This is a genomic window from Streptococcus merionis DSM 19192 (assembly GCF_000380085.1).
Taxonomy (GTDB): domain Bacteria; phylum Bacillota; class Bacilli; order Lactobacillales; family Streptococcaceae; genus Streptococcus; species Streptococcus merionis.
Window position 1 is genome coordinate 1 of the sequence record NZ_KB904544.1, and the last position, 56,987, is coordinate 56,987.

A 56,987-nucleotide genomic window follows, 5' to 3' on the forward strand; every position below is an offset into this window, starting at 1 on the left:
CTTGGTTTGAGCAACAGTTGATCCCTAGCCTAAGGGAACCTCATCTTGTGATTATGGATAATGCTTCCTTTCATCCCAAATCCAGACTGGATAACATTGGTATTCAACATCATCACTATTTTTTGCCACTACCACCTTATTCCCCTGAACTAAACCCAATTGAACAAACTTGGGCAGTTTTGAAGTACCATATAACAGAGCTGTTAAGAAAACTCTCTAGCATTTCCGAATGTTTTGAAGACTATTTTAAAACTTAATGACTATATCTCTGCATATCATCATTAATAAATAAAAAATAGTAGATATAGTTATTTTGTTTCCCTTTCAAAACCAAAGCATCTCTATTCCAACTTGCTATAATGGAGAGAGTATAGAAATTTTAAGTGATGATGTCAATTGGGACAAACTGGAATTCCAAGAATTTCCAAGATATTGTAGCTAATGTAGCAAAATTGTAATGTTTGTAATATACAAAAACATCAAGTAAAATTGGTTTACTGTAATTGTTAATTTTAGTCAAAAATGAAATGGAGACTTTGTTATGACGAAAAGCACTAAAAAGATTACTGGAATTGTAGGTAAGCGCCTATGACATACAAAAACATGTTATTAGGTAAAATGAAGTACTTAATCCTGTTTTTGATTGCCATTCAGAGCGCATTATTTGCTCTGATGGCAATTTTTTTTACAGCTGTTCAGTATGAGGAGTCATGGAAAAATTATAACCGTAATTCTGGAACAGTTACTGTCTATCTTCAAAGATTATCGGAAGAACAGTCGCAAAGTGTATTCCAATATTTTTTGGAGCAAACCGACTTATCTATTTGGACGAAACGTACTACAAATAGTAGTAGGGATGGTGCAACAAATAGAATGTATATAGATATTCTTGGGAATCCTGCGGGTTTTTCAGATCTTACAAACGGTGGTAAAATGATTTTATCACGCCAACAAATTTCAGATTTATTATCCCATAGTGACAATAACTTGACTATTGGACTTGATAAGGGGTCTGATAATATGCTCTACGAATTACCAAGTTTGTTATTTACAACGCCTGTTGTCATAAATCGGTTAGACTATATTTTTCAAGAAACAAATACTATAAACGGGATATATCATATCAATGGTCTTCAGGACGATCTCTCAAGAGAAACATTTTTGTCAAACCTCTCAGCCATTACTGGGATTTCTGTTGAAGACTTGACCCGAGAGAGTTTTGGCAGTAACACTGTTGAGGGAATTGTGCCAATCGTTTTAGCTGCTAGTATTGCAGTAAATGCTATGGTCCTTCTTGTTCTTTTCCTAATATGTGTTTTACAATCCTTTAAACATTTTGGGACATTGATACTATTGGGATGGGATAGGAAAGAGTTGTGGTTTGCCCTCTTCAAAGATTCTCTTCTGTTTTCTATTTATATCGCACCTGTTTCCGCACTAGCAACTTGGTTTTTGTCAGGTTGGGCTAGTTTTGGACTATCATCATTTGTGTTAGTCTTTGCGGGTACAAGCCTTTCAATCTTGTTACTATTGTTAACATTAATCGTTCCAAGTATTGTTGTTTATTTGGTTTCTCCATTAGCTGCAATTCATAAACGGCTACCAATGAAACCATTAATGGCAACCAGTTTGTTATTCTATGCTTTAGTAGCTGGATTATTAATTGTAGTCAGTCATTCTTTAGATGCACCAATGAATCAGTTTATTGATAATGTCAAAGTAGCTAGAGAATGGAAAAGCGTTGAAGATATGTATGTTATTTCAGATTTTGTGGAAGGAGATGATATAGGAACTTACTCCGGTACTACAAATTCACTAGAAAGTAGCATGTATCGCTTTTACCAGCGAATTTCAGAGATTTCAGGTGTTTATATTGCTCAGGGGAAATATCTTGGACAAGAATACCTTGATACAGTCTATGGTACGTACCACAATGTTCCTAAAAAGCCATTCTGGTATTTAACCTATTCTTATAATTACTTATATGAACTGGGAGTTGAGTTAAGTAATGAAGAATTATCCGAAATACGTAATGGAGCTAGATTGTATCTTATTCCTGATACTCTAGGTTCAGCGGATATTGAAACCATGAAGGCCTACTTGCAGGAAGTTGTCAGGGTAAAATCAGGGGATATAGGGACTAAATTTACAGAAAATCCAAGATTTTTATTTAGAACCTATCAGCCATCTAAGTCCATTTTTACTTGGTCAAAATCAATCGATCAAGGTGTGACTAGTAAGGACCCTGTTATTTTTGTAGCTGCTCCTGAAAACTTGTACTTCATGGAATCAGCAAATCTATCTGTGAGTGGTTATAACGGTATTTTGAAAGTTCGTGATAAAGAAACAATGAATCAGGTGAAATCAATTTTAGATAATGAGTTCCCAGATTTGTCAGACAATGAATTGAAATTTACAACGGTCAAGAATTATATCAATGGACTTCAGAAAGATCTTGGTTATACTTTCTACTTATTTGGGAGTATCATTGCTATTATTATCTTTACCATGATGTCTATCTTTTGGAGTTTTGTCTTGATTTATCGTTTGCTTTTCGAGGAAAAACTGTATGTACAGTATTTCATGGGCTTTTCACCTTGGAAGAGATATATCGGTGTTCTTTCTCTTATTGTTAGTGTTTCTGCGATAGAACTACTAGTTTCTATCCTACTAGGTTCAAAATTAGGAATAGTCTTAACACTAGTTACATTTGCTTTCCAATTATTACTTCTTTACTTTAATCTGTTTCGTAAAGAAGGAGAAAACATCATACAATCGTTTAGGGGGTGATTTAATGTCTATGATTTCCGTACAAAATGTGTCAAAAAAATTTGGGTCACGTGAAATTTTAAAAGGCTTAAGTTTTGATGTTGAGGAAAATGAATTTGTAGCTTTAGTAGGACCATCTGGTTCTGGAAAGTCTACTTTACTCAATATGATTGGCCTTTTGGATAATATTGATAGTGGTAAGATTTTAATCAATGGGAAAGTCTTACCAAAAGTGAATTCACGTTCTGCAGTTAACTATCGAAAGAATGTTATCAATTATCTGTTTCAATCAAATGCACTCATCTCTACAGCAAGTGTAAAAGATAATCTCATGCTTGCCATGACCTTTACTGAGTTCTCCAAAGATGAGAAGGAGAAAAAGATTAAAGAAACTCTGCGATTTGTTGGTTTGGAAAATAGACTAAATAGTAAGGTTAATGAATTATCGGGAGGTGAGCAACAGAGAATCGCTATCGTGAGAGCTATCTTAAAACCAGGTGACATCATCTTGGCAGATGAACCAACAGGCTCATTGGATCCTGATATGGCTCAAAAATCATTTGATTTAATTCGGTCGTTGAGAGATCAGTTTGGAAAAACGATTCTAATCGTCACACATAATTTAGACCATGCAAAACAATGTGATCGCATCGTCTCATTGAAGTCAGCTTATCTGATTTAGTAATTTGTCATGAAGTTTATTAAATTTTATGAAAAAATGAGTCAAAGATAAAATAGTTCCTTAAGACTAACTCTCAGAAGTTTCTAGGTGTAAAATTACTGAGGGTTTTAGTTTTTGTCTTAGTCTCCTCTTTACTTTTAAATTCCAAATATAAAAGTGTTCATTTATCATAATTTACACTAGCTAACAGTCATTTTTATCTTTTTCTTGTAATTGGTATTGTAGATTTGAATAGAATTATTTTCAGAAAAATGTTATCTTAAAACTAGAACGATTCATTGATTTTTTGGTTTTTTTCAAGTTCTGCGTCTTTTTCATAAGACTGGCTTGTTTTATATATACAAAACTATCTATCTTTTTGAGAAAGGACAGAAGTACGACCATTGGAAGGACTCGATTATGAATAGATAATGTACAAAAAGTGCCTGAAAGCATAAAGAAATGGACCAAAATAAAGGAGTAGATGATGGCGATTAAAGTAATTGCAACAGATATGGATGGTACCTTTCTCAATGCTCAAAATGATTATAATCGAGAGCGTTTTGCCAGAATCTTTGATACCCTGCAAGAAAAGGGAATTCGATTTGTCAGCATTTCTGGGAATCAGTATTATCAAATCAAGTCTTTTTTTCCTGATTTAGAAGACAAAATCACTTTTGTCAGTGAAAATGGAGCCTATTTTGTCGAAAATGCTCACTTCCTTAAGAGTCATCGTTTGCCTGACGAGACTGTCCGTGTGGTTTTAGATTATCTGACAGAAGCTCACTTAGACCATGAATTGGTTCTTTGTGGTGAGAAATCGGCTTATATTTTGGTAAAATCAGACCAAAAAACAAAAGACCTCTTTGCTATTTACTATCATCATCTAAAAGAAGTTGCCTCATTTGAAAGTCTTCCAGATGATTACTTTATGAAATTCTCATTTAATACGCCAGAAGAGCAGACCTATGCTATTATTGATGAGTTGAATAAGCGTCTTGGCAATACCGTAACAGCTGTGACCAGCGGTCATGGGAATATTGATGTTATCTCTAAAGGAGTTCATAAGGGGTCAGCCATGGCCTATTTGTTGGACAAATGGGGGTTAAGTGGCGACAATCTCCTCGCCTTTGGTGATGGTGGAAATGATATTGAAATGCTACGCATGGCCAAGTATTCCTATGTCATGGCTAATGGCAGTGATGATGTTAAGGAAGTTGCAAAATTCCAAGCACCCAGCCATAACGCGGATGGTGTTTTAGAAGTCATAGAGCACTATCTAACTTTTTAGACTATGCTCAGTTACTGAGTGGGTCAAACATTTAGGGCTTTCAAATCCCTTTCAACCAACATCTTTCATCAGGTCTTTGTCGTCTAATGATAAAAATTGACAGTCTGTTTTGAAGCTGGTAAACTGAAACAATCCTTAGGAGAAAGTAGAACGTCAGATAGTGATGGGAAAGTAAGGACTGGTCGTCTGTCTTGATGGGAAAGGAAATAATGACACTAAAACAATTGTTAACCCTGCTACTTGTGATTTGGAATGTTTTGGTTTTTCTCAGCTACGGCTGGGACAAATACTGTGCTGTGAGGAATCGCTGGCGGTTGTCAGAAAAGTTTCTCCTCCTTGAAGGGCTGCTTTTAGGAGGAGCTGGTGCTTGGTTAGGCGGCCAAGTTTTTCATCATAAGATTCGCAAGTGGTATTTTCAACTAATCTGGTGGCTTGGTCTGGCACTGTTAGTCGGTCTGCTTTACTGGATCTGGTTTGGTGGTGTGGTCTAATCATTAGCTACAAAAGTCGTCTCATTATCAGGTTTTGAGACGATTTTCTGCTTTTACTGTGGTAAAATGAGAAAAAGATCTGGCATAAAAGGAGAAAATGATGGCACGTATTGTTTATGTTAATCGCAAAGCTTCAAATACTGGCTGTGGCTGCCTAGCTATCGGTCTCTTACTGGGACTTGTCTTTCTCAAATCTTTCTGGCGTCCCATTCTGGTCATTCTTTTAGTGATGCTTATCTGGGGCTGGCTCAAGCAGTTATTGGCTCCAGACAAGAGATCCGAGAAGGGTGTGTCATGGACAGAAGAGTCGGGCTTTCAAGACTATCCTCAGGACTTTGGAGAGCTAGGGCGAAGGATCAAGGACGCTGAGGTGATAGAGGGAGATGACGATGTTCATTGAGTGTGTGACCGTCATGGATTTGCCAGAGGAAGCTTACTTTGCTCAAATTCCCGCCCTAAAATCGCTGGAACAACTGACCTTTGATCGTCCGATTACCTTTTTTATGGGCGAAAATGGCAGTGGCAAATCGACCTTACTGGAAGCTATCGCTGTTCAGATGGGATTCAATCCAGAAGGTGGTAGCATCAATTTCAACTTTTCAACCAGAGATACCCATGCTAGCTTGGATCGACACATCAGGATTTCCAAGGGCTATGAGAGACCCAAGGATAGTTTTTTTCTGAGAGGTGAGAGCTATTACAATGTCTCTAGTTATCTAGAGGAGATTTATCGTGGTGAAAAAGGAAGACAGCTGATGGAGAAGGTTTATGGCGGAGTACCTCATGAACGCTCTCACGGTCAGGCTTTCTTGAATCTAATAACGCAGCGCTTTCGTGGGCAGGGGCTCTATATTCTAGATGAGCCAGAGGTGGCCTTGTCTCCTCAGAACCAGCTGGTGGTCATGGTTAAACTATATGAACTCGCTCAGTCAGGTTCCCAATTTCTAATTGCGACGCATTCGCCTATTTTGAGTCGTTTGCCAAATGCGCGGATCTATGAATTTTCAGATCAAATCAAGCAGGTGAATTATCAGGAAACGCAGAGCTATCGCATCACTCAATTGCTGATGGAACAGCCAGAGCAACTTTTGCATCATCTTTTTAGAGACTGATCCGATAGGATCAGTTTTTTTGCTGGCCTTTTCCGATTTAAAATGGAAAATATATGTTTTAAAAAGCGTTTACATATCAGAGAAAGTTGAGTATGATAGAACTGTACCAAACAAGACGGAGGACTTACAATCATGATTCGATTTCCAGATGATTTTGTATGGGGGAGTTCCACTTCAGGACCTCAGTCAGAAGGGCGCTTGCCTGATGATGGCAAGGGGGATAATACTTGGGACTACTGGTTCCGTCAGGCTCCTGAAAAGTTCCACAATCAAGTTGGGCCAGAAGTGACCTCAACTTTCTACGAACACTACGAGACAGACCTAGATTATCTGTTAGAGACTGGCCATACCGCTTTTCGGACATCGATTCAGTGGTCACGCTTGATTCCAGATGGTGATGGAGAGGTCAATCCCAAGGCGGTTGATTTTTACCGAAAGGTATTTGAGGGAGTCAAGGCGCGTGGCATTGAGCTCTTGGTTAATCTCTATCATTTTGACCTCCCGATGGCATTGGAGTTAAAAGGAGGATGGGTGGAGCGCTCTACTGTTCTTGCTTACGAGCGGTATGCCCGTCTGTGCTTTGAGATGTTTGGTGATCTGGTGGATCGCTGGATTACCTTTAATGAACCAATCGTTCCTGTCGAGTGTGGCTATTTTTACCAGCTTCATTATCCAGCGACAGTTGATCCCAAGGCTGGTATTCAGGTGGCTTACCACACACAGTTGGCCAGCAGTTTAGCAGTCAAGGCCTGTCATGAGCTTATTCCTGATAGTAAGATTGGGATTGTGCTCAATTTGACACCTGCCTATCCACGTAGCCAGCACCCAGCTGATGTCAAGGCGGCTCGCATTGCAGAACTCTTTCAGGCCAAATCGTTCCTAGATCCGTCTGTTAAGGGGGCTTATCCTCAGGAGTTGATTGACCTTATTCGGATGCATGATTTGACGCCAGCTTATCAGGCGGAGGATCTGGAGGTTATTCGGGAGAACTGTGTGGATTACCTCGGCGTCAATTATTACCAACCCTTGCGGGTGGCAGCGCCGAGATATGCGGCTAACCCTGAGGCACCGTTTTTCCCATCTGTTTATTTTGATCATTATGAGATGCCAGGGCGCAAGATGAATCCGCACCGCGGTTGGGAAATTTACGAGCGAGGCGTTTACGATATTGCCCAGAATCTTAAGAAAAATTATGGCAATATCGAATGGCTGCTGACAGAGAATGGCATGGGTGTTGAAGGGGAGGAAAAATTCCGCAAAAATGGCCAAATCCAGGATGATTACCGTATCGAGTTCATCAAGGGGCATTTGCTAGAACTCCACAGAGCTATCCAAGAAGGCGCTAATTGTAAAGGGTACCTGGTTTGGACCTTTATCGATTGCTGGTCATGGCTCAACAGCTATAAGAATCGTTATGGCTTAGTCGAGCTAGATTTAACTGACCAATCACGAAGAATCAAAAAATCAGGGCTCTGGTTTAAACAATTGAGCCAGAACAATGGCTTTTAAGCCCAGAAAGGACTAGTGTATGGCAAAACTTGGTTTTTCCCTCTATCCAGAACACGAGGACTTGGACAGCTTAAAAACCTATGTCGATCAATTTCTAGCCTATCCTTGTGAACGTGTCTTTCTCAGTCTTTTGCAGCTGGATCCAGAAGATCAGGCGATGTTTGCGCATTACAGAGCCATTATTGGCTATTGTGCCGAAAAAGGTCTGTCAGTCTTTGCGGATGTTAGTCCAAGCTTTATCACTAAAATGAGCTGGCAAGAGGATTTCGTCACTCAAGCAAAAGCCTTTGGACTTGCAGGGCTCAGGCTAGACGAATCCTACCCTGACGAGCAATTGGTAACTTTGACGCAAAACGCAGAAAGGCTTAACATCGAGCTCAATATGAGTACCGAACCCAAGCTGTTAGAGCGTTTAGTCGCTCAAGGGGCTAATCTGGAAAACGTCACCGCCTGTCATAACTTTTACCCACGGGAGTTTACAGGTCTTGGAACAGCTTATTTCTTAGACCTCAGTCAACAGTTTAGCGACTACGGTATTGAACGCGCTGCTTTTATCACAGCGCATAGTGCTGATACAGGGCCTTGGCCAGTTTCAGAAGGGCTCTGCACGCTTGAAGCACATCGCCATCTGCCACTGCGCGCCCAGTACAAATGGCTGGCAGCAACAGGCTTGGTAGACCATATCATCATTGCTAATCAGAAGGTGTCCTCAGAAGAGTTGGCCACATTAGCAACAGCTGAACTGTTGACCTTTGATATGGAGCTGAATGAGGGCGTCTCAGAGATTGAAAGGCAGATTATCACTGAGGATCATGTTTACCGTGGCGATGTTTCGGACTATGTCATTCGCTCGACAGGGCATCGGGCTAAATACAATCAAGCAACTATAAAGCCTTACCGTGCAGGTGAGAAGGTTTCTCGAGGGGAGATCCTGATTGATAATAGCCTCTATGGGCGTTATTGTGGGGAGTTGCAGATTGCCCTCTGTGATTTTCAGGCGTCTGAGAAAACCAATACGGTCGGGCGTATCTGCCAAGAAGATTTGCCTCTGTTAGACTTGATCAAACCTTGGCAGGGATTTCGGTTTGAAGTTGTAACGAAGGAAGGTGGTCATGTTACATAAGAAAGAATGGCAACTGTTACAGCTTCTCTATGAAAAAGCTGATTACCAAAAAAGCCAACAACTTGCAGATGCGATGGCGGTTTCTGAGCGGACGGTGCGCAAGTATTTGACAGGCTTGGAAGAGCGGATTAAACCTTTTGGAGCGGCATTAGATTACCAATACGGTTTAGGGGTTCGGCTGAAAATTGTAGAGGCTTCGATTTTTCAAAAGCAGTATCAGGAATGGCTAGATGCCAAAGAGAATTTCAGTGATGCCAGAGGAATTGAAGAGGGGCAAGAAAGGCAATATTTCCTGCTCAAACATCTCTTTTTTGAGGAAGAATCTGTTGATCTTAACCAATTAAGGCAGGCCTTTCATATTAGCAAAAGTAGTATGAATCACCTATTGGCGGAGATTCGGCAATTGTTAGAACCTTATCAATTAAGGCTGTTGCGGGCTGCGCCGTCCATTTATCAGGTTTCTGGTGATGAAGCTCAAAAACGACGCTTTATTTCAGATTATTTTTTAACTATTAACTTCAAAGAAGTTTTGCGAACAGATTTAAAATCTCGCACCTTGCTACGAAATGTTGACCTTCCTTTTTTGAGTCAGGTCGTTCTAGAAGAGTGCCAAAAAGGGGCTCTCCAAATTTCGGATTTTACATTGACCAATCTCTTGCTTCACATTAGCCTAACCATTATCCGCATGCAGACGGGTCATGCCTTGGCGGATGTTGCAGAAGCTGAGCAACTTTCAAAAACGACAGAATATCAAGTAGCACAGCGCATTTTAGAGCGTTTGGAGGAGCAGTTACAGTTAGCGTTTCCAGTCGGTGAAACGCAAAATATGGCCTTGCATCTCTTGGCCAAGTCAAGACAATTGTCGGAAGATTTTTCGCAAACGTCACCCTTTTCCGAGGATATTCTAGCTGTTTTAGAGGATATTGACCGCGAGGAATCGACTAGCCTAAGTCAGGATTATCTGTTGTTAGAGGCTTTGATAGCCCACATGACACCTTTGCAGCTCCGTCTTCGTCATGGCATGCGTTTGGAAAATCCCTTGCTGGAAGAAATTAAGGAGCAGTACTCAGAGTATTTTGAGCTGACGAAGCGCTATTTCAAATCCTTATCATTTTTGGCAGATACTGAGGTGAACGATGATGAATGGGCCTATATCACTTTGCATATTATCGCAGCTTTTGACCGACAAATGAGCCAAAAAGCCATTCGAACACTTGTCGTTTGCGCGACAGGTGTTGGTAGTGCTCAAGTGTTGAGAAATCGTCTGGAAGCCAATTTTGGACAGCGCTTAGAAATTGTAGAGTGTATTAGCTACCATGAGCTCTCAGATAGGCATTTGCAGGACATTGATTTGCTTATCTCTTCGATTGACATCAGTGAGCTCATGTTCTCGGTACCTAGCGTGACTGTCAGCGTTTTTCTAAATGCTGCGGATATTCAGGCGATCAATCGCAGTATTCAAACGATTGCAAAGCGATCCGTTTCAACATCGCAAAGCCATTCTCAGCAAGATCAGCAACAATTGTTAGAAGCCTTTGATTACTGTTTTAGGCCAGACCATTTTCTACTGATAACGGAGAAAATGACGAAGGAGCAGCTGTTGACGCAGATGATTGCTTGCTTAGATGAGGTTGTCACAAGCCAAGATATTGCCTCTTTTTACCAGCAGTGCTTAGCGCGTGAACAATTATGCTCGACTGCTTTTTCGGATCAGATGGCCTTTCCCCATCTGATGGAAGCGATGAGTGAGAAAGCACAAGTGATTGTTGCTTGTGTGCCACAAGGGATTAGTTGGGACAATGCTCATCCAGAGATTCGGATTGTGGTCCTGTTATCACCATCAAGGCACCGCAATCAGGAATTGAAAATCGTGTCACATCAATTGGCGCAATGGATCGACAATGACAAGATTCAAGCTAGCCTTCTTAAAGAGCCTAGCTACACACATTTTCGTCAGTTATTTTTAAATGCTTAAATAAACAAAAATTTTATAGTAAAGAATAGGAGAAAGTTATGAAACACATTATGTTAGTTTGCAATGCTGGAATGTCTACCAGTCTTTTGGTAACCAAAATGGAAAAGGCAGCTGAAGCCAAGGGAATTGAAGCTACTATTTGGGCAGTTCCTGTTTCAGAAGTGGATCAGGAATTTGCAAGCAAAACCATAGATGTCCTGATGGTCGGGCCGCAGGTTCGGTTCATGCTTGACGAGTATAAGGAAAAATTTGAACCAGGTACTAAGGTGACAGACATCAACATGGTGGATTACGGAGTGATGAATGGTGAAAATGTCTTTAATAGTGCCTTGGCTTTGATGGGAGACTGATATGGAAAACGAATCTCCCTTATTAGAAACAATCATGCAGCTGATCATGTACGGTGGTGACGCAAAGAGTAAGGCTGTCGAAGCGATTAGAGCTGCTAAAAAACAGGAATTTACGGTCGCACAAGAAAAATTATCAGAAGCCCAAGCTTCCCTCGGACTGGCTCACCATGCTCAGACAGGGCTACTCACTCAGGAAGCAAACGGTGAGGCTGTCAGTGTTAGTCTTTTGATGGTTCATGGTCAAGATCATCTCATGAATGCTATCACCTTTATCGATATGGCTAAGGAAGTGATTGATGTTTATCAGGAGATGGCTGAACTCAAGGAGTCTTGCCATGGAAGTTAAAAAGACTGTCAATGCTTCAGCGAAAGACATTTATTGTTTTTTGCTGAGCGCTTTGAAATCAGATTATGAAGCAGCTCTCGGCAGGACTGCTCAAGCAAGTGCGTTGCAAGAGGGGTTGCAATTTCACAAAAAGTTTGGCAAAAATCAGGCCAACCAAGCCCATGTCAGGGTGACTGTGCTAAAGCCCAATAAAGAGTATGGACTGGCCTTTCGCTCCAGTAGAGGAACCCAATGGCTGCGTTATCAGATAGAAGCGAAAGACGATAGGAGCTGTCATATCGTCTACACTGAGGAATTTTCCCCAGAAGGAAAACTAAACACATGGAATTATAAATTGCTAATGCCTTTCATGCGTCGGTCACTCGAACAGCGTATGGCCTTACAAATTGAAAAATTAGCAGAATTCGCAAAAAACAAGGAGGTAATGTCACATGAATAATAAATTCATGAATGGCTTTATGAAGATCGCTGGGAAATTAGGATCCCAGAAACACTTGGTCATCATCAGAGATTCTTTCATCGCGATGATGCCTCTTACCATGGCAGGGTCAATCGCTGTCCTTTTAAACGTCTTTTTCCGCGATATTCCAACCAATATGGGGTGGACTGGTTTTGTGAAAGCTATGACACCGCTGATTACCATAAATGGTTACGTCTATTTTGGTACCATTGCCATTACGGCTCTCATCTTTTCATTTGCGGTTGGTTATAATTATGCTCAAACGGAAAAAGTCAATCCAATCGCGGGAGGCTTGGTATCTTTTGCATCCTTTGTAGCCACTATGCCACAAACCGTAACCATCATGACTGATTTGACAGGAGTAGATAAGTCAGTCCTTAAGGCCTTGTCTGGACTAGGCTTAGTCCTGAATGGTTCTACCTTAGAAACATCGGAATGGGGTGCTTTGACAACGGTCTATGCTGGGGCGACTGGTCTCTTTACAGCCTTGATTATCGGTATGTTTGCATCTTGGATTTATACGACCTTGATGAATAAGAATGTCACCATCAAAATGCCCGAAAATGTACCGCCAGCAGTTAACAAGGCTTTTGCGGCCATCATTCCTGGTACAGTAGCTATTTATGCTTCGGCTTTAATTGGTTATCTGCCAGTGGTGCTAGCCAGCAAACCGCTTAACGATTTGATTTCAGAGTATATCCAACGTCCGTTGATGAATCTGTCTCAAGGATGGTTCAGTGTTGTCTTTTTGTCCTTCCTCGTGCAACTTTTCTGGTTCTTTGGTCTTCATGGTCACAACGTTTTAGCACCGATCATGGATGGTATTTACGCGCCAGCTCTCTTGGAAAATACAGCTGTCTATGAAGCGACAAGAGATGTCAGTCAACTTCCTTGGCTTTGGACTCGTGGCTCTTTTGATGCCTATGCCCAAATGGGTGGCTCAGGTGTGACCATAGCCCTGATTATCGCGATCTTTATCTTTTCTAAGCGCAAAGAATACCGCACAGTAGCAAAACTATCAGCACCAATGGGTGTCTTTAACATCAACGAGCCGATTACCTTTGGTATCCCGATGGTTTTGAATCCTTACTTTGTGATTCCGTGGTTGATTGTTCCACCTATCTGTTGTGCGATTGCTTATGCGGCAACGACGGCAGGGCTTATTCCACCAGTTTACGTACTAGTTACTTGGATCACCCCTCCGGGACTCTATGCATTCTTGGCAACGGGGAATAACCTCATGGCAGGTTTGGTCTCTATTTTCAATATTTTTGTTGCCTTCTTAATCTGGGCACCATTTGTCATTGCAGCAAATCGTGTCAAAGTGGAAGAAGACGTTTAGACTAATTAACACAAGGAGATTGAGACAGGAGTGCTCAGTCTCTTTTCTATTATAGCTTCAAGCCAGTTTTTCTCGCAGAGAAAAACAAGAAAACCACCAGCTAAGCTGGTTGACAAGGCTTATAGTTTCCGTTTATTTTTCTTAGTATAATCTAATTGTTCAGGTTAGAAAAAGGAGGAAAAATAATTTTCATCTTTAGATAGTGGTTTATTTAGGAAAATTTTCTCAAATTCTATTGACAACGCTATCATTTTTTGGTAGACTATTGTTAATTTCATAAACGGATTGTTACTCTTTGGGAGGCATTACCAGACATCTAAGTGAAGGGTGTGGTGTGTCTTCTAGAGAGTTTTTTTAATCAATTTTGTAAAGGTAGAAAGATGAAAGTAGTCAAAAAAATCAATAATAATGTTGCAGAATGTATTGATAATAACGGTCAAGAATTGATTGCTTTTGGTCGAGGGATCGGTTTTCCAAAGACGCCTTATGAGCTCACAGACTTGTCAAAAATCGATATGACCTTTTATAAGCTCAATGCGCATTTTGCACAATTGCTGACAGAATTGCCAGAAGAGCTAATTCAGCTCAGTGTTGAAATCGTTAATATGGCGCAAACTCAGCTAAATGGGCAACTTAATCCAACTTTAGTGTTTAGTTTGGCAGATCATATTAACTTTGCCATCAAGCGCTTGAGTGATTTTAAAGAAGTAAAGATTCTTTTTTCACACGAAGTGGCTAGATCCTATCCCAAGGAGACAAAAGTCGCCGAGCAGGCGCTCAATCTGATTAACGAAAAGTTACAGGTTCAACTGCCAAATAGTGAAGTCACAGCGGTTGCTATGCACTTTATCAATGGTCAAGCAGAGTATGCCGCTTCAAGTGAGGAAGTCAAGCTTTCAGAGTTGATCGAGATTATCACACAAATTATTGAAAAAGAACTCCAAGTGACGATTAACCGCGAGGAGTTTAACTACCAACGTTTCCAAACGCATGTTCGCTATTATCTTAGTCGGACGGAGCAGCAGGAGCATTTCATCGAAGGCAATCAGGCTATTTTGAATTCGCTTAAAAACGGCCAACCAGCTATCTACCGTACTGCCACAGTCGTCATGGACTATCTCCAGTCTAGCTATGAGATTGAAGGGGCAGATGACGAATTGCTTTACCTGATGATTCATATCAACAGGCTTTATGAACAAAATGGAGAAAAATATGTCCGATAAAAATAAACAACTAGCGCAAGCTATTTTAGAACAAATCGGTGGGGCGGATAATATCAGTCTCGCTACTCACTGCATGACCCGTCTGCGTCTAAATCTGAAAGACCGCTCCCTCGTCAATGACGAGGCGGTTAAAGCTATTCCAGGCGTTTTAGGATTAGTGGAGTCTGGTGGCCAAGTCCAAATCGTCATCGGCCAGCACGTTCCAAAAGTGTATCAAGAATTAACCACTCTTGCTGGCATTTCAACACATGAAGCGATTGAGGAGAATTTAGATAAACCAAAAGAAAAATTGACCTTGAAAAAAGTCGGTATGAATATATTGGATTATATGGCTGGGTCAGTAACTCCCTTGATTCCTGCCATGATTACAGCGGCTATGTTCAAGACCGTGTTGGTCATTATTGGTCCAGATTTATTAAATCTAATCAGCGTTAAAAGCGATGCCTATGTTTTGCTTAATGCGCTCTACAATGCTTTCTTTTACTTCATGCTAATTTATGTTGGATTTACAGCTGCCAAGAAATTAGGAGCAAATCAGGTTATGGGGCTGTTTGCGGGAGCTATGCTTCTAGTGCCAGAATTAGTGGCTTTGGATGGTCAGGCCTTTCAGGTCTATGGCTTTATTCCTTCGACCATGCACAATTACGCTCAAACCTTGCTGCCTGTTCTGCTTATCGTAGCTGTTATGAGCTATCTTGAGAGCTTTTTCAAAAAGATTATTCCTAGTACGCTTGCCACGATCTTTGTCCCATTTTTAACCATGCTTATGACAGTTCCATTAGCCTTTGCGTTATTGGCTCCTCTTGGGAATATTCTTGGAAATTGGATTGGAAGTGCTTTGATAGCGTTTAATAACAGAGCAGGTTTCTTAGCGACAGCAGTCTTAGCAGCCATTTGGTGTTTTCTGATTTTGACAGGTATGCACCACGTACTCATTTTCTTTGGTATTTCTTCTATCTTGACTAACGGCGTTGATTTCTTTGTCTTAACAGCTGGTGGAATGGCGCAATTTGCGGCCTTTGGAATGGCAATCGGTGCTTTCTTGCGTATACGAGATAAAGAAGAAAAAGGTCTGGCTTTGGGTTACGTCATCTCAGGCCTAGTTGGTGGTGTGACGGAGCCTACGCTCTTTGGTGTAGGGATGCGCTTCAAAAAACCATTTATAGCCTTGGCAATCGGTGGCTTTGTTGGAGGTTTGTATGCTGGAGTCATGAGTGTCGGTACTTATGTCGCTGGCGCAACTAACTTTTTGATGGTGTTAGGCTATGTTGGCGGCGGAATGACTAACACAATTCACGGTATCATAGGTTGTTTGATTTCATTAGGAGTAACTGCAGCTCTGACTTATCTCTTTGGCTTTGATAAACAGGATCCAGTCCTTCAGAAGGATTAAGATTAGAAAGGGACTATTATATCAAAAAAATTATTGTTACACGTTGACGATATTGGTTTTCTTTGTATAAATCATCATCATCCTTAAAGGATTGAGTTAAGTAACAAGCAAATTAAGTGTAAACCAAGATGAATATTGTTCATTTGTATAATTAGTTTTAAAAAGTAATTATAGGTTTAAAAACTATTTTGAAACACCAATAGCAACATTAAAGGGGACAAATAAATATGACTAAATTAAATGCAATTACGTTACCGAACGGAGCAACTCTTCGGAATCCTCTGATGATGGCTCCAATGACCACACAACTGAGTTTTTATAATGGCCAGGTGACCAAAGATGAAATTGAATATTATGCTAATCGTGCTAAGGATGTTGGTGCAGTAATCGTTGGAGCGGCCAATGTTCAAGCTGTTGGAAAAGGTTGGCATGGGGAGCTTGGGATTTACGATGATTCCTTTCTTCCAGGTCTTAGTCAGTTAGCTAAGGAAATAAAAGCCAGAGGAGCTAAAGCGATTATTCAAATATTTCATGCAGGAAGAATGACCAATCGTGACATTTTAAGTGGTGAGCAACCAGTTTCGGCTAGCGCAGTTCCTGCTTTACGTCCAAATGCAGAGACTCCTCGTGAGCTTAGTCAAGAAGAAATTATACAATTAATTGAAGATTTTAAGTTAGCAACAAGGCGAGCAATTCAGGCAGGATTTGATGGTGTTGAAATTCACGGAGCCAATACTTACATCATCCAACAATTCTTTTCACCACATTCAAACCGTCGTACAGATGAGTGGGGTGGAACACAGGAGAAACGTTTCAAATTTATCAATGATTTAGTTGATGGCATCTTGCAAACAGTGGCTGATTTTTCTAATCAAGAGTTTATTGTCGGGTATCGGTTTTCTCCTGAAGAGTTTGAAGATCCAGGATTGCGAATGGATGACTGTTTCTATTTATTAGAGCATCTATCCCAGAAAAAACTTGATTATCTTCACCTATCTACTAATGATTATAATAGAATCTCTCAAGAAGAAGCGTATGCAAATAAATCTATTTTAAACTATGTTTCTAAACACTTGAATAAAAAAGTTCCCTTAGTGGGAGTAGGTGGTGTAGAGACAATTGAGCATGTTGAAGATATCTTACAGCATGCCCAACTTGTCGCTGTTGGAAGAAGCTTAATCCATGATCCAGACTGGGCAGGAAAAATTTTGAGAGGAAACAGTACAACAAGATTGAAAGAGCTTGGTTTTGATTTAGAGCAATACTATAAGTATGGTCTGTGGCAATTTGTACAATCATTTCGTTTAGATAAGTAAGGTAAAGTATGATTATATGGTATTTATTCCCAATACTAATGGGAGCAAGTATTGCTTCACAATCGGCTATCAATTCCAGACTTACACGCTATACATTGAGTCCTTTTTTATCATCAGCGTTTTCCTTCTTTGTTGGATTAGTATTTCTTCTTTGTCTGCTTTTGATAAACCGAGAAGTCCCTTTTATAGCATTCAATGAGCTCACGAGTCTGCCTTGGTGGGTTTGGATTGGTGGTTTTACCGCTGCGTTTGCCTTAACAGTCAATGTCCTTCTTTTTCCGATATTAGGTAGTATGCAGACATCGGTTTTACCTATCCTAGGACAGCTTTTGATGGGAGTAATCATAGATCAATTTGGTCTGTTTTATCTTTCTCAAAACATTTTAAACACTAGAAAGCTATTAGGTTTAATGATTCTATTTATAGGGACATTGATGGCTACTGGGGTTTTAGCGAAATCAGATAGAAGAAATCTTCCCACTAAGGAAACAAAATTTAAATTTTGGTGGCAGATGCTCGGCATTTTCGCAGGAATTTTAATAGCTATTCAATCAGCGACAAATGCTTATTTAGGCCGTGAAATTGGATCCCCGTTACAAGCTTCTTTCATTTCATTTAATATAGCGTTTTTGGTTACGGTATTCATTTGTTTTATAACGAAAGTAAAATTCCAAACTGCTATTGATACCTTTAAAAAAGCTAAAGGTGAAGAATGGGTATTCACAGGGGGTATTCTTGGGGGTTCTTTTGTTTTAGTCAGTTCGTGGTTAGTGCCACTAATTGGTACTGGAAACGTTATAGTTATTTCTCTATTTGGTCAACTAGTGGCTTCAACTGTAATTCAACAAATTGGATTATTTCGTTCAGAAGTTAAAAAGGTGAAAGTTGGTCAATTAATTGGATTGCTTCTAATGCTTATTGGTATTATAATCATACGTTTAAAATAATAAATGAAAGTAGGAAAATTATGTCAAAAAAATTACTGTTGCGCGCGGATGATTTGGGCTATTCTGAGGCGGTCAATTTAGGGATTGTTAAAGCTTTAGATGGTGGACTGATTAAGAGTTTAGGTGTTATGGTCAATATGCCTGCTACTAAGCACGGTGTGGATTTGATAAAGAGCAAGGTGTATGATATTGCACTCAGCGTTCATGTCAATATTTGTGCAGAGAAGCCTCTGACTGATCCTGCTTTTATTCCCAGTCTGGTTGATGAGAAAGGTTATTTCAAGTCGTCCAAAGTCTATCGGGCAAGTCAGGAAGACTTTGTCCAGTTAGATGAAGTGCTTTTAGAAATCGAAGCGCAATACCAGCGTTTTGTAGACTTATTTGGTCGAAAACCAGATTATTTTGAAGGTCATGCAGTGTCATCAGCGACCTTCTTTAAAGGATTAGAAATCATTGCAAAAAAGCATGGACTCAAGTATTCGCCCTTCTCCATGGGAGGAGAGACAGTCACCATCGGTCAGCATCAAGTCCAATACCGCATGGACAGTATGCTGCTAGACTATGACCCATTTGAAATGATAAGAGATATGGCCAATAAAGCAGAAGGCGATGTTGTCCAACTTGGCGTTTTTCATCCAGGGTATTTGGATCATTATATCCTGCAACACTCAAGCCTGCTCAATGCGAGAACACTAGAGGTTGAAGTGTTGACAAACCCTGAAACGAAAAAGCACTTAGAAGCAGCAAACGTTGAACTGCTGGATTACCGTGATTTGTAAATGAGAAAGAAGAGGGACAAACAGCTACCATGCCTGTTTGTCCCTCTTTTTTGCTTGTCTATAATTGAAATTCCTGTGCTTTTTCCTGATAAATATCCTGCATCAGAAGGACGAAGTCTGAGAGGGAATGGCGTTGATCAAACTTTTGGGTGACGAGAACACAGTCAAACGACTCCTCGGTTTCAAAGGGAACCCATCTAAATTCATCAGAGAAGTCCTTGAGGTAGCCAGGGCTTAGACAGATAGCTTGCTCGGCAGCGACACTGACCATGGTAAAATCGTGGGTTGGGCTGTTGAGTGTACTGAGCTTGACTTCCTCTAAGACACTTTTTTGAACCCGTCGTAGGGTCTGAGTTGATCCACCATTGACCAAAAGCGTCCGACCAAGCAAATCCTTGGGACGGGCTTTTTTGAGTTGGGCTAGAGGGTCATCAGGATTGACCAAGAGATAGATATAGCTGGTATATAGCGGATGAATGCTGGCATTGGGGAGTTTTTCAGCCTGATCGCGCGTGGTGAAAATGATGTCCACTTCGCCCTCACGAAAGGCGGTCAGCCAGTCCTTTTGGCTAATTTCAGGAGTAATCAACACCTCAGGTTGAAGTTCACGAAATTCTTTGATGACCTCAGGCAAAAAGTAGAGGTGGGAGCGTAGGTCAAAACCGATAGTCAGATTCTCACTATACTGATTAGAGAAATTTTGCCCCTGCTCAATAGCCAGTTGCAGCTGCTGACGAATATTTATCAGTTGCTGGTAAAATTGTTGTCCTGCTGGGGTCAAACGAACCGTTTTCCCAATTCGCTCAAAAATTAAAAAACCAATTTCCTCTTCTACCGTTTTGATTTGGTAAGAAAGAGCGGGCTGGGAAATGAAGAGATTCTCAGCTGCGCGATTAAAGTTTAAGGTTTGAGCGACCTCGATGACATAGTCCATTTGTTTGGTGTTCATTTGGCAATCTCCTAATAAAATAATTTTATCGATTATAAAAAATGTGTATTGGATAATTTTATTATAGAGGATTATAATAGATTTATCAAGTGAGGGAGAAATGCTGGTATGATGATGATCTAGCTTTGCTTCATTTCATCTGATACTTGTTAAAATCTTATGAGGAGAATACTATTTGAGACTGCTTAGCGGTTTGAAGTTAATGTAAAGGAGAAAATAATGCAGTATATCAATCTTGGAAAAACAGGTCTTAAGGTATCGCGCTTAGCCTTGGGCTGTATGAGTTTTGGTTCGCCCGATTCTGGAGGCATTTCTGGGAATGTTCCAGAAGAAGAGGCACGTGAGATTATCAAATATGCGCTTGATGCGGGGATTAACTTTTTTGACACAGCCAATTATTATGGCCTTGGTCTGAGTGAAGAGATTCTCGGTCGTACTCTGAAAGACTTTGCTCGCCGTGAAGAGGTAGTCATTGCGACCAAGCTCTACTATCCTATGCACGATGGGGCTAATGCCAAGGGACTATCTCGCAAGGCTATTTTTGATGAGGTAGAAAATTCTCTTCGTCGATTAGGAACTGACTATATTGACCTTTACATCATTCATCGGTGGGATTACACGACACCGATTGAAGAGACCATGGAGGCCCTCAATGATCTAGTCCGTATGGGAAAAGTTCGCTACATTGGAGCGTCAGCCATGTATGCTTGGCAATTTGTCAAGGCAAACAGCATCGCAGAGAAAAATGGTTGGGCTAAGTTTGTCTCTATGCAAAATACTATCAACCTGATCTATCGTGAGGAAGAAAAAGAGATGTTGCCAATGTGTGTCTCAGAAGGGATTGCGCTTACACCATTCTCACCGTTAGCACACGGAGCTTTGACAGCGCCAGCTGAGCGCTTGCGCGATTTTCCTGTCGCTCAAAACCAAAGTGACTATGTGCTGGAGCAAGATGCTGAAATCGTTCGTCGTACTCGCGAAATTGCCAATAAGTACAAGGTAAGCCCTGCGCAGGTTGCCATGGCATGGGTTTACACCAAGCCTGGCATGACTTCGGCTTTGGTAGGAGGTAGCAAGGTTAAGTATGTCCAAGAAGCGATTGACGCTCTTGATTTAGTGTTAAGGCCTGAGGACATCGCCTACCTTGAAGCGCCTTACGTCCCCCACACGCAGTACGGGTTCCGCTAGATGAGAGATCGCAGTAAACTACTGGTTGTTGCTCTGCTTACTTTTTTTCTACTAGCTCTTTTGGCTTTTGGGAAATGGCAGAGCAGGCCAGCTTATAGGAGTGAAAAAACGGATATAATCCAGACACAAGGAGATGACATGACAGAGCAAATCCTAAAAGAACTTTTTGCCCAAGTGAATACAGCCATGGTTCAGAAAGATACAGCTAGCCTAGAGGCCATCTTAACGGACGACATGACGTTAACCCACATGACAGGCTACGTCCAGCCCAAGGTAGAATGGTTGGAGGACATCGCCTCAGAAGAAATGCGTTATTACAGTTCTACCAATGAAGCGACATACGATATTGTCATCGATGGTGACAGGGCTAGTCTGACCAGTCATGATTTGGTTGAGGCTTCTATCTGGGGAAGTGCTCGCAACACTTGGCGGCTTAAAATGAAGGTGGACTTTGTGCAGATCGATGGCCAGTGGTACATCAGTAAACAAGTCGCTTCAACTTATTAGTTCATTAGAAAGAAGGAAGAATATGACAAAAGTAACTATTATTGGTGCCACAGGCTCTCTAGGGAGAGCAGTAACGGAAACTCTCTTAGCTGAAACTGATGTTCGGCTCACTCTTTTTTCACGGACAGCTCACCGCTTGCCAGTCCATGATCGAGCGACTATCATAGCAGGTTCGACAGCTGACAGTGATCAGTTAGAAGCGGCAGTCGCAGGAGCAGATCTGGTCTTTGTAGCCTTATCTGGTAATCTGCCTCAGATGACCGAGCAGGTCATTGCTGCCATGAAGAGTACAGGAACGAATCGGCTCGTCTTCATCTCATCTTATGGGATTTACGGGGAGATTGACGGTCGCCCAGCGTTTGATAACATTTTACAACCTTACCGTAAGGCAGCGGATTTGGTGGAGCAATCTGATCTTGACTATACAGTGCTTCGTCCAGGTTGGTTTGACAATGGACTTGACACAAACTACCAATTGATTCCTAAAGGTGAGACCATTTATGGTCACGATATTTCCAGAAAAAGCATCGCTGATTTGGTCAAGCGTATCGCTTTAGACCCGACCTTGTTTGTTAAAGAAAACCTTGGTATCGTTCGATAACATAAGCCCAAGTGATGGTGAGATCTGTACCAGATTAATCACCAAGTACTTGGGGTTTTCTTTTTTTATAAAATAGTAAAAATATTTGACTATTTACGACAAGCATGTTAAACTGTGAATCATAAAGTAAAATGTTTTTACAAAAATAAACATGTTTATTAAATTAAAAAGCTAGGACTAGCTCAGTGATGTTTGAAGTAGCGGACATCTGAGATTTTGATATATTTCTTAATGACCGTTGGAGCTTACAAAATTTAACTTCAGTCTAAAATTTCGTGGAGAAACGACTTGGAGTGTGAACCGTTTTTGTTCGCTTCCCTATTTTTCAGATAGCATTCTGTTCGGTTTTATATTTTTACAGCAAGGAGGATTTTATGAAAAAAGAATTTGCTATGCAAAAAGAGTTTTTTGAGGCGATACACACCCGAGTGACTGAGAGAATGCTTGATGGGGAACAAGTCCTCCAAGTTGAAAAGATAGAGAAAATCTGGGACTTTGATGAAAACACCTATGCCAAGCTTAAGCATTTCACTTTTACAAATGGCACCATTGAAGTCAGTGTGCGCAGTCAGCTGTTACCCGATGCACCTGCTTTAGCACGAGGTTTTATCGGTTTGGCTTTTCGAATTGACGATAATGATAGTCGGTTTGAGTCTTTCTATATCCGTCCGACGAATGGCAATCACAGCGATCTTGTTCGTGCTAATCGTGCTAGCCAGTATTTTGCATATCCCGACTACAAGTTCGATTATTTCCGTGAACAAGGCATTACCGACTACGAAGCGCCAGCTGAAATTGCTCTAGATGAGTGGATTGTCCTCAAAGCAGAGATTTCAGGTCAGCAGGCCGTCTTTTACGTTAATGGCAAGAAAATCCTTGAAGTAGCAGATCTAAAGCTAGGAGCTGACCAGTCAGGAAATATCGGTCTTTTTGTCGATATTGGTACACGAGGCTTTTTCAAGGATCTCAAAGTAATCTCTATAGACTAGAAAGGGCAAGCGATGAAAGCTATTGTTGTTGAAGCGCCTGGAGATACCAGTGTTTTACAGGTCAAGGATGTGCCTAAACCTGAAGTCAAGTCAGGCTGGTCTCTGATTAAGGTCAAGGGGTTTGGCATTAATCGCTCGGAAATCTTTACCCGTCAGGGCCTATCACCAAGTGTGCGTTTTCCTCGTATCTTAGGCATTGAGTGTGTTGGAGTTATCGAAGAGACCACAGATGATAGTCGCTTGCCTTTAGGCCAGACAGTAGTTTCTATCATGGGCGAGATGGGGCGCGACTTTGATGGTTCTTACGCTGAGTATGTTCTCTTACCCAATAGCCAGATTTACCCCATCAAGACTCATTTGGCCTGGTCAACTTTGGCTACTATTCCTGAGACTTATTACACAGCCTATCTGGCGCTTTTGAGTTTACAGCTTAAGCCGACAGACCAGATTCTGGTTCGCGGTGCGACTAGTGGTGTCGGTGTGGCCTTTGCCCAGCTCCTCAAAGCCCAGTTTCCAGCGTCTCATTTGACAGGTTCAAGCCGTTCTTTAAAAAAGGCAGAGCAGTTAAGACTGGCTGGGTTTGATGAGGTGATTTTGGACTTGGAAGGTGTCTTGCAGACCGAGGATCATTTTGATAAGGTTTTGGAATTGATTGGTCCCAAGACAATCAAAAATAGCCTCAAGCACACCAGAGACTATGGGATTGTCTGCTCAACTGGCCAGCTAGGAGGTCAGTGGTATCTGGAAGACTTCGATCCTATTATGGAGTTGCAAGGCAATCGTTACCTGACCACAGCTTACTCAGGCCGAGTGTCTCAGGAAACCTTGCAGGAGCTATTTGACTATATTGAAAGCTACCAAGTGTCCGTTAAACCCGAAGCTATCTACCGTTTGGAAGAGATCGCTAAAGCGCATGCGCGCATGGAATCCAGTCATTCTTTTGGTAAAAATATTGTCTTATTGGAGGACGATGATGTTTAAAGCAAAACAATACGCTCGCTTGCGCGACCAACAATTTTCCCTCTATGAACAATACGCTAGACAGCACGGTATGAATTATAAAGGGCTGCTCATTCTTCTTTGGCTGTATAACAATCCAGCAGGCATTTCTCAAAAAACGCTCTGTGATAGGACTTATTCGACCAAGCAAGTGGTCTACGCCATCATTCAGAATTACATCCAAAAAGGCTATGCCAAGTTGAAAAATTCAGTGTCGGACAAGCGCAGGAAATTAGTGGTTTTGACAGAAGAGGGGCGAGCTTATGCGGCTGAGATTGTCGCGCCGCTAGACGCTATGGAAGAAAAGGCTATGGCCCAATTAACAAAAGAGCAAATAGAAGCACTCTTTGCGGCTACTGTTTGTTTTACCAAATATTTAGGAGAACTTATGGAGGAGCGAAAATGAAACTAACCATCACAGCAGCGACCGGACAACTAGGACGCTACATCACAACAGAAGCCATTCAGACTTTTGGGGCTGAGCAGGTTCGTTTAGCTGTTCGAACTCCTCAAAAGGCTGAAAACTATGCTGAGCAAGGAGCTCAAGTCGTCTATGCTAACTACGATGACTATGAGAGTTTGGTGACAGCCTTTGCGGATACTGATGTCTTGATTTACATTCCCAGTATCACCCATCCTAGCATTAAGCGGGTACCTGAGGTGGAGCGGGTTGTCCAAGCAGCAGAAAACGCTCATGTTAAGCACTTTATCTTTGCTTCTTTCTTTGCAGATCAGGAAAATTCTCCCTTTCACATGGCACCTTTTTTTGGCTATGCGACTAGACGTTTGGCCTGCAGCAAGCTGAGCTACACAGTGCTCAAAAACGCCATGTATGCTGACCCTCTGGTGCCTTACTTGCCAGAGTTGCAGGCCATGGGCAAGCTTATCTATCCTGCCCCTAATGGACGAATGTCCTTTATTTCGCGAGCGGATAGCGCCAAAGCCATTGTCAAAGTTGCTGCGACACCTGAGTTCTGGGGAAAATCCTATGTACTGACCCAAAGTCAGTCCTATTCGATGGTTGAAATAGCAGAGCTCCTCAGTCGAGTCGGAGGCAAGTCGATCGTTTTTGAACCTGTTACTGTGGAGGAGTTTGCTGCTAAATACGACCAGCCAACAGGCTTTGGCGTGGTTTTGGCTTCACTTTATCAGGCAGCAGAAGTCGGTTTGCTCAGTCAGGTTTCAGACGATTTTGAGTTTATTATGGGTTATCCTGCCGAAAATTTGGTATCCTATTTAGAAAGACAATGGCAAAGGTACTCAACTTTAGGAGGTGACTTGTATGCTTGAGAGCATTCGTGACTATTTTGCAACTCATGCTAGCACATATATAACCAAGGTCTGGGAGCATCTTAGTCTCAGCTTGATGGCTTTAGCTATTGTTTTGCTGATTGGCTTGCCGCTAGGGTATTTATCCTTTCGCTCTAAGCTCTTTGGTCAAATCAGTCAAGGAACGGTTCAAGCCTTACGAGTTATTCCAAGTCTCGGAGTTCTCTTTATTCTGATTCCTTTTCTTGGTGTGGGGAGAGTTCCTGCTTTAATGGCTCTGGTCATTCTTGGCCTGCCACCTGTATTGCTCAATACTCTGGTTGGTTTTCAGGAAGTACCAGCGATTTTGGTTGAGACAGGTCTTGGTCTTGGTATGACCAATCGGCAATTGCTGGCAAAAGTGCAGTTACCCCTAGCCTTGCCCTATATTCTCAATGGCATCAAGCTCGCCTTGGTTGAAATTATTGCCTCAGCTACGCTTGCAACTTATATCGGGGCTGGTGGCCTTGGTGAGATTATCTTTACAGGGCTCGGTCTCTACCGCATGGACCTCTTGGTGATTGGTGGCGGCACTGTTGCGCTTTTATCGTTTTTGAGCATGATCATTTTTGATCTTTCCATCAAAGGAGTAGCATCGTATGAAAAATAGAAAGATGGTTTTAGGCTTGCTTTTAGGCCTTATCATTCTCGCCGTTTCCAGTTTTATATTCTTAAATCAAAACACGAATCCAACCAATTCAACCGTGTCTAAAAATACAACTATTCGTGTCGGCTCTAAAGATTTCACAGAAAACTTGGTCGTTGCTGAGATTTATGCCCTCGCCTTGGAAGATAAGGGTTATAAAGTCGAGCGCGTGGCCAATATCTCTAGCTCTCTCATCCACAACTCCCTCATCAGTGACGAAATCGATCTCTACCCAGAGTACACAGGGACAGGTCTCCTCTCCATTCTCAAGGCGGATATGGAAACATCTCCTGACAAGGTTTACGAAACAGTGAAAGACCAGTACAAGGCTAAGTTTCAGGTGACTTGGTTGGATTACGCTTCAGCCAATGATGGCCAAGGCTTGGTGATTCGGACGCAGGTGGCAGAAAAGCTGGGCATCAAAACCATCTCAGATTTGCAAAAGCATGCCAGTGAGTTGCGTTTTGCTTCCCAAGGCGAATTTGACCAGCGTGAAGATGGTCTTCCAGGCTTAGAAAGAACCTACGGTACCTTTGCTTGGAAATCATCCAAAGTCTATGACAACAGCCTGAAGTATGCTGTCCTTGAAAATGACGAGGCTGATGTGACCCCATCCTATACGACTGAGGGTCAGCTGGTCAACACTGATAAGTTTACTCTTCTTGAAGATGACAAGCAATTCTGGCCACCTTATAACTTAGCCCCAGTTGTGCGTGACAATGTGCTTGCAGCCAATCCTGAGCTTGCGACCATTCTCAATAACATCTCAGCAACACTAGACACAGCAACTGTCACAAAGTTAAATGCCAAGGTTGATGTGGACGGTGAAGAATACACAGCTGTAGCCAAGACCTACTATGACAGTATTAAAAACAAGTAAGGAGTCTTATGAAAAGACCAATGATTGAACTCAAGAATATCAGCAAAAGTTATGGTGAAAAAACCGTTGTTGACCAGATCAACCTGACCATCAATAAAGGAGAATTCATTACTATTTTGGGAACATCAGGTTCTGGAAAGACGACGACTCTTAAGATGATCAACCGCTTGATTGAGCCTAGTCAGGGACAAATTTTCTTTGACGGGCAAGATATTTCCCAGATGGATCCAGTCCAGCTTCGTCGGCAAATCGGCTACGTTGTTCAGCAGATCGGCCTTTTTCCCCATCTGACTGTAGCTGATAACATCGCAACGGTTCCAAAGTTGCTCCATTGGGATAAGGATAGGACGGACCAGCGTGTCACAGAGCTCTTGGACTTGGTTCAATTGCCAGCAGCGGAATATGCAAATTCCTATCCAAAAGCCCTGTCAGGTGGCCAACAGCAACGAGTTGGCGTGGCCCGTGCCTTGGCTGCTGACCCTAATGTGATGCTCTTTGACGAGCCCTTTGGAGCCATTGATGCCATTACCCGTGGGGATTTGCAGGAGCAGTTGCGCCAGATTCACCAAACACTTAGTGATAAAACCTTTGTCTTTATCACCCATGACATTTATGAGGCTTTTAAGCTGGGCACCAAGGTCATCATTATGGATCAGGGCAAGGTCGTCCAGTATGACAGGCCTAAAACGATCATTCAAAATTCTAGCAGTGATTTTGTCAGGAAATTGATCGAAACGGCGCGTGGTCAGGAAAGTCTCTGGGAGACAGCCTATGATTGAATATTATCAAGAAGCCTCAGGCAAGTTGATTGCTGCCACCGTAGAGCACTTGCAATTGGCTGGTTTCAGCCTGCTTTTGGCTATAATAGCAGCTAGTTTGATTACCCTTCTTTTACACTTTGTGCCGAGGTTACAAGCCTTGTCAGTCTATGTGCTTAGTCTCTTGTATGCTGTACCCAGCTTTGCTTTTTTTGCCCTGCTCATTCCGCTGACAGGATTGGGGAGAACGACAGCAATCATTGTTCTTGTGGTCTACGCCCAGTACAGCTTGGTTCGAACTTTCTTAGCTGGCCTTAGCCAAGTAGATGCCAGTGTCAAGGAAGCAGCCGTAGGCATGGGTATGACGCCTTGGCAGGTTTTTTGGAAGATTGACTTGCCCCTAAGTTTGCCAGCCCTTTTTGCTGGGATTCGCTTAGCAGGAACGTCCATTATCGCTATCGCAACTATCGCAGTCACCATCAATGCAGGCGGTCTAGGAACCATTCTGTTTGACGGCCTTAGAACCATGAGCCTCCCAAAGCTCCTCTGGGGAATTTTGCTAACGGTAGGAATAAGCCTGCTGTTGCATCTCACTCTTTATCTGGTAGAGGAGTTGCTGAAGCCGAGTAATTGATAGTGAAAAAGTCTAAAAACAATAAAACTGCATAAAGTCCTCGTATATTTAACGAGGACTTTATGCAGTTTTTATCGTCAACTTGAAAAAGAGCAGAACGAAAAAGTTTTGCTCTATGAGCAACTCCCTGTGTTTGAATCAAGAACAGTACAACTGTGGTTCAGAAAAGCATGCTAGGTGATGTTCAGCTTTTGAGATAACTTTGTCCTAATAAGGAAGCCCCAAAACGCAAAAAAGCGATTGTTATGGGACACATGACTTGCGAATGGTGAAGTCTTGTGATGCCGTCTATGAGATGAAAGATGGGCACCTTTCCAAGAAATACTAGAAAATGTTTGCAAGCAGTTTCATAAACAGGTAACTTGTGATAAAATAGTCCTATGAAAGCGTTGTTATTTTAAGGAGGACTCTGTATGTCAGAACTAGCAAAATTGCAAAATGGATCAGATATCCGTGGCATTGCCATTGAAACCGATGATTGGTCAGTGACCTTGACCCAAGAAGCCGTTAAAAGCATTGCCTCAGGGCTCGTCAACTGGCTTCGACAAGAAAACGAGACCGCCTACCAGGCTGGGACTTTGCGGATTGGCGTAGGTCGTGATAGCCGTTTGAGTGGCCCTCAATTAGCTCAAACCTTGATGGATGAGTTGGTCAGCCAAGGCGTTCAGGTCTTGGACTTTGACCTTGCAACGACGCCAGCGATGTTCATGGCCACCCAGTATGAGGAATTTTCTTGTGATGCTGGTGTGATGATTACGGCTAGTCATCTGCCATACTACTTTAATGGGATTAAGATTTTTAGTGAAAAAGGCGGAGCAGAGCACGAAGATATCGATTTTATCCTAGAAAATATCGAACCAAGTCACCATGATACCGAAGGAACGATTGAAAAAGTGGACATTTTGACACCATATGCGGCTGATTTGGTAGAAAAAATCAAAAATGGTAGCGGTGTTGAAACAGACAAGCCTCTAGCTGATATGAAGATTATTGTTGATGCTGGAAACGGCGCCGGCGGCTTCTTTGCTGACCAAGTCTTGGCAGTCTTGGGTGCAGATACAGAAGGATCACAATTCCTAGATCCAGATGGCACTTTCCCGAATCATATTCCAAATCCTGATAATAAAGAAGCCATGGCTAGCATTAAGGCAGCTGTTTTGGAGCACAAGGCTGATTTGGGAATTATTTTTGACACAGATGTGGACCGAGCAGCGGTCGTGACCAAGCAGGGTGAAATCCTCAATCGCAACAATTTGATTGCTGTGCTGAGCCAAATCGCCTTGTCTGAACATCCAGGAACCAGTATTGTCACTAATTCACCGACTTCAGACCATTTGAAAAATTTCATTGAAGCATTAGGTGGCAAGCAGATTCGCTATATTTCAGGCTACCGCAATGTCATTAACCGTGCCATTGATGCCAATAAAGAAGGAGTGGATTGCCAACTGGCCATTGAAACCAGTGGACATGCGGCCTTTAAGGAAAATTATTTCCTTGATGATGGGACTTATGCAGCTGCAAAAATCCTCATGCTTTTGCCAAAATTGGCAGAAAAAGGTCAGACAGTTGATGACCTGATTGCTGATTTGAAACAGCCAGTAGAGACACAGGAAGTTCGTTTCAAGCTTGAAGCGGACGACTATAAGAAACTCGGTTTGAAAGTCATTGCTGATCTTGAACACCATCAGGTTCCAGGCTGGACAGTCAATCCTGAAAACGAAGAGGGGATTCGCTTTAGTCTTACGGAGCCATTTGGGCAAGGTTGGTTCTTATTGCGGATGAGTTTGCACGAGCCTCTTTTGGTGCTTCAGGTTGAAAATGACCAAGAAGGCTTTATGCCAGCCGTTCTTAAGGAATTAAATACATTCTTAAACAAGTATCCAAAAGTCAATCAAAGTAAATTACTAGAATTGATTTAATAAATTTCGAGATTGGGCAAAAAATCCAATCTCACCTTCGTTTAGTCAAAATGGCTATTTCCAATGGTTTGGAGACGTGAAGCTATTTCAGACTGAGCTTGAAAATGAAAAGGAGAAGGAATTCGTTCATCTTGGTTAGCGTTGCTCCACTCCCATCATTCGTCTTTTAATCACTGCCTTTGATTTCTTGTGACTTTTTTGGCAATGAAATCAGGTGTTTTAGGCAAGCTCTTGGATTTTTTGTTGAATGCGGTCAACTTCAGCACCAAATCGGAAGCCCCAATCATTCTTTAAAACCTGCAGCATATCCTTATAAGCCGCGATAGCATTTTCCTTATCGCCAAGTCTTAGGTAGCACTGGGCAATGGCATAGTGGTAATCCGTATAGCGTGGTTTTTCTTGGGCGTCAAAAGCTGCGCGCCAAATCGGAATAGCTTCTTGATAGCATTCGTGTTGGGATAAGGTATTAGCGACAGAAAAAAGTACGCGCCAATCCTTAAGGTGCTTTTCAGCCAGAGCGAGATAATCTGTCTTAACAGTTGCAAAACTGGTCGCTTTTTCACGAATCCACAGGGTATAGTAATCATTAAGCAGATCAGGGTTGTTACGGTATGACAACTCTAACCATTTTTTAGCCTCCTGAATGCGGCCATCGTCAATGAGATTATCCAGCAAGAAGAAGTAGACGCGCTTGTTTTCAGGAGCAATAGTCAGTAACTTTTGGTAATATTCAATTAACTCGTGGTGGTTTTTCGTATCCCAATCGTAAAGCGCGCCGCGGGAAGCGTTGTTGATGAGACTGATTTCATATTTGTTATTAGGGTTTAATTCTAAGGCTTTTTTGCCATAGATTACCGCTTTCTTGGCTAAATTCTCTGACTGGCTGAAATAAAGCCCGGCCAGAGTTGATGTTGCTTCATAATGACTGCAGTTGTCCCGAATTTCGCTCAGTAGAAATTGCTCAAATTCCGCAAATTCAGCTAGAGTCAAGAAATCACCGCTTTCTAGCCGACTGCTTATTCGAGTGTACATTTTTTCCTTTGTATAGCCAAAGAGACTGTCAATGCTGATACCAAAAATAGTTGCCAAATCAGGTAAGAGAGTAATATCTGGTTGGGAAAAATTTGTCTCCCATTTGGATACCGCCTGATTAGAGATACCCAAGCGTTCTGCTAGCTGTGTCTGACTCAGTCCAGCATCTAACCGTAAGTGTTTAATCTGTTCGCCGATGGTTTTTATAGACAAATCTCCAAAAATAAAATCAAGTGCACTTGTTACTCTCATTATACTTTTCATAAAATCAAACAACAAGAGAAAATAAGTTGGAAATTGTAGAAGATTAGTTGGAGTATATTTGCGGGAAATTTGGAGAGAATGAGGTTTGGCAAAAAATCTACCCTTACCTCTCATCGCTGTCCCGCTTCCTTTCTTGAATACTTGTGTGAAAAATAGTATGATAGAGTTATCTTGTAAAGGAGTGTGTTTCTATGGAAATTAGACTAGCTCATCCTAATGAAGTGGAGCGGATTGTAGCGATTTTAGACCAAGCCAAGGCTTTTCTAGCAGCCTCTGGCAGTGATCAGTGGCAGGGCGAGAATGGCTATCCCAATGCTGACGATGTGATTGAAGACATCTTGTCCGGTCAAGGTTATGTGGCTCTGCTTGAAGACCAAATTGTAGCTTATGCAGCTGTCATTGACAGTGGAGATCCAGCCTATGAGAAGATTTATGATGGCAAGTGGGCTCATAACAACCCACGCTATGTGGTTTTTCATCGGATTGCAGTGGCTTCTGATTTTTCAGGACAGCAAATCGCTCAGACTTTCTTGCAAGGCTTGATCGAAGGGCACAGTGGTCGTGATTTTCGTTGCGACACTCATGAGAAGAATACTATCATGCAGCATATTCTTGAAAAGCTAGGCTATGTTTACTGTGGTAAGGTGCCGATTGACGGTGAGCGTCTGGCTTATCAGAAAATCAAGTCCAAAAATGAGCGCGCTCTCTTCCAAAATATAGGCGACCATTATGAAACCGACTAAACTTTACAAGATAGATTACAACTCTCCGCTAGGCCTCATGCGCTTACTGGCAGATGACAATGCCTTGATTGGCAGCTATTTTAAAGGACAAGCTTATTTTGAGCACGGCTATGAGGAGCTTGAGTTTCGTCAGGAGATGAACGCTTCCTTAACGTTGGCAGTTGACTGGCTGGACGCTTATTTTGCAGGGGAAATGGCAGAGCAGCCACTCTTGGCGCCTAGAGGAACCCCGTTTCAGCTCAAAGTCTGGCAGGCTCTTCAGACAATTCCCACCGGTCAGACCGTGACCTACGGTCAACTGGCTCAGCAGCTCCAGTGTCGATCGGCTCGAGCTATTGGAGGGGCAGTTGGGAAAAATCCTCTCAGCTTGTTTATCCCTTGCCATCGTGTTGTTGGAAAAGGAGGCCTGCTAACAGGCTACGCTGGAGGTCTGGATAAGAAAATCTGGCTTCTCAACCATGAGGCTAATTTGACTTCTCATTGAAAGGATACGCATATGCTAACATTTTTTGAATACCCAACCTGCTCGACTTGCAAAAAAGCCAAGAAGGAATTAACTGGACTTGGTGTGGCGTTTGAAGCCATCAACATTAAGGAAACCCCACCCTCAGCAGGTCAACTTTTACGTTGGTTGGACCAAAATGACTGGCCACTTAAAGCTTACTTTAACACCAGTGGCAATTCTTACAAGGCCTTGGGACTCAAGGATAAATTGCCGACATTATCTACAGAAGAAGCAGTTGAACTTCTTGCTGCTGATGGCATGTTAATCAAGCGTCCCATTTTAGCAGATGGCAATAAAGTATACCAAATCGGCTATCGAACAGCCTATCAGGAATTAGGCTTATAGTTATTCTGTTTGGAAATGCTATGTGGTTAATCCTTAAAACTAGAAATAATCTACAAAAAACGAATGATAAGCAACCTTTTTGTCTCAGGTGATTGCTATCATTCGCTTTTTCTTTTGTCTGTGGTTTCCGAGGAACCTCTTTGTTGGCGGGCACGATTCCCTCTCTCATTTTACCGCATGGTCACAAATTCTTCGGAACCCGTTGGGTGGATAGCAACAGTGGCGTCAAAATCAGCTTTAGTCGCCCCCATCTTAATAGCAACAGCGAATCCTTGGATCATCTCATCTACCCCATAGCCAATACCGTGTAGACCAACGACTTTTTCATCGGACCCTGTCACGACCAACTTGAGTTTGGTCGGCTGGCGGTGCTGAGTAACTGCCGAATACATCGAAGCAAAGCTTGAAGTATAAACCTTAACCTGATCTTGTCCGTATTTTTCGATAGCTTCTGGCTCGGTCAGCCCAACTGTTCCGATAGCAGGATGGGAAAAGACCACCGTTGGGATATTGGTGTAGTCCATCTTAGCTTGTGTTTGTCCATTAAAGAGGCGTTCTGCTAGTGTTCGTCCAGCTTTAATGGCAACAGGTGTCAATTCTTTTTCGCCTGTCACATCACCGAGCGCATAAATACCTGAAACATCAGTGTTTTGGAACTCATCCACCTTGATATAGCCACGTTTGGTCAAGGTTACACCAGCGGCTTGCAAATTTAATTGGTCAACATTTGGTCTGCGGCCAATAGCCCAGATGACACGATCAGTCACATGCTGGCTGCCATCTTCGAAGGTCAACTGAAGTTTGTCATTCTCTATCTTTTCGAGCTTGGTTGGTACTTTGTGACTATGAAGCGTCAGGCCTGTCCGCTCCATCTCATCAACCAGAGCTTCGACAATATAAGGGTCGAAACGGCGCAAAGGGCTTTCTTTGCGGACAGAAAGGTCCGTTTTGACACCTAGACTATGAAGCACACCAGCTAATTCAACAGCGATATAACCTGCACCGATCACTGCAACCGACTCAGGTAAGCTTTCCCAGCCGAAGAAATCATCTGAAGTCTCACCCAATTCAGCACCCGGAATATCTGGAAGCGCCGGCTGAGCACCGGTTGCGATTAGGATATGTTTGGCGGTCAGTAGCTCGCCATTGACCTCAATGGTATTAGCATCGACAAATTTAGCAAAGCCTTCAATATGAGTTACGCCGTTACGATTCCAGTTGTTGGCATAACCATTACGCGAACGTTCCACATAGCCTTCACGATTTTCTCGCAGTTTGGCGAAATCAAAAGTCACCTTTTCAGGGTTAAAGCCATAGTCAGGCCCGTAGAGATGCATGGTTTCAGCGACTTGAGCACCGTACCACATAATTTTTTTGGGTACACAGCCCAAGTTAACACAGGTGCCGCCGACTTGAGCTCCTTCAATCACGGCGACTTGAGCTCCGTGCATGGCTGCGCGGTTAACAAAGCCAGATCCTCCAGATCCTCCTCCAATTGCGATAGCGTCAAATTCTTTGACCATATGAAACCTCCGAATGATTTTTCCTTAGTAAACTTTCTTTCATTGTAGCCTTTTTTTCGAGTCGGGTCAAAAATCTACTACGGTCATAAATTTCTTTTAAAAAGTTATAAAAAGTTATAAAATACTTGCAAAAGACATTTTAAAATTGTATGATATAAACGAGACAAAGGTACAGAAATTAGGGGCATCATTAAGATACCTAGTTTCTTCCTAAAATGAAAGGTCATTCAAAGACTAGAAAAGGAGAAGTAAACGATGTTTAAAGGGAAAAGCAAAGCATTTAAGGCAACAGTGATTGGACTTGTAGCTTTGGTAGTTGTTGCAATTGCAGGTATCTTGGGCTTGGGGCTCATGGGAGGCGGTACACGTCAGTCTGCTAAAGCAGAATCAACTTACACCACTGCCGAAGTTAAAGAAGGGAAGTTAACCTCAACGACACTTTTAACAGGAACAGTCAAAGCCAACGAAGAGCAGTATGTCTACTATGATAGCACTAAGGGAGAGCTTGCTTCTATCGCAGTCAATGTAGGTGATCAAGTGACCGCTGGTCAAGTTCTTTTGAGTTATGACAGTACAGAAGCGCAGCGGGCCTATGATGCTGCAGTAAGAGCTCTCAACAAGGTAGACCGTCAAATTTACGAGTTAAGTACCTACGGTGTGGTCGTCTCTGAAACAGGAGATGAACAAACAGATGGTGAAGCCACCGCTAATGCTCAGAGAACAGTTGATGGGCAAATGAGAGATTTGCAAGATGCACGTGCAGATGCGGCTGACGCTGTCAACAAAGCTCAGGAAGCCCTTAATGATACTAGCGTTAAGAGCACCGTTGCAGGGACTGTGGTTGAAGTCAATCGTGATGTGACTAAGAGTGCGACTAGCACTGCACAGACCGTTGTTCATATCGTTAACAGCGGTAGCTTAGTCGTTTCAGGAGAAATGTCTGAGTATAATCTCGCTAACATCAAAGTTGGTCAAGAGGTCAAGATGACCTCGAAGGTCTATCCCGATAAAACCTGGACTGGTAAAGTAACCTACATTTCAGACTACCCAGATAACGCCAACGGAGGAGGCACTAGCAATGCTAATGCAGGCTCAGGAAACACTTCTGGTGCCAAGTATCCTTTCAAAGTCACTTTGACCAGCGATATTGGTGACCTCAAGCAAGGTTTTACAGTCAACATTCAGGTCAGTGGCAATCAGTCAGGGCTTATGGTGCCGGTAGGAGCAGTCATGACAGAAGATAGCACCAATTACTTCGTTTACACTTATGACAAAGCTAGTAAGAAAATTAAGCGTGTTCCTGTTGAAGTCGGTGGTGCAGATGGTGCCAATCAGCAGATTACAAGCGGATTAAAAGCAGGAGATATTGTACTTGCTAATCCGACTTTGGATTTGAAAGACGGTCAGGAGGTGACAGTCGATGACAATGCCACTGATTGAGATATCACAGATCACTAAAAGCTATCAGAACGGGGATCAGGAGCTCCGTGTCCTCAAGGATATTGATTTGACCATCCAAGAAGGTGAATTTGTTGCGATTATGGGACCATCAGGGTCAGGAAAATCAACCTTGATGAACATTATCGGTCTTCTTGACAAGCCGACATCTGGCTCTTATGACTTAGAAGGCAAAGCGGTTGATAGTCTAGATGAAAAAGCCTTAGCCAAAGTGCGTAACCGTCAGATTGGCTTTGTTTTCCAGCAGTTTTTCCTCCTCTCTAAGCTCAATGCCCTACAAAATGTAGAATTGCCACTGATTTATGCTGGTGTTTCAGCAAATAAGCGCCGCAAGTCAGCGGAACAATTTTTGGAAAAGGTTGAGCTTGCCGAGCGTATGCACCATTTGCCATCAGAACTCTCAGGGGGTCAAAAGCAGCGTGTGGCCATCGCCCGTGCCTTAGTCAATAACCCTGCCATTATACTGGCCGATGAGCCAACAGGAGCCTTAGATACTAAAACGGGCGCCCAGATTATGGACTTGTTGACTGAATTGAATCAAGAGGGCAAGACCATTATTATGGTAACTCACGAGCCAGAGATTGCGGAATACGCCACTCGCCGTATCGTGTTGCGTGATGGCATTATCACAGAAGACATCACGAAAGGAGAGTAGATTCATGGAAAACTGGAAATTTGCCCTCTCTTCCATTTGGAGTCATAAGATGCGCTCCTTCTTGACCATGCTGGGGATTATCATCGGTGTGGCGGCTGTTGTTGTTATCATGGCGCTAGGACGCGGTATGACCGAACAAGTCATAAAGAGTTTCTCAGAAGATCAACAAGACCTGCAGCTCTACTATGAGGCGAAGTCGGAAGAAGAATCCGATGGCCACACAGGGGGGGCTTATAGTGAAGAGTCTCCGACTATCAAGGAGGAGTGGTTGAGTCCACTCCGAGAAATTGATGGCGTGGAAGATTACTACATTACGAACAGTACATCAAATACTGTCAGCTACGAAAACAAAACAGCAGAGTCAGTTTATTTGATTGGGGGAAATCAGACGTATTTTGAGGTCAAGAATTACACTGTTTTAGCTGGCCGCTCTTTTAGAGCTTCAGATTTTGCCACTTTTGCCAGCATTGTCATGGTTGACCGAACCTTAGCTGAAAAATTATTTGGTGATATACAATCCGCCATTAATAAAATTGTTACCGTTGGCAACAAAAGTCTCCTCATTATCGGAGTATTTGAAGATCCCAAGGCAGGTACAGCTATGTATGGAATGTCCTCGGGGGGAAGTGCTCTTATGACCAATGTTCAACTATCAGCAGAATTTGGTATTCCTGAGGTCGGAGCAGCCTACATCCACATTTCAGATCCTAAACGGGCTACCGAGATTGGGAAGGAAGCAGCCGCTAAAATGACAGAATTGTCAGGAGTAGCAGAAAAAGGTGGCAAGTTCACCACCTATGATATTAGTGGTCTTGTAAATGAAATCAATACTCAGTTTGGCGTGATGACCACGATTATTGGAGCTATTGCTGGGATTTCTCTTTTAGTGGGTGGTATCGGTGTCATGAACATCATGCTAGTTTCAGTCACTGAGCGGACTCGTGAGATTGGTCTTCGCAAGGCTTTAGGAGCGACGCGTTTTAAAATTCTGACCCAGTTCCTGATAGAAGCTATGGTTTTGACGATGATTGGTGGTGCGATTGGCCTTGGTTTTGCTTTTGTGATTACCAAAGTTATTGAGAGGCTTATGGCTAATAATCCTGAACTGGCCATTCCACTCAGTGTATCGCTGGATGTCGCCCTTGGAGCAATTGCTTTTTCGGCCTTGATCGGTATCATTTTTGGTATGTTGCCTGCCAACAAAGCCAGCAAACTCAACCCTATTGAAGCGCTTCGCTACGAATAAGCACTATTCTAAACGGCATTTCTCAGAAAAGAAGTGCCGTTTTTCAGTTTTTAAAGTAACTATTTATTTACAAAAAGATTACAATAATGTTACAGACATTCTTGCTTAAATCAAAATCATCTGGTATAATAGCATTAGAAAAATCTGAGGAGGTTTCGTCATGAAACACAAGACAGTTTTAAAATCACTCGCTCTATTGAGCACATTATTCATCATAACAGCCTGTAGTAACGGAAAACAAAACACGGAGAGTTCGTCTACAAGCGTCAGCAAATCTAGCCAAACCACAACTACTAAATCAACTAGCACAAAAAATACTTCTTCATCTCAAAAGAAATCAGAGGTAGCGTCTAGTTCTGCTAAATCAGCTTCGGGTTCTTCCTCATCTTCCAAAGCTTCGAGCTCATCTTCGTCAGCCAATACGCCATCCTCTAGTGAAACTAAACCAGCTGCCTCAACAACAGCCTTTGACCTTAAAGCTATTGAAGCAGGTGATTTTTCAAGTGTTGCTGGTACTTGGAAGAATGATGATGGCATGACATTTGTCCTTAATAAAAGTGGTCTTGTTTCAAAGACTTCTTCTTTAACATTTCTTTCAAACCAAAATGGAGTTCTTCATTTTAATATGGCAAGTTCTTATGGTGGAGGGGCAGCCTTTATGATTGTTCCCAAAGGAGCTAGTGCACCAGGTGGCACAACCTATTTGGAAGATGCTCTTGTAGCAGGACAGTCAGCGACAGATGAAGACCATCCTTTTTATAAAGTCTCTTCATCCACAACGCTTGTTGAAGAACCTGCTAGTCCAAGTTCCGTTTATTTAGCAGTTGATACCAATGTTTATGTCCAACCAGACAGATCAGCAGAGGTGGCCTTTACCTATCCTGCTGGAAATACTGTCAATTGGGATCGTTTCTTCGAATCAAATGGTGAAAACTGGTATAGCTATGTCTCACATGAGGGAATTCGCTATTATATCCCTCACTCAGACACTTATCAATAAAACCAAATGACTCAACCGAATGCTCAAACAGGATTGGGAAAAAGGTTTGTTGCTAGTCAACATCAAGGAATCAGTAATATCACAAAAGGCCTGCAATCAAGTTTCTATGAGCCTGATTTCAGGCTTTTTCTAATTGTACGAGTTTTGGGTTTTCTTTGAGTATCAAGAGCATATGAAAAGCTGACCATATCAGGAAATTGTAGATAGAACCGGTGTTTTCTTATGGTGAAATGATAGTATCAAGTTTTGACCTGGACAGGTTGTTGATAAGCATTTTGGTTGTAATTATCAATACATAGTGATAATATAGAGCTAAGAAGAGGAAGGAGACCAAAAATGATCGAATTAGGCATTTCAACATTTGGAGAAACAACACCACTTGAGGGCACTGGAGAGACCTTTTCCCACGGTGAGCGCATCCGCCAGCTAGTGACAGAGATTGAGCTAGCGGATCAGGTTGGTCTAGATGTTTACGGAATTGGCGAGCATCACCGAGAGGATTTTGCGGTATCAGCACCAGAGATTGTCTTAGCGGCTGGCGCGGTCAATACTAAGCATATTCGCCTAACTTCAGCAGTTACCGTTCTCTCTAGTGCAGACCCCGTTCGGGTTTACCAACAGTATGCGACTATTGATGCCTTGTCAAATGGCCGAGCAGAAATCATGGCTGGTCGCGGTTCATTTATCGAGTCCTTTCCCCTATTTGGCTATGACCTCAATGACTACGAGCAACTGTTTGACGAAAAATTGGCTATGTTACTGGAAACCAGCAAAGCGACTAACCTTGATTGGCAAGGGCAACTGACTCAGACAGTTTATAAAAAGGATGTCTATCCAAGAGCTGTTCAGGATCAACTCCCTATCTGGGTAGCGACAGGTGGTAATGTCGAATCGACCATCAAGATTGCTCAAAAAGGCTTACCTATTGTTTACGCCATTATTGGTGGCAATCCCCTGTATTTCAAACGGTTGATTGATGCTTATCATCAAGTGGCTGAGAATGAAGGTCATGATCAAAAGAAAATGAAGGTTGGTGCGCATTCCTGGGGTTTCATTGCCAAAAATCAAGCTGACGCGGTTGCCAAATATTTCTATCCGACCAAGAAGACTGTTGATAATATCGCTAAAGGTCGCCCTCACTGGCAGGAAATGACTTATGAACAGTACGAACAGTCTATCGGTCCAGATGGTGCTATGATTGTCGGTGATCCAAACCATGTGGCTAGAAAAATCATTGCTCTCATCGAAAACTTGGGACTAGATCGCTTCATGCTTCATCTGCCACTTGGCTCTATGCCGCATGAAGAGGTGCTGGAGGCTATCCGTCTTTATGGAGAAGAAGTAGCACCTAGGGTTCGCGCCTATTTTGCTGAGAAAGGATAAAAACAGATGGGATTATTAGTTAAAGGAGTCTGGCAGGACAAATGGTATGACACTAAATCAACCGGTGGAAAATTTGTCCGCACTACAACCCAATTTCGCAATTGGATTACACCAGATGGTTCTGCGGGTCCGACGGGAAAAGCTGGCTTTAAGGCCGAATCTGGTCGTTATCACCTCTACGTCTCACTGGCTTGTCCTTGGGCTAGTCGGACTCTCATGATGCGTAAGCTCAAAAGTTTAGAAGATTACATCAGTCTCTCAGTTGTTCACCCTCTCATGTTGGAAAACGGCTGGACCTTTGAGACAGGTGAAGGAGTCATTGCAGATGATGTCAACCAAAGTGATTATCTGTATCAGGTCTACACTGCAGCTCAGCCTGACTATTCAGGACGAGTGACTGTTCCTGTTCTATGGGATAAGAAGACTAAAACGATTGTTAACAATGAGTCGGCTGAAATCATGCGAATCTTCAACACGGCTTTTAATGAACTGACAGGTAATACAGCAGATTATTATCCAAAAAAATTCCAATCCGAAATCGATGAGATGAACGACTTCGTCTATGATACTATCAATAATGGTGTTTATAAGGCAGGCTTTGCGACCAAACAGTCAGTCTATGAAACAGAAGTCAGAATCCTTTTTGAAGCCTTGGATCAGCTGGAAAAGCGACTAGAAAATCAACATTATCTAGTCGGTAATCAATTGACTGAAGCAGACATCCGTCTCTTTACCACTCTGGTACGCTTTGATGCGGTCTACTATGGCCATTTCAAATGTAATCTCAAACGCTTAGTGGACTATCCAAATCTCTGGGATTATACCAAACGTATTTACAATTTGCCAGGCATTTCTGAGACAGTCAACTTTGATCATATCAAGCGCCATTATTACGGCAGCCACAAAACGATTAACCCAACAGGCATTGTCCCAACAGGACCGATTCTGTATTGGAAAGTATAAGAAAAACTCCAGCTGTATTGTTGGAGTTTTTGTCTGGTGAGTTGTTGTGACAATTATTTCATCGTCGGGAAAAGCAACACGTCCCTGATGGTAGTGGTGTCTGTCAGGAGCATGACTAGACGATCGATACCAATACCGAGGCCGCCTGTTGGTGGCATACCGTATTCAAGGGCTTCAATGAAATCGTAGTCAATATTAGTCGCTTCATCGTCACCGAGTTCTTTGGCTTTAGCTTGAGCCTCAAAGCGCTCCAATTGGTCGATTGGGTCGTTCAATTCGGTGAAGGCGTTGGCGTATTCCTTAGTCATGATGAAGAGTTCAAAGCGATCGGTGAAGCGTGGATCGTCACTGTTTTTCTTAGCAAGCGGTGAGACTTCTACAGGATGACCGTAGACGAAAGTTGGCTGGATTAAGGTGTTTTCTACATGCTCTTCAAAGAAGGCATTGAGAATGTGACCGACAGATGTGAAGTGCTGCTCAAGTGGCACGTTGTGCTCTTTAGCAAGGGCAACGGCCTCGTCAAGAGATAGCTCTTGCCAGAAGTCAACACCAGTTTGCTCTTTAACCAAATCAGCCATGTGTGCACGCTTGAATGGCTGATTGATCAAGATTTCAGTATCCTGATAGATAACAGGTTTGTCCCCCTTAACCGCCTTAGTCGCGTGTTGGATGATGCCTTCTGTTAGATCCATGATGTCTTCATAGTCAGCGTAGGCTTGATAGGCTTCGATAGTCGTAAATTCTGGATTGTGGGTTGCGTCCATCCCTTCGTTACGAAAGATACGACCAATTTCGTAAACGCGTTCCATACCGCCAACGATGAGACGTTTCAAATGCAATTCTGTTGCGATACGAAGAACCATGTCCATGTTTTGGGCGTTATGATGGGTAAAAAATGGACGAGCAGCAGCACCACCAGCTTCGTTGTGAAGGATAGGGGTTTCCACTTCCAAGAAGCCAAGACCGTCCATATAGCGACGGATTTCAGAGATGATCTTAGAGCGAGTCAAGAAACGATCAAAGCTGTCGCGGTTAGAAATCAAGTCTAAATGACGCTTGCGATAGATGGTTTCCACATCGGTTAAGCCATGGTATTTCTCAGGCAGCGGACGAAGAGCCTTAGAGAGGTGGGTCAACTTGTGAGCATGAATGGAGAGTTCCCCCATGTTAGTCCGCATGATGTCTCCTTGAACACCGAGAAAGTCACCGAGGTCAGCTTTTTTGAAGATTTCATACGCTTCTTCACCGACATCATCTTTACGCACATAAATTTGAATCTGGCCTTCTCGGTCTTGGATATGGGCAAAACCAGCTTTACCTTTACCGCGCTTGGTCATGAGACGGCCAGCGATGGTTGCTGTTTCAGCAAGTTCTTCTAGTTTTTCCTTGTCTGCATCACGGTATTTTTCATTTAATTCAGCAGAGTTAGCAGTGCGTTCAAAGCGTTTGCCAAAAGGGTCAATCCCTTGCTCACGCAAAGCAGCCATCTTTTCACGGCGGACCAACTGCTGGTCATTTAATTCAGTAGTGTGTTCAGTCGACATGCGTCTTATTCTCCTTTACAAAAACAAAGACCTTATAGTTGATCTTTGTTTTATTCATTTTACATCGTTTTATTTTACCATAAAATAGCTGAAAAAACAGCCCTTTTAGTGAGAAGATTTGTAGGAAGAACTCGAAATGATGGAATCCTGATTTGATGGCAAGAAACTGGTATCATTCCAAAGCAAGAGCTTGAAGTTCTCAAAATCTTCTGTTTCTAAAATAGTGACACTAGAATTACTCAAGCCACCAGCTTTACGAAGCTCAGCGGTATTATAGCCCAGAAGACTGCGAATAGAAGCTGTTGAGATGGCTCCGTGGCTGACAAAGAGTAAATGATTAGCGTTTAATTCTTTTTGAGCTTTGATAAAATCGCCCATCCGTTGGGTTGCCATAAAAACGCTCTCTGCTTCAAATAAGCGTGGATTAAATTTTGCTAAATTATGGCGAAAGGCATGGTGTTGCTTAGGATAAAGACTTTGCATCAGAGAGACCTTAGTGCCTTCCAGTTTTCCAAGTTGCCATTCCCGCAATTCTGGCGTCAGAGTCAATTCTGTAGACTGAGCTTGCTTTTCTAAAATCGCTTCAGCTGTTTTAGCCGCCCGAGGCAAGTCACTAGAGAAGATGTGATCAAAGGGAACAGATGATAAATGCTCGCTTAGGTTTTGCAGGTCTTCTAAGGTTGAGGGGAGAAGCGGCGAGTCTGCTTGACTGCCTTGAAAACGCCCTTCAAGGTTCCATTCAGTTCTACCGTGGCGTACGAAATAGAGTAAAGTCATAATACCTCCTGAAATATTTCTATATAGGAATTTAAAATTTATCTGAAAGAATATCGGCAAATTCTGCCTGAACGAAGTTGGCTAAATCTCTTGGGCTGATTGCAATACTGCGTCCCAGTTCTCCAGCTGAGACAATCATTTGCTCAAGCTCAAGAGATGATTGGTCAATAATGATAGGAAAGCGGTGTTTTTGACGAATACCAACGGGGTTATTAGCACCATGAACATAACCTGTCGTCTTTTGCAGATCCTTCTGAGGAATCATATGAACCTTTTTGTTGCCAGAAACATGGGCTAATTTTTTCTCGGATAAGTGACCTGTCAAGGGAACAATGCCGATGATAGGGCCTGTTTTATCACCGATGAGGGCTAAGGTTTTAAAGATGTGAGCCTGTGGTATTTCCAACCTTGCCTTCTCATCCATCATGTTAAAGAGGACAGGCTCATGGACGATTCCAGCCTTATCTAAAATTTGCTCAACTAGTGTTTTTTTGAGTTTTGCTTTTTTTGCCATATTACTTGTACTTATCTTCTAATTGGCTCATCCAAAGGCCTAGCCAAGTCCCAAGTGCAAAGAAGATTGCCGCAAGAAGATAGGTGATAAGACTAGCACCCGCGTAGGAAATGCTCTCAGCGCTAGAAGGATTTGGGATGAGGATGAGGAGTGTTGAGGACATGACAATCCCAATGATAAAATGATAGACACGGGAATGATGGTTTTTCAGAGCATTTTCCATCGCTTTTGAAAAGAGGAGCATAGCCAGCAAACCACCAATACCAATCGGTAAAAAAGTGCCGAAGAGGTCAAATTTTTTAAAGCCTGTCAACATCGGTGAGTAAAGACCAAGGATGAGGAGCAGATTTGAAGGGGAAAGGCCAGGCACTAGAACGCCAAGAGCAATGAGAGCACCTGCTAAGATGAAGGTCACAAAGTTAGCAGGAATAGTCCCAATGAGGTTGTTGAGGTTATAAAGGAGAAAGCCTGAAACGATGAAAGTTCCGACTAACCAAGCCCAATCTGTCGTGTCACGAGGACTTTTTTCTGTAGATGTCTTGATAAGGCTAGGAATAGTTCCCACAATAGCACCAGCAAAGGCCCAAAGTGTTACAACTTGATGGTGCTCTAAGAGCCATTCAACCGGTGCAGAGAGAAGAGCGATGCCTGCAACAGCACCAATTCCCACAGGGGTGAAATAGAGCAGATTTTCTTTAAAGTCCTTGCGAATGTTGGCGATAAAGGAAATCAAACGCTCATAAATTCCTAAAATAGCTGCCAAAACACCGCCTGACACCCCCGGTAAAATAAATCCCAGAGCAATGACGGCTCCTTTAAAAACTCTTGCAAACCACGATAACATTAAAAATTCTCCTAGAATAAAAAAAGATGATATAGGTCATTATACCATCTTTAAGAGTAAAAATAAAATAGCGTCCATTACTTGCAGGACAAACGCATGAAAAAATGTCTATAATCTACAATCGTTCTTTGGTTTTATGATACAATAGGGTTAGGAATCACTTTTTGCGAGGAGGCTGTTATGGAAATGCTTCAATTAGGTCAGTCTGAGCTTCAGGTATCTCGTTTGTCGCTTGGCTGTATGCGTTTGGCTGGTCAAGATTTGCCATCTGCTAAAGATATTATCCAAACAAGCTTGGATTTAGGGATCAATTTTTTTGATCATGCGGATATTTACGGTGGTGGCCAGTCAGAAATTCTTTTTGGGCAAGCTATTAAAGAACTGGGTGTTAAGCGCGAGGATATTATCATTCAATCTAAGTGCGGGATTCGTCGTGGCTTTTTTGATTTTTCAAAGGCTTATATCTTGTCAGCAGTTGATGGTATTTTAGAGCGTTTGCAGACGGATTATTTAGATATTTTGGTGCTTCATCGCCCAGATGCTCTTATGGAACCTGAAGAAGTAGCAGAAGCCTTTACAATACTGAAAGCTTCTGGTAAGGTTCGCCATTTCGGGTTGAGCAATGTTAATGCTTATCAGATTGAGCTGTTGCAAGCACACCTAGACGAGCCGCTTTTGGTTAATCAACTTCAGTTGAGCATTGCTCACACACCGATGATTGATGCAGGTTTTCAGGTTAATATGCTGACAGATGGTAGCATCAATCGTGATGGTAGTGTGCTGGATTATTGCCGTCTCAAGAAAATAACGATTCAGACATGGTCGCCATTCCTCATTGCTCTTGATAAGGGAACTTTCTTTGACCATCCAGACTATGTTGAGTTAAATGAAACGTTAAAGGCTCTGGCGAGAGAAAAGGGTGTTGCACCAGAAGCGATTGCCATCGCTTGGATTTTACGTCACCCAGCTAAGATGCAAGTTATTGTTGGATCAATGAATCCGGAACGCTTGAAAAAGATTGCCAAGGCTTGTGAGATTGCATTAACACGCGAGGAATGGTACCGACTCTATCTCTCAGCAGGCAATTTTTTGCCTTAGAGCAGGGTGATGTCTCCATGGAATTTTCTATCAAAGACCTCCAACCGAGCCAATTTTACCTGTCTAGGGAGAAAATTGAAGCCATCCAAAGTTGGTTTAAGTCGCAGGATTTATCGCGTTTTGAGCCGATTTCGGTCAAAGAGCTGGATGGTCAGTGGATCATTGTTGATGGGCATTCGAGGCTTTTTGTGGCTTATCAAGCTGGTCTCAAGACGATTCCAGTTGCTCTAGAAAAGGAAGATTGGAACTGGGATTTTTACCGTTACTGCATTGCGGAGACAAAGAAAAGAGGAATTGAGCAGATTTCGGATTTAGCAGCCTTTCAGCTCTCTTCATCAGATTACAAGACTCTTTGGCTGGATTGGTGCCAAAGGATTTATCAAACTTTTTTTCAAAAGGATACAGATACATGAATACGATTGATTACATTACAAAATTGACAACAACCCCATCGCCAACAGGCTTTACTAAAGAGATCATGAGCTATGTCATGGCTGAAACCCAACGTTTTGGCTATGAACCAGTTCAGACCCCTAAGGGTGGTGTTTTGGTGACAGTGATCGGGAAAAATGATCAGGAACATCGCTTCATCACAGCTCATTTGGATACGCTGGGTGCTATGGTACGTGCGATTAAGCCAGATGGCCGTCTCAAGATGGATTTGGTTGGAGGTTTTGTCTACAATGCCATCGAGGGTGAAAACTGTACGGTTCATATCAGCAAGACAGGAAAAACGGTATCTGGAACGATACTCATGCACCAGACCAGTGTCCATGTTTATCGGGACGCTGGTACTGCTGAACGCAACCAAGCCAACATGGAAGTGCGGCTTGATGAGAAGGTGACTTCGGCTGAGGAAACGCGTGCCTTGGGAATTGAAGTCGGCGATTTCATTACCTTTGATCCAAGAACCATTGTGACTGAGACCGGCTTTATCAAGAGCCGTCACTTGGATGACAAGGTCAGTGCAGCTATCATGCTCAATCTGCTGAAACTCTACAAAGAAGAAGGTATCGAGCTGCCTTACACGACGCATTTTTATTTTTCCAATAATGAAGAGATTGGTTATGGTGGCAATTCTAATATCAACCCTCAAGTTGTTGAATATTTGGCCGTTGATATGGGAGCTATGGGTGATGACCAGCAGACTGATGAGTATACCGTTTCTATTTGTGTGAAAGATGGCTCTGGCCCCTATCATTTTGAATTGCGTCAGCATTTGGTGCGTCTTTGCGAGGAGCACAGTATTCCGTATAAGCTAGATATTTATCCCTATTATAGCAGTGATGCGTCTGCAGCTATGCGCGCAGGAGCCGATGTCCGTCATGCTCTCTTAGGAGCTGGCATTGAGTCTAGCCATTCTTATGAGCGCACGCATGTAGATTCTGTCAAGGCGACCGAAGCTTTGGTTGATGCTTATCTCAGAAGTGAGATGGCGTAGCAGTTGAATCAATCGTTTCAGTTTTTAGAACCTGTCTTCACAGCTTAGCATCTTCAGTCAAAGTTCGTTTTTTCGTTAGTCATCGTTAATGCTTTGAAAAATACGGTCGCTATTCTTTTAAAAAAGATCTTGACAATCGAAAAACGGTCGCCTGATACCAACTCTTTTGATGCTCTTAATTGTTCATTTCTGAGCATAAACGTTGTAAGCGGTAACTGATTATAGTATAATGAAAGCTGTAAAATAATTATTTTATGAAAGTAGGAACTTTTAATGAGTAAAATCGTTGTTGTTGGTGCAAACCACGCTGGTACTGCCTGTATCAAAACTATGTTGACGAATTATGGTAATGCTAACGAAATCGTTGTTTTCGACCAAAACTCAAATATTTCATTCCTTGGATGTGGTATGGCGCTTTGGATCGGTGAGCAAATTGCTGGCGCAGACGGTCTCTTCTACTCTGATAAGGAAGAGTTGGAATCACTTGGTGCAACAGTATACATGGAATCACCAGTGCAACACATCGACTACAATGCCAAGACAGTTACAGCTCTTGTCAACGGTCAAGAGCATGTTGAATCATACGAGAAATTGATCTTCGCAACTGGTTCACAACCCATTTTGCCTCCGATTAAAGGTGCTGAATTTAAGCCAGGTTCATTGGAGTTTGAATCAACTCTTGAAAACTTGCAATTCGTTAAATTGTATCAAAACTCTGCTGATGTGATTGAGCGTTTGAAAGACAAAGACATCAACAAAGTGGCAGTCGTTGGTGCTGGTTACATCGGTGTTGAGCTTGCTGAAGCTTTCCAACGTAAAGGCAAAGAAGTTATTCTTATTGACGTTTTAGACACATGCTTGGCTGGTTATTATGACCGTGACTTGTCTGACGTGATGGCGAAAAACTTAGAAGAGCATGGCATCCAATTAGCTTTCGGCGAAACGGTGAAAGAAGTAGCTGGTAACGGTAAAGTTGAGAAGATTATCACTGACAAGAACGAATACGATGTTGACATGGTTATCCTTGCAGTAGGTTTCCGTCCGAATACAGCTGTTGCTGGTGAGGGAATTGAGCGTTTCCGTAACGGTGCCTTCCTTGTTAATAAGAAGCAAGAAACATCCATTCCAGGTGTTTACGCAATCGGTGACTGTGCTACGATTTATGATAATGCAACTCGCGATACAAATTATATCGCCCTTGCTTCAAACGCGGTTCGTACTGGTATCGTTGCTGCTCACAATGCTTGTGGTACTGAGCTTGAAGGTATTGGTGTTCAAGGATCAAACGGTATCTCAATCTATGGTCTTAACTTGGTCTCAACTGGTTTGACACTTGAAAAAGCAAACCGTCTTGGCTTCAATGCTGCGGTGACTGAATACACAGACAACCAAAAACCAGAATTTATGGAGCATGGTAACTTCCCAGTTACAATCAAGATCGTCTACGATAAAGACTCACGCCGTATTCTTGGCGCACAAATGGCAGCACGTGAAGATATTTCTATGGGTATCCACATGTTCTCATTGGCTGTCCAAGAAGGTGTGACTATCGAGAAATTGGCATTGACAGACATTTTCTTCTTGCCACACTTTAATAAACCTTACAACTACATCACAATGGCAGCGCTAGGTGCTAAATAAGCTCCTAGGATTGGAGAGTGGGACAAAAATCGGTAATTTCTCAGAAATTCGATTTTGTCGTCCCACCTCCGCACAGTTGAGTAGGGTTCTAAAAGTTGATTTATCAACGTATTAGAGCCCACTCAATCACTGCGTCTTGCAAGGAAATTAGAAAAATAAGCGAGTCTGGGATTACTTTTGTCCCAGACTTTTCTTTTTCGCCTAAATTTTGATACAATATAGAAAAATCTTTTATAGTGTCATTTCACGAGTAATAGTCTAGTGAGCTGGACTGTTTCAGAAGATCATATAGAGCAAGATAGTGATGAGACAAAGAGCTGTAGATTATTCATATTGAAAATTGAAGATAGGAAAACCTGAATTAAAGTTTTCTTACTTGTGAATGCTGCTTCTGACTTTTATCAGAGCAGTAAGATGAGTTAACGAAGTCATAAAAGATAACTTAAAGAATTAGAAACATGAGGAAGTTGTGATGAACCACATCAAGTGTCCGCATTGTGGTACAAGTTTTACCATTAACGAGACGGAATATAGTCAGCTGTTAGCTCAAGTTAGGGGAAATGAATTTGATAAGGAGCTGGACGAACGTTTGGAGCGTGAGGTTGCTCTTTTAGAAGAAAAAGCCAGAAGTGAACAACAGTTGCGTCTATCTGAAAAAGATCAGGAAATTGCTCAGTTGCACAATCAGCTCAGCCAGTTTGAATCTGAAAAACTGTTAGCGATCAAGGAAACGGAGCATAGTCTTAGCCAGCAATTGAGTCAAAAAGAACAGGTACTTCAAGCCTTGCAAAGTCAGATTGACCAATTTGACGCCCAAAAGGAGTTGGTCAAAAAATCGACTGAACAGGTAATGTCTAAACAGTTGGTGGAAAAGGACAGGGAATTGCAGAGCCTGCAAAGCCAGCTGGATCAGTTGCGCTTAGAACACCAGAACGAATTGCAACAGAGCTTGACTCAGGTCGAAAAAGAGCGAGATACTGCAAAAAGTCAGCTCAAACTTCAAAAAACAGAGGAAGAATTGCAGTTGGCAGCTATCCGTAATGACTACGAAGCTCAGCTCAAGGCAGCCAACGAGCAGGTTGAATTCTACAAAAATTTCAAAGCCCAACAATCAACCAAGGCCATCGGAGAGAGCTTGGAGGTTTACGCCGAAACCGAATTTAACAAGGTGCGAGCTTATGCCTTTCCGCGCGCTTATTTTGGTAAGGACAATGAGGTGTCAGGTTCTGGTTCCAAGGGAGATTTTATCTTCCGTGAGGCGGATGAAAATGGTGTGGAATTTATCTCTATCATGTTTGAGATGAAAAATGAAGCAGACACCACCAAGACCAAGCACAAGAATGCTGATTTTTTCAAGGAATTGGACAAGGATCGCAGAGAGAAAAAGTGCGAATATGCTGTGCTAGTCACCATGCTGGAAGCCGACAACGACTACTACAATACGGGCATTGTTGATGTCAGCCACGAGTATGAGAAAATGTATGTGGTTCGTCCCCAGTTCTTTATTCAGCTGATTGGTCTTTTGCGAAATGCTGCGCTAAATAGCTTGGCTTACAAGCAGGAGTTGGCTCTCATCAAAGAACAAAATATTGATATTACCCACTTTGAAGAAGATTTAGAAGTCTTCAAGACAGCCTTTGCCAAGAACTACAATTCTGCCAGCACTAACTTTAAAAAAGCCATTGACGAGATTGATAAGGCGATCAAGCGCATGGAAGAAGTCAAACGTTTCTTGACTACCTCTGAAAATCAACTGCGCCTCGCCAACAACAAACTGGACGATGTGTCCGTCAAAAAGCTGACCCGAAAAAATCCTACTATGAAAGCTAAATTTGAAGCGCTAAAAGATCATTAAGAAGAGGATATTCGTATGAAAATCATTTCCTACCAAAAGGACTATTTGGATGATTGTCTCTCCTTGTATCAAGTCCTCGGTTATCCAGTGGATAAATTATCGCTAGATGACAGGCTAAAAGCTATTCTCAGTCAGGAAGATTACCAGTTAGATTTAGCTATTATTGAGCATCGAGCAGTGGGAATGATTGCTTATGCCAAAATGCCCTTTTTCGAGCGAGATGGCAGCTATCTGCGTATTTTGGCTTTAGCAGTCCATGGTGATTATCAAAGGAGAGGAGTTGGTAATGCTCTGTTAGAACACTTGAAGCAAGTTGCCAGAAAAGAGAATTCCCTAGCACTTGCGGTAAATAGTGGACTCACTGAGGAGCGAAAAGGTGCACACCAATTTTACCTTGCTAATGGTTTTAAACCATCCACTCAGGGATTCGGACGTTACCTCTGATGATCTAAATTTCAAAAAACTCTTTTATCTGTCCTTTATTCTCAGAATTGTACCTATGGTTAAGATAATAGTTTTCGATAATCGAGATAGCTGCCTACATTTCTAAGAAATGCTGATGTTGCTTAGGATAAGCGGGTTTGTTGTGACTATGGCTTTACAGAATTGAAACACTTTGGTGTTTCTTTTTCATTTTCTTTTTGTTACAATAAACCTATGATTTCAGGAATTATTAACCTTAAAAAAGAAGCTGGAATGACCAGCCATGACGCAGTTTTTAAGCTGCGCAAGATTTTGAAAGAAAAGAAAATTGGTCACGGTGGAACCTTGGACCCAGATGTGACAGGTGTTTTGCCTATTGCTGTTGGGAAAGCCACTCGTATGATTGAGTTCATGCAGGAGGAGGGCAAGGTCTACGAGGGAGAGATTACCCTCGGTTTTTCGACCACAACTGAGGATGCTTCAGGTGAAGTGGTTGAAAGGACACCTGTACCTGCTTCGGGGGAAATCACTGAGTCCATGGTGGATGACGCGATGGCTAGCTTTGTTGGTCCAATCACTCAGATTCCACCCATGTACTCAGCGGTCAGGGTCAATGGCCGGAAGCTTTATGACTATGCGCGTGCGGGCGAGGAGGTCACACGTCCTAAGCGTCAGGTGACGATTCATTTTTTTGAACGAACCAGTGAATTGCGGGTCGTAGGAGAGCTCGTGCAATTTGATTTTCGGGTGAAATGTAGCAAGGGAACTTATGTTCGAACACTGTCTGTTGATCTTGGAGCGAAGCTAGGTTACGCCAGCCATATGTCACGGCTGGTAAGAACATCAGCATCTGGGATGGACTTATCGGACAGTGTGACCTTGGACGACATCAAGACCAAGGTGGCTGCGGAAGACTGGTCTTTTCTTTATCCTATTGAAAAGGCTGTTGGTGATCTGCCTCAAGTTGAAGTGACTGCTGAACAAGCGCAGGACATCAGTCATGGACGCTTTATTCCACTAGCAAATCAAGAACAGGTGACCCTAGCAGCATTTTTTGCAGGCAAGTTATTGGCCATTTTAGAAAAACGACAAGAAGAATACAAACCACGTAAGGTCTTTAAGGATTAATCTTGTGGTAGAATGGAAGTTATGAAAGTATATACGATTAAGGATTACCAAAACATCCATCAACAGGAGGAGGTTGTTTTGGTTTTAGGGTACTTTGACGGCTTGCATCTGGGGCATCAGGCCCTTTTTGCTGAGGCGCGCAAACTGGCCAAAGATTTGGATTTGCGAATTGCTGTTCTGACCTTTCCTGAGTCTCCTAAGTTAGCTTTTGCACGCTTTGAACCTGACTTACTCTTGCATCTTAACAGTCCAGAGGATCGCTTGGCTAAGTTTGAGGAAGCTGGTGTTGATGACCTTTATCTGATTGATTTTACAGGAGAATTTGCTAAGACTAAGGCCGATGATTTTATTCAGCAATATGTTCATGGTCTAAAGGCTAAGGCGATTGTGACAGGATTTGATTATCGTTTTGCTAGTGATCAAAAAGATGGCTACTATTTGCAGGAAAAGTTTGACGGACCAGTCGTGGTAGTGCCTGAGTACAGTATTGACGGTGAAAAAGTCTCTTCCAGTCGGATTCGTCAAGCTATTTTGTCCGGTCAGGTGAATGAAGCCAATCGTTTGCTAGGTTACCCTTTTTCTACCAGAGGCATGGTGGTTCACGGGGATGCGCGCGGTCGGACCATCGGATACCCAACAGCCAACCTAGCGCTTTTGGATCGTGTTTATCTTCCTGGTGATGGTGTCTATGTGGTGGACGTTGCGATTGAAGGAAAAATTTACCGTAGCATGGCCAGTATCGGTAAAAACGTTACTTTTGATGGAACGGAGTTACGATTAGAAGTTCACCTGTTTGATTTTGAGGGAGATTTATACGGTCAACTCCTTAGCATTTATTGGCTGGGTAAGATTCGAGACATGGTTAAATTTAACAGTATTGAAGAATTGGTTGATCAATTGCACGCAGATGCTGATAGTGCTAAGAAATGGCAGGCACAAAAATACAGAAAAGTCTAGCAATATGTCTCTAAATATTGTATAATGTGGAAAGTAAGTATAAGGAAAGCGATATGATAACCCTATTTTTATCTCCAAGTTGTACATCCTGTCGAAAGGCTAGAGCTTGGCTAACCAAACACAATGTGCCTTTTAAAGAACATAACATCATGACTAGTCCTTTGACAGCTGATGAACTCAAGCATATTCTGTCCTTAACTGAAAATGGTACAGATGACTTGATTTCGACACGCTCTAAGATTTTTCAAAAACTTAATGTGGAGGTTGATGATCTATCGATTTCGGAGCTCATTAAGCTGATCGAGGAGTATCCTAGTCTCTTGCGCCGTCCCATTCTTCTAGATCCAAAGCGGATGCAGATCGGTTTTAACGAAGATGAAATCAGAGCCTTCCTGCCACGCGATTACCGTAAGCAAGAGTTGAAAAATGCGACCTTGAAAGCTGAAATTGGTTGAGTGTGATTGGGATAAAACATGAGGTATTGATAAGAGAGAATGACAAAGATGGATAAAAATTATTCTTACCCCTTGAATTTTTCATGGAGCACTGATGAAATGGCCTCAGTGCTTTCTTTTTTAAATCAGGTGGAAAAGGCCTATGAAGGCGGAGCTGATAGAAGAGAGATTTTGACCAGCTACAAACGCTTCAAAGAGATTGTTCCAAGCAAGGGCGAGGAGCGCCAGATTGATCGCGACTTTGAAGCAATCAGTGGTTATTCAACCTACAAGGTTGTCCAAGCAGCTAGAAATCAAGAAAAAGGGAGAGTTAAACTTGACAGCTAACCTAGAATTAAGTCAAAAATTTGACTTTGCCAAGTCTCTGGTATGCTCAGCAGTAGCGTTTTTACGAGCTCAGATGGATCAGCCGTTTGAAGTCACTGAGAAAACGGATTTTACTGATTTGGTGACTGATATGGATCAGAAAGTTCAGGATTTTCTCATGTCTGAGATCCTTGCTGTCTATCCAGAAGATCATTTTCTGGCAGAAGAAGGTGACTATAAGCAGGCGATAGGCAGTGGGAAGGTCTGGGTTATCGATCCCATCGATGGGACGGCCAATTTCGTAGCGCAAAAGCAGGATTTTGCTATTGTGGTAGCTTACTATGAGGATGGCATTGGCAAATTTGGTCTGATTTATGATGTCATGGCAGAGCAGTTTTACTATGGTGGCGGGGACTTTGATGTTTTTTGTAATGATGAGCAATTGGTTCCCTATAAAGATAAGCCTTTCAGTCAGTTTCTTCTAGCAATCAATCCAGGCATGTATCATTCCAACCATGGAGGGGTTGCGCATCTGGCTGAGAGAGTTTTGGGAGTAAGGACCTACGGTTCTGCAGCACTATCGAGTGCAAAAGTCCTTACAGGCCAGCTTTTAGGCTATATTTCGCACATCAGTCCTTGGGACTATGCTGCTTCAAAAATTATGGGTGAGCGCTTGGGATATGCGACTGTTACCATTGAAGGAAAACAACCGAATTTTAGGGATCGTGAATTTATTATGATTGTCCCCAAGGTGCGTTTAGCAGAAATTCAGGATATTTTGGAGGGATAATGCATCTACCAGAGAAATTTAAAGAAAAATATGAGAAATTGCTTGGATCAGAAGCCCAAGCTTTTTTGCAGACTTTTGATCAACCAGCTGTGTCTGGATTTCGTGTCAATCCCTTAAAGCAAGTCCAGCAAAAATTTGCTAATCCAATTGCCAATATGCCTTGGTCTTATTACGGAAAAATATCTGGAAAGTCTCTTGCTCATGCGACAGGTCTTGTCTATTCTCAGGAACCAGCGGCTCAAGTGGTTGCTCAGATAGCGAAAGCAGAATCTGGCATGAGAGTTCTAGACTTGGCAGCTGCTCCGGGTGGAAAATCCACTCACTTGCTATCTTATATGAACAATCAAGGTATTTTGGTTTCTAATGAAATTAGCAGAAAACGCAGTAAAATTTTAGTGGAAAATATGGAGCGTTTTGGGGCTCGCAATGCCTTGGTGACGAACGAAACACCTGAGCGTTTGGCTAATGTTTTTCCGGCTTATTTTGACTTGATTGTTCTTGATGCGCCGTGTTCTGGCGAGGGGATGTTCCGAAAGGATCCAGAGGCGATGCAGTACTGGTCGGAAACTTACCCGACTGAATGTGCCCGTCTTCAGCGAGAGATTCTGGTTGAGGCTTTGAAAATGTTGAAAGCTGGAGGTAGTCTTATCTACTCGACCTGTACCTGGGCTCCTGAGGAAAACGAAGAAGTGGTCAAATGGCTTCTAAAAGAGTATCCTTATTTAGAACTCATTCCTATCGCAAAATTTAACGGTATGCAAGCAGGTATTGACCAGCCTGAGACAGCTCGAATCTACCCGCATCATTTTCAAGGCGAAGGCCAATTTATTGCTAAATTAAAGGACACCCGTCCTTCTGAAAAGTCTGTGAAAATCCGTTCTGGCAAGACCAACCTGAGCCGTGAACAACTCTCTTATTGGCAGGATTTTGCGGGAAAGCACTTGACCATTTCACTATCTGGGCTGTTCCAAGTTTTTGGTGATCAACTCTATCTCCTGCCAGAAGGATTACCTGACCTAGCCAAGGTCAAGATTGCTCGAAATGGCCTTCACCTAGGAACGTTTAAAACCAAGCGTTTCGAGCCGAGTTTTGCATTAGGGATGGCTCTGAAGTCAGATGAAGTTAAAAAAAGCATTGCTTTAGATGATGAGCAGGCGCTTCAATACCTTTCTGGTCACACGATTTCGCTCACAATCGATAGGCCAAATGGCTGGTATCAAGTTCTCGCTCAGGGCAACGGGCTAGGCTTTGCCAAATGGGTTAACGGTACTTTAAAAAATTACTATCCTAAAGGACTACGATTGAAATAAACTGCTTTGCAAATACACCTAACTATGATATAGTGGAAATGGGGAAATTTGTGTAAAATCCATGTGATTTTTCTGTAAATAACCTCTCCATGAATCAGTTAAACACGGGCTAAAATGCTCGGTAAAACCTGCGAATTTCCTTGAGACCTAAAACTCATCGTATTTCGCCTGTTCTCCAAGGTATTTATCGATGCCTTTTTATCCTATATCGTAAGGAGATATTGAAAATGAAACACAAATGGAGCCGAATACTCCTAGCAGCTGTAGCCACTGTTAGTCTATCGGGCTGTGCCAGCTGGATTGACAAGGGAGAGTCCATAAC

60 protein-coding genes (1 of these 60 running past the window's edge) are annotated in these 56,987 nt (G+C 42.4%); 53 read left to right on the plus strand and 7 right to left on the minus strand.

The window, feature by feature from the left end; genetic code table 11:
• From A3I5_RS0104775 to A3I5_RS0104865, 19 genes are all read left to right on the plus strand, one after another.
• On the plus strand, positions 1–257 hold a 257-nt coding region (locus tag A3I5_RS0104775; RefSeq protein ID WP_018373428.1), incomplete at its 5' end, for a transposase.
• Positions 258–588: 331 nt separating this feature from the next.
• The gene (locus A3I5_RS0104780; protein ID WP_018373485.1) at positions 589–2,790 is read left to right on the plus strand and encodes an ABC transporter permease; all 2,202 of its coding nucleotides are present in this window, start codon (positions 589–591) and stop codon (positions 2,788–2,790) included.
• A gap of 4 nt (positions 2,791–2,794) precedes the next feature.
• Positions 2,795–3,451, plus strand: a complete 657-nt coding sequence (locus tag A3I5_RS0104785; protein ID WP_018373486.1) for an ABC transporter ATP-binding protein — start codon at positions 2,795–2,797, stop codon at positions 3,449–3,451.
• A 463-nt stretch (positions 3,452–3,914) separates the two neighbouring features.
• A complete protein-coding gene (locus tag A3I5_RS0104790; protein WP_231869672.1) occupies positions 3,915–4,721 on the plus strand; it encodes a Cof-type HAD-IIB family hydrolase in 807 nt (268 codons plus the stop codon).
• A 209-nt stretch (positions 4,722–4,930) separates the two neighbouring features.
• Positions 4,931–5,212, plus strand: coding sequence for a DUF1294 domain-containing protein (locus A3I5_RS0104795; protein WP_018373488.1), 282 nt, complete (start codon positions 4,931–4,933; stop codon positions 5,210–5,212).
• A gap of 97 nt (positions 5,213–5,309) precedes the next feature.
• Complete coding sequence (locus A3I5_RS0104800; RefSeq protein WP_169850521.1) at positions 5,310–5,612, plus strand: hypothetical protein; 303 nt, start codon at positions 5,310–5,312, stop codon at positions 5,610–5,612.
• On the plus strand, positions 5,596–6,324 hold the full coding sequence (locus A3I5_RS0104805; RefSeq protein ID WP_040834594.1) for an AAA family ATPase: 729 nt from the start codon (positions 5,596–5,598) through the stop codon (positions 6,322–6,324). The genes A3I5_RS0104800 and A3I5_RS0104805 overlap by 17 nt, the downstream gene beginning before the upstream one ends.
• A gap of 132 nt (positions 6,325–6,456) precedes the next feature.
• A complete protein-coding gene (locus A3I5_RS0104810) occupies positions 6,457–7,833 on the plus strand; it encodes a glycoside hydrolase family 1 protein (protein ID WP_018373491.1) in 1,377 nt (458 codons plus the stop codon).
• A 19-nt stretch (positions 7,834–7,852) separates the two neighbouring features.
• Positions 7,853–8,956: a DUF871 domain-containing protein gene (locus tag A3I5_RS0104815; RefSeq protein WP_018373492.1), complete on the plus strand. Its 1,104-nt coding sequence runs from the start codon at positions 7,853–7,855 to the stop codon at positions 8,954–8,956.
• Positions 8,946–10,931 (plus strand): BglG family transcription antiterminator, encoded by a 1,986-nt coding sequence (locus A3I5_RS0104820; protein WP_018373493.1) that lies wholly within the window; start codon positions 8,946–8,948, stop codon positions 10,929–10,931. Before A3I5_RS0104815 ends, A3I5_RS0104820 begins: the two co-directional genes overlap by 11 nt.
• A 38-nt stretch (positions 10,932–10,969) precedes the next feature.
• Complete coding sequence (locus A3I5_RS0104825) at positions 10,970–11,281, plus strand: PTS sugar transporter subunit IIB (protein WP_018373494.1); 312 nt, start codon at positions 10,970–10,972, stop codon at positions 11,279–11,281.
• A gap of 1 nt (position 11,282) precedes the next feature.
• Positions 11,283–11,627: a PTS lactose/cellobiose transporter subunit IIA gene (locus tag A3I5_RS0104830; RefSeq protein ID WP_018373495.1), complete on the plus strand. Its 345-nt coding sequence runs from the start codon at positions 11,283–11,285 to the stop codon at positions 11,625–11,627.
• Entirely contained in the window at positions 11,617–12,066 is a 450-nt protein-coding gene (locus A3I5_RS0104835; protein ID WP_018373496.1) for a DUF3284 domain-containing protein, read from the plus strand. Before A3I5_RS0104830 ends, A3I5_RS0104835 begins: the two co-directional genes overlap by 11 nt.
• A complete protein-coding gene (locus A3I5_RS0104840) occupies positions 12,059–13,429 on the plus strand; it encodes a PTS sugar transporter subunit IIC (protein WP_018373497.1) in 1,371 nt (456 codons plus the stop codon). Before A3I5_RS0104835 ends, A3I5_RS0104840 begins: the two co-directional genes overlap by 8 nt.
• Positions 13,430–13,809: 380 nt before the next feature.
• Positions 13,810–14,652, plus strand: coding sequence for a PRD domain-containing protein (locus A3I5_RS0104845; protein ID WP_018373498.1), 843 nt, complete (start codon positions 13,810–13,812; stop codon positions 14,650–14,652).
• Complete coding sequence (locus A3I5_RS0104850; RefSeq protein ID WP_018373499.1) at positions 14,642–16,045, plus strand: PTS transporter subunit EIIC; 1,404 nt, start codon at positions 14,642–14,644, stop codon at positions 16,043–16,045. The genes A3I5_RS0104845 and A3I5_RS0104850 overlap by 11 nt, the downstream gene beginning before the upstream one ends.
• A 227-nt stretch (positions 16,046–16,272) precedes the next feature.
• Positions 16,273–17,361 (plus strand): NADH-dependent flavin oxidoreductase, encoded by a 1,089-nt coding sequence (locus A3I5_RS0104855; RefSeq protein ID WP_018373500.1) that lies wholly within the window; start codon positions 16,273–16,275, stop codon positions 17,359–17,361.
• Positions 17,362–17,369: 8 nt separating this feature from the next.
• Complete coding sequence (locus A3I5_RS0104860; protein WP_018373501.1) at positions 17,370–18,308, plus strand: DMT family transporter; 939 nt, start codon at positions 17,370–17,372, stop codon at positions 18,306–18,308.
• Positions 18,309–18,328: 20 nt separating this feature from the next.
• On the plus strand, positions 18,329–19,087 hold the full coding sequence (locus tag A3I5_RS0104865; protein WP_018373502.1) for a ChbG/HpnK family deacetylase: 759 nt from the start codon (positions 18,329–18,331) through the stop codon (positions 19,085–19,087).
• A gap of 58 nt (positions 19,088–19,145) precedes the next feature.
• Here the strand turns inward: A3I5_RS0104865 and A3I5_RS0104870 are convergent, their stop codons facing one another.
• Complete coding sequence (locus A3I5_RS0104870; RefSeq protein ID WP_018373503.1) at positions 19,146–20,036, minus strand: LysR family transcriptional regulator; 891 nt, start codon at positions 20,034–20,036, stop codon at positions 19,146–19,148.
• A 219-nt stretch (positions 20,037–20,255) separates the two neighbouring features.
• Here A3I5_RS0104870 and A3I5_RS0104875 point away from each other — a divergent pair, with 219 nt between their 5' ends.
• From A3I5_RS0104875 to A3I5_RS0104930, 12 genes are all read left to right on the plus strand, one after another.
• Positions 20,256–21,224, plus strand: a complete 969-nt coding sequence (locus A3I5_RS0104875; RefSeq protein ID WP_018373504.1) for an aldo/keto reductase — start codon at positions 20,256–20,258, stop codon at positions 21,222–21,224.
• A gap of 138 nt (positions 21,225–21,362) precedes the next feature.
• Positions 21,363–21,731, plus strand: coding sequence for a nuclear transport factor 2 family protein (locus A3I5_RS0104880; protein ID WP_018373505.1), 369 nt, complete (start codon positions 21,363–21,365; stop codon positions 21,729–21,731).
• Between the two features lie 22 nt (positions 21,732–21,753).
• A complete protein-coding gene (locus A3I5_RS0104885) occupies positions 21,754–22,332 on the plus strand; it encodes an NAD(P)H-binding protein (RefSeq protein ID WP_018373506.1) in 579 nt (192 codons plus the stop codon).
• Positions 22,333–22,706: 374 nt separating this feature from the next.
• Positions 22,707–23,321 (plus strand): hypothetical protein, encoded by a 615-nt coding sequence (locus A3I5_RS0104890; RefSeq protein ID WP_018373507.1) that lies wholly within the window; start codon positions 22,707–22,709, stop codon positions 23,319–23,321.
• Between the two features lie 12 nt (positions 23,322–23,333).
• Complete coding sequence (locus tag A3I5_RS0104895; RefSeq protein WP_018373508.1) at positions 23,334–24,302, plus strand: zinc-binding alcohol dehydrogenase family protein; 969 nt, start codon at positions 23,334–23,336, stop codon at positions 24,300–24,302.
• Positions 24,292–24,726, plus strand: coding sequence for a MarR family winged helix-turn-helix transcriptional regulator (locus A3I5_RS0104900; protein ID WP_040834597.1), 435 nt, complete (start codon positions 24,292–24,294; stop codon positions 24,724–24,726). The genes A3I5_RS0104895 and A3I5_RS0104900 overlap by 11 nt, the downstream gene beginning before the upstream one ends.
• Positions 24,723–25,610: an SDR family oxidoreductase gene (locus A3I5_RS11645; protein ID WP_018373510.1), complete on the plus strand. Its 888-nt coding sequence runs from the start codon at positions 24,723–24,725 to the stop codon at positions 25,608–25,610. The genes A3I5_RS0104900 and A3I5_RS11645 overlap by 4 nt, the downstream gene beginning before the upstream one ends.
• Positions 25,603–26,238, plus strand: a complete 636-nt coding sequence (locus A3I5_RS0104910) for an ABC transporter permease (RefSeq protein WP_018373511.1) — start codon at positions 25,603–25,605, stop codon at positions 26,236–26,238. Before A3I5_RS11645 ends, A3I5_RS0104910 begins: the two co-directional genes overlap by 8 nt.
• On the plus strand, positions 26,228–27,154 hold the full coding sequence (locus A3I5_RS0104915; protein ID WP_018373512.1) for a glycine betaine ABC transporter substrate-binding protein: 927 nt from the start codon (positions 26,228–26,230) through the stop codon (positions 27,152–27,154). Before A3I5_RS0104910 ends, A3I5_RS0104915 begins: the two co-directional genes overlap by 11 nt.
• Before the next feature lie 20 nt (positions 27,155–27,174).
• Entirely contained in the window at positions 27,175–27,933 is a 759-nt protein-coding gene (locus tag A3I5_RS0104920) for an ABC transporter ATP-binding protein (protein ID WP_026216931.1), read from the plus strand.
• Positions 27,926–28,546: an ABC transporter permease gene (locus A3I5_RS0104925; RefSeq protein ID WP_018373514.1), complete on the plus strand. Its 621-nt coding sequence runs from the start codon at positions 27,926–27,928 to the stop codon at positions 28,544–28,546. The genes A3I5_RS0104920 and A3I5_RS0104925 overlap by 8 nt, the downstream gene beginning before the upstream one ends.
• Before the next feature lie 413 nt (positions 28,547–28,959).
• Entirely contained in the window at positions 28,960–30,465 is a 1,506-nt protein-coding gene (locus A3I5_RS0104930) for a phosphohexomutase domain-containing protein (protein WP_018373515.1), read from the plus strand.
• Positions 30,466–30,684: 219 nt separating this feature from the next.
• On the opposite strand, the gene A3I5_RS0104935 is transcribed toward A3I5_RS0104930, so the two are convergent.
• Complete coding sequence (locus tag A3I5_RS0104935) at positions 30,685–31,749, minus strand: helix-turn-helix domain-containing protein (RefSeq protein ID WP_231869673.1); 1,065 nt, start codon at positions 31,747–31,749, stop codon at positions 30,685–30,687.
• A gap of 203 nt (positions 31,750–31,952) precedes the next feature.
• Between A3I5_RS0104935 and A3I5_RS0104940 the strand changes: the two genes are divergently transcribed.
• From A3I5_RS0104940 to A3I5_RS0104950, 3 genes are read left to right on the plus strand one after another with little or no spacing between them, the layout of a single operon-like run.
• Entirely contained in the window at positions 31,953–32,504 is a 552-nt protein-coding gene (locus A3I5_RS0104940; protein WP_018373517.1) for a GNAT family N-acetyltransferase, read from the plus strand.
• Positions 32,491–32,988, plus strand: a complete 498-nt coding sequence (locus tag A3I5_RS0104945; protein WP_018373518.1) for a methylated-DNA--[protein]-cysteine S-methyltransferase — start codon at positions 32,491–32,493, stop codon at positions 32,986–32,988. The genes A3I5_RS0104940 and A3I5_RS0104945 overlap by 14 nt, the downstream gene beginning before the upstream one ends.
• Positions 32,989–33,000: 12 nt before the next feature.
• Positions 33,001–33,354 (plus strand): arsenate reductase family protein, encoded by a 354-nt coding sequence (locus A3I5_RS0104950; RefSeq protein ID WP_018373519.1) that lies wholly within the window; start codon positions 33,001–33,003, stop codon positions 33,352–33,354.
• 170 nt (positions 33,355–33,524) lie between these two features.
• On the opposite strand, the gene gorA is transcribed toward A3I5_RS0104950, so the two are convergent.
• A complete protein-coding gene (gene gorA / locus A3I5_RS0104955) occupies positions 33,525–34,877 on the minus strand; it encodes a glutathione-disulfide reductase (protein ID WP_018373520.1) in 1,353 nt (450 codons plus the stop codon).
• Positions 34,878–35,132: 255 nt separating this feature from the next.
• On the opposite strand from gorA, the gene A3I5_RS0104960 reads away from it, so the two are divergent.
• The 6 genes from A3I5_RS0104960 (at position 35,133) to A3I5_RS0104995 (ending at position 41,582) form a co-directional block, all read left to right on the plus strand.
• A complete protein-coding gene (locus A3I5_RS0104960) occupies positions 35,133–36,317 on the plus strand; it encodes an efflux RND transporter periplasmic adaptor subunit (RefSeq protein ID WP_018373521.1) in 1,185 nt (394 codons plus the stop codon).
• Positions 36,298–36,990, plus strand: coding sequence for an ABC transporter ATP-binding protein (locus A3I5_RS0104965; RefSeq protein ID WP_018373522.1), 693 nt, complete (start codon positions 36,298–36,300; stop codon positions 36,988–36,990). The genes A3I5_RS0104960 and A3I5_RS0104965 overlap by 20 nt, the downstream gene beginning before the upstream one ends.
• 4 nt (positions 36,991–36,994) lie before the next feature.
• Positions 36,995–38,236: an ABC transporter permease gene (locus A3I5_RS0104970; RefSeq protein ID WP_018373523.1), complete on the plus strand. Its 1,242-nt coding sequence runs from the start codon at positions 36,995–36,997 to the stop codon at positions 38,234–38,236.
• 160 nt (positions 38,237–38,396) lie between these two features.
• Positions 38,397–39,236 carry a DUF6287 domain-containing protein gene (locus A3I5_RS12895; protein WP_083903302.1) on the plus strand — a complete coding sequence of 280 codons (840 nt, stop codon included), beginning with the start codon at positions 38,397–38,399 and terminating at the stop codon, positions 39,234–39,236.
• Between the two features lie 336 nt (positions 39,237–39,572).
• Positions 39,573–40,619: an LLM class flavin-dependent oxidoreductase gene (locus tag A3I5_RS0104990; protein ID WP_018373527.1), complete on the plus strand. Its 1,047-nt coding sequence runs from the start codon at positions 39,573–39,575 to the stop codon at positions 40,617–40,619.
• A 6-nt stretch (positions 40,620–40,625) separates the two neighbouring features.
• A complete protein-coding gene (locus tag A3I5_RS0104995) occupies positions 40,626–41,582 on the plus strand; it encodes a glutathione S-transferase family protein (RefSeq protein ID WP_018373528.1) in 957 nt (318 codons plus the stop codon).
• 53 nt (positions 41,583–41,635) lie between these two features.
• Here the strand turns inward: A3I5_RS0104995 and lysS are convergent, their stop codons facing one another.
• The 4 genes from lysS to A3I5_RS0105015 form a co-directional block, all read right to left on the minus strand.
• Positions 41,636–43,126, minus strand: a complete 1,491-nt coding sequence (gene lysS, locus A3I5_RS0105000; RefSeq protein ID WP_018373529.1) for a lysine--tRNA ligase — start codon at positions 43,124–43,126, stop codon at positions 41,636–41,638.
• Between the two features lie 105 nt (positions 43,127–43,231).
• The gene (locus A3I5_RS0105005; protein ID WP_018373530.1) at positions 43,232–43,903 is read right to left on the minus strand and encodes a histidine phosphatase family protein; all 672 of its coding nucleotides are present in this window, start codon (positions 43,901–43,903) and stop codon (positions 43,232–43,234) included.
• Between the two features lie 31 nt (positions 43,904–43,934).
• A complete protein-coding gene (locus A3I5_RS0105010) occupies positions 43,935–44,417 on the minus strand; it encodes an aminoacyl-tRNA deacylase (protein ID WP_018373531.1) in 483 nt (160 codons plus the stop codon).
• Between the two features lies 1 nt (position 44,418).
• Positions 44,419–45,261, minus strand: coding sequence for a DUF368 domain-containing protein (locus A3I5_RS0105015; protein WP_018373532.1), 843 nt, complete (start codon positions 45,259–45,261; stop codon positions 44,419–44,421).
• Between the two features lie 186 nt (positions 45,262–45,447).
• Here A3I5_RS0105015 and A3I5_RS0105020 point away from each other — a divergent pair, with 186 nt between their 5' ends.
• The 13 genes from A3I5_RS0105020 to A3I5_RS0105080 all read left to right on the plus strand — a co-directional run.
• Positions 45,448–46,359, plus strand: a complete 912-nt coding sequence (locus A3I5_RS0105020) for an aldo/keto reductase (protein ID WP_026216935.1) — start codon at positions 45,448–45,450, stop codon at positions 46,357–46,359.
• Positions 46,360–46,376: 17 nt separating this feature from the next.
• Entirely contained in the window at positions 46,377–46,772 is a 396-nt protein-coding gene (locus A3I5_RS0105025; protein ID WP_018373534.1) for a ParB/RepB/Spo0J family partition protein, read from the plus strand.
• Complete coding sequence (locus tag A3I5_RS0105030) at positions 46,769–47,800, plus strand: M42 family metallopeptidase (protein ID WP_018373535.1); 1,032 nt, start codon at positions 46,769–46,771, stop codon at positions 47,798–47,800. Before A3I5_RS0105025 ends, A3I5_RS0105030 begins: the two co-directional genes overlap by 4 nt.
• 273 nt (positions 47,801–48,073) lie before the next feature.
• Positions 48,074–49,441: a H2O-forming NADH oxidase gene (gene nox / locus A3I5_RS0105035; RefSeq protein WP_018373536.1), complete on the plus strand. Its 1,368-nt coding sequence runs from the start codon at positions 48,074–48,076 to the stop codon at positions 49,439–49,441.
• Between the two features lie 472 nt (positions 49,442–49,913).
• Complete coding sequence (locus A3I5_RS0105040; RefSeq protein WP_018373537.1) at positions 49,914–51,296, plus strand: DUF2130 domain-containing protein; 1,383 nt, start codon at positions 49,914–49,916, stop codon at positions 51,294–51,296.
• A 15-nt stretch (positions 51,297–51,311) separates the two neighbouring features.
• Positions 51,312–51,740 (plus strand): GNAT family N-acetyltransferase, encoded by a 429-nt coding sequence (locus A3I5_RS0105045; protein WP_018373538.1) that lies wholly within the window; start codon positions 51,312–51,314, stop codon positions 51,738–51,740.
• 216 nt (positions 51,741–51,956) lie between these two features.
• Positions 51,957–52,847, plus strand: a complete 891-nt coding sequence (gene truB, locus A3I5_RS0105050; protein ID WP_026216936.1) for a tRNA pseudouridine(55) synthase TruB — start codon at positions 51,957–51,959, stop codon at positions 52,845–52,847.
• A gap of 21 nt (positions 52,848–52,868) precedes the next feature.
• Entirely contained in the window at positions 52,869–53,804 is a 936-nt protein-coding gene (locus A3I5_RS0105055; RefSeq protein WP_026216937.1) for a bifunctional riboflavin kinase/FAD synthetase, read from the plus strand.
• A 53-nt stretch (positions 53,805–53,857) separates the two neighbouring features.
• Entirely contained in the window at positions 53,858–54,259 is a 402-nt protein-coding gene (locus tag A3I5_RS0105060; protein WP_026216938.1) for a Spx/MgsR family RNA polymerase-binding regulatory protein, read from the plus strand.
• A gap of 48 nt (positions 54,260–54,307) precedes the next feature.
• Positions 54,308–54,586, plus strand: coding sequence for a UPF0223 family protein (locus A3I5_RS0105065; protein ID WP_026216939.1), 279 nt, complete (start codon positions 54,308–54,310; stop codon positions 54,584–54,586).
• Positions 54,576–55,355 (plus strand): inositol monophosphatase family protein, encoded by a 780-nt coding sequence (locus A3I5_RS0105070; protein WP_018373543.1) that lies wholly within the window; start codon positions 54,576–54,578, stop codon positions 55,353–55,355. The genes A3I5_RS0105065 and A3I5_RS0105070 overlap by 11 nt, the downstream gene beginning before the upstream one ends.
• Complete coding sequence (locus tag A3I5_RS0105075; RefSeq protein WP_018373544.1) at positions 55,355–56,665, plus strand: RsmF rRNA methyltransferase first C-terminal domain-containing protein; 1,311 nt, start codon at positions 55,355–55,357, stop codon at positions 56,663–56,665. Before A3I5_RS0105070 ends, A3I5_RS0105075 begins: the two co-directional genes overlap by 1 nt.
• A gap of 221 nt (positions 56,666–56,886) precedes the next feature.
• Positions 56,887–56,987, plus strand: partial view of a phosphate ABC transporter substrate-binding protein PstS family protein gene (locus A3I5_RS0105080; protein WP_083903304.1) — the 5' end (the start) only. It continues 778 nt past the right edge of the window; the window shows 101 of its 879 coding nt (coding positions 1–101); it begins with the start codon at positions 56,887–56,889; the stop codon falls past the right edge of the window.

Coding starts and splice junctions, on each gene's coding strand:
- A3I5_RS0104780 (WP_018373485.1), top strand. CDS start 589: ATGACATACAAAAACATGTTATTAGGTAAAATGAAGTACTTAATCCTG.
- A3I5_RS0104785 (WP_018373486.1), top strand. CDS start 2,795: ATGTCTATGATTTCCGTACAAAATGTGTCAAAAAAATTTGGGTCACGT.
- A3I5_RS0104790 (WP_231869672.1), top strand. CDS start 3,915: ATGATGGCGATTAAAGTAATTGCAACAGATATGGATGGTACCTTTCTC.
- A3I5_RS0104795 (WP_018373488.1), top strand. CDS start 4,931: ATGACACTAAAACAATTGTTAACCCTGCTACTTGTGATTTGGAATGTT.
- A3I5_RS0104800 (WP_169850521.1), top strand. CDS start 5,310: ATGATGGCACGTATTGTTTATGTTAATCGCAAAGCTTCAAATACTGGC.
- A3I5_RS0104805 (WP_040834594.1), top strand. CDS start 5,596: ATGACGATGTTCATTGAGTGTGTGACCGTCATGGATTTGCCAGAGGAA.
- A3I5_RS0104810 (WP_018373491.1), top strand. CDS start 6,457: ATGATTCGATTTCCAGATGATTTTGTATGGGGGAGTTCCACTTCAGGA.
- A3I5_RS0104815 (WP_018373492.1), top strand. CDS start 7,853: ATGGCAAAACTTGGTTTTTCCCTCTATCCAGAACACGAGGACTTGGAC.
- A3I5_RS0104820 (WP_018373493.1), top strand. CDS start 8,946: ATGTTACATAAGAAAGAATGGCAACTGTTACAGCTTCTCTATGAAAAA.
- A3I5_RS0104825 (WP_018373494.1), top strand. CDS start 10,970: ATGAAACACATTATGTTAGTTTGCAATGCTGGAATGTCTACCAGTCTT.
- A3I5_RS0104830 (WP_018373495.1), top strand. CDS start 11,283: ATGGAAAACGAATCTCCCTTATTAGAAACAATCATGCAGCTGATCATG.
- A3I5_RS0104835 (WP_018373496.1), top strand. CDS start 11,617: ATGGAAGTTAAAAAGACTGTCAATGCTTCAGCGAAAGACATTTATTGT.
- A3I5_RS0104840 (WP_018373497.1), top strand. CDS start 12,059: ATGAATAATAAATTCATGAATGGCTTTATGAAGATCGCTGGGAAATTA.
- A3I5_RS0104845 (WP_018373498.1), top strand. CDS start 13,810: ATGAAAGTAGTCAAAAAAATCAATAATAATGTTGCAGAATGTATTGAT.
- A3I5_RS0104850 (WP_018373499.1), top strand. CDS start 14,642: ATGTCCGATAAAAATAAACAACTAGCGCAAGCTATTTTAGAACAAATC.
- A3I5_RS0104855 (WP_018373500.1), top strand. CDS start 16,273: ATGACTAAATTAAATGCAATTACGTTACCGAACGGAGCAACTCTTCGG.
- A3I5_RS0104860 (WP_018373501.1), top strand. CDS start 17,370: ATGATTATATGGTATTTATTCCCAATACTAATGGGAGCAAGTATTGCT.
- A3I5_RS0104865 (WP_018373502.1), top strand. CDS start 18,329: ATGTCAAAAAAATTACTGTTGCGCGCGGATGATTTGGGCTATTCTGAG.
- A3I5_RS0104870 (WP_018373503.1), bottom strand. CDS start 20,036: ATGAACACCAAACAAATGGACTATGTCATCGAGGTCGCTCAAACCTTA.
- A3I5_RS0104875 (WP_018373504.1), top strand. CDS start 20,256: ATGCAGTATATCAATCTTGGAAAAACAGGTCTTAAGGTATCGCGCTTA.
- A3I5_RS0104880 (WP_018373505.1), top strand. CDS start 21,363: ATGACAGAGCAAATCCTAAAAGAACTTTTTGCCCAAGTGAATACAGCC.
- A3I5_RS0104885 (WP_018373506.1), top strand. CDS start 21,754: ATGACAAAAGTAACTATTATTGGTGCCACAGGCTCTCTAGGGAGAGCA.
- A3I5_RS0104890 (WP_018373507.1), top strand. CDS start 22,707: ATGAAAAAAGAATTTGCTATGCAAAAAGAGTTTTTTGAGGCGATACAC.
- A3I5_RS0104895 (WP_018373508.1), top strand. CDS start 23,334: ATGAAAGCTATTGTTGTTGAAGCGCCTGGAGATACCAGTGTTTTACAG.
- A3I5_RS0104900 (WP_040834597.1), top strand. CDS start 24,292: ATGATGTTTAAAGCAAAACAATACGCTCGCTTGCGCGACCAACAATTT.
- A3I5_RS11645 (WP_018373510.1), top strand. CDS start 24,723: ATGAAACTAACCATCACAGCAGCGACCGGACAACTAGGACGCTACATC.
- A3I5_RS0104910 (WP_018373511.1), top strand. CDS start 25,603: ATGCTTGAGAGCATTCGTGACTATTTTGCAACTCATGCTAGCACATAT.
- A3I5_RS0104915 (WP_018373512.1), top strand. CDS start 26,228: ATGAAAAATAGAAAGATGGTTTTAGGCTTGCTTTTAGGCCTTATCATT.
- A3I5_RS0104920 (WP_026216931.1), top strand. CDS start 27,175: ATGATTGAACTCAAGAATATCAGCAAAAGTTATGGTGAAAAAACCGTT.
- A3I5_RS0104925 (WP_018373514.1), top strand. CDS start 27,926: ATGATTGAATATTATCAAGAAGCCTCAGGCAAGTTGATTGCTGCCACC.
- A3I5_RS0104930 (WP_018373515.1), top strand. CDS start 28,960: ATGTCAGAACTAGCAAAATTGCAAAATGGATCAGATATCCGTGGCATT.
- A3I5_RS0104935 (WP_231869673.1), bottom strand. CDS start 31,749: ATGAGAGTAACAAGTGCACTTGATTTTATTTTTGGAGATTTGTCTATA.
- A3I5_RS0104940 (WP_018373517.1), top strand. CDS start 31,953: ATGGAAATTAGACTAGCTCATCCTAATGAAGTGGAGCGGATTGTAGCG.
- A3I5_RS0104945 (WP_018373518.1), top strand. CDS start 32,491: ATGAAACCGACTAAACTTTACAAGATAGATTACAACTCTCCGCTAGGC.
- A3I5_RS0104950 (WP_018373519.1), top strand. CDS start 33,001: ATGCTAACATTTTTTGAATACCCAACCTGCTCGACTTGCAAAAAAGCC.
- gorA (WP_018373520.1), bottom strand. CDS start 34,877: ATGGTCAAAGAATTTGACGCTATCGCAATTGGAGGAGGATCTGGAGGA.
- A3I5_RS0104960 (WP_018373521.1), top strand. CDS start 35,133: ATGTTTAAAGGGAAAAGCAAAGCATTTAAGGCAACAGTGATTGGACTT.
- A3I5_RS0104965 (WP_018373522.1), top strand. CDS start 36,298: ATGACAATGCCACTGATTGAGATATCACAGATCACTAAAAGCTATCAG.
- A3I5_RS0104970 (WP_018373523.1), top strand. CDS start 36,995: ATGGAAAACTGGAAATTTGCCCTCTCTTCCATTTGGAGTCATAAGATG.
- A3I5_RS12895 (WP_083903302.1), top strand. CDS start 38,397: ATGAAACACAAGACAGTTTTAAAATCACTCGCTCTATTGAGCACATTA.
- A3I5_RS0104990 (WP_018373527.1), top strand. CDS start 39,573: ATGATCGAATTAGGCATTTCAACATTTGGAGAAACAACACCACTTGAG.
- A3I5_RS0104995 (WP_018373528.1), top strand. CDS start 40,626: ATGGGATTATTAGTTAAAGGAGTCTGGCAGGACAAATGGTATGACACT.
- lysS (WP_018373529.1), bottom strand. CDS start 43,126: ATGTCGACTGAACACACTACTGAATTAAATGACCAGCAGTTGGTCCGC.
- A3I5_RS0105005 (WP_018373530.1), bottom strand. CDS start 43,903: ATGACTTTACTCTATTTCGTACGCCACGGTAGAACTGAATGGAACCTT.
- A3I5_RS0105010 (WP_018373531.1), bottom strand. CDS start 44,417: ATGGCAAAAAAAGCAAAACTCAAAAAAACACTAGTTGAGCAAATTTTA.
- A3I5_RS0105015 (WP_018373532.1), bottom strand. CDS start 45,261: ATGTTATCGTGGTTTGCAAGAGTTTTTAAAGGAGCCGTCATTGCTCTG.
- A3I5_RS0105020 (WP_026216935.1), top strand. CDS start 45,448: ATGCTTCAATTAGGTCAGTCTGAGCTTCAGGTATCTCGTTTGTCGCTT.
- A3I5_RS0105025 (WP_018373534.1), top strand. CDS start 46,377: ATGGAATTTTCTATCAAAGACCTCCAACCGAGCCAATTTTACCTGTCT.
- A3I5_RS0105030 (WP_018373535.1), top strand. CDS start 46,769: ATGAATACGATTGATTACATTACAAAATTGACAACAACCCCATCGCCA.
- nox (WP_018373536.1), top strand. CDS start 48,074: ATGAGTAAAATCGTTGTTGTTGGTGCAAACCACGCTGGTACTGCCTGT.
- A3I5_RS0105040 (WP_018373537.1), top strand. CDS start 49,914: ATGAACCACATCAAGTGTCCGCATTGTGGTACAAGTTTTACCATTAAC.
- A3I5_RS0105045 (WP_018373538.1), top strand. CDS start 51,312: ATGAAAATCATTTCCTACCAAAAGGACTATTTGGATGATTGTCTCTCC.
- A3I5_RS0105055 (WP_026216937.1), top strand. CDS start 52,869: ATGAAAGTATATACGATTAAGGATTACCAAAACATCCATCAACAGGAG.
- A3I5_RS0105060 (WP_026216938.1), top strand. CDS start 53,858: ATGATAACCCTATTTTTATCTCCAAGTTGTACATCCTGTCGAAAGGCT.
- A3I5_RS0105065 (WP_026216939.1), top strand. CDS start 54,308: ATGGATAAAAATTATTCTTACCCCTTGAATTTTTCATGGAGCACTGAT.
- A3I5_RS0105075 (WP_018373544.1), top strand. CDS start 55,355: ATGCATCTACCAGAGAAATTTAAAGAAAAATATGAGAAATTGCTTGGA.